Raw genomic sequence first — 55,892 nt, 5'->3', positions numbered from 1 at the left:
TGCAGCTTTTCGGCGCCGGCCGCGAGAAGCGCATTTATGCGATCCCGCCGCACACGAAGGTGGTCAGCCTCGATTTCGAGGACCACCCCTTCGAGATCCAGCATTTCGACGAGCCCTGCGCGCTGTGCGCGGCGGAGGGCGTCTATCTCGACGAGGTGATCCTCGACGACAGGGGCGGGCGGATGTTCGTCTGCTCCGATACAGACCATTGCGAGGAGCGGCGCGCTGCCGGCCATCGCGGCCGCCTGTCGGCGGAAGAGGCCTATACGGGCCGCGAAGATGCAATCCGGGAGACGGTACGATGACCATGAACCTGGACGAGCGGCCGCTGCTGTCGGTCGCCGGCCTGACCAAGGCTTATGGCGCGCGCATCGGTTGCCGCGACGTCTCCTTCGACGTGTGGCCGGGCGAGGTGCTGGCGATTGTCGGCGAGAGCGGTTCGGGCAAGACGACGCTGCTCAACTGCATCTCGACGCGGCTGGCGCCGAGCACCGGCTCCGTCCGCTACCGGATGCGCGACGGCGAGACACGCGACCTCTACGCGCTGTCCGAGGCCGAGCGACGGCTGCTGATGCGCACCGACTGGGGCTTCGTCCACCAGAATCCGGCCGACGGGTTGCGGATGACGGTCTCGGCCGGCGCCAATGTCGGCGAGCGGCTGATGGCGGTCGGCGAGCGCCATTACGGCCGCATCCGCGGGACGGCGACCGGCTGGCTGGAGCGGGTGGAGATCGCCGAGGACCGCATCGACGACCAGCCGCGTTCCTTTTCCGGCGGCATGCGGCAGCGGCTGCAGATCGCCCGCAACCTGGTCACCGGCCCGCGCCTCGTCTTCATGGACGAGCCGACCGGCGGTCTCGATGTCTCGGTGCAGGCGCGGCTCCTCGACCTTCTGCGCGGGCTCGTCTCCGATCTCGGGTTGGCGGCCATCGTCGTCACGCATGACCTTGCCGTGGCGCGGCTTCTGTCGCACCGCATGCTGGTGATGAAGGACGGGCAGGTGGTCGAGGCCGGTCTCACCGACCGGGTGCTCGACGATCCGCAGGCGCCCTACACCCAGCTTCTCGTTTCCTCGATCCTGCAGGTGTGATGATGACCGACCGAAATGAAGACACCGGGGAGCACGCCGGGCGCGTCATGATCCGCGCGGGCGATCTTTCCAAGTCCTTCCGCATGCACCTTCAGGGCGGCATCGAGCTGCCGGTGGTGGAGAACGCCGCCTTCGAGGTCCGGGCCGGCGAATGCGTCGTGCTCGGGGGGCCGTCGGGGGCCGGCAAGAGCTCGATCATGAAGATGCTCTACGGCAATTACGCGGTCAGCGGCGGGCACATTGTCGTGCGTCACGGCGACAGCGAGATCGATCTCGCGACCGCCGACGCACGCCAGGTGATCGCGCTGCGCCGCGACACGATCGGTTATGTCAGCCAGTTCCTGCGCACCGTTCCGCGTGTCGGCGCGCTCGACGTGGTGGCCGAGCCGCTGGTCGCGCGCGGAACCGATGCCGAGGCGGCGCGGGCGAAGGCCGGCGAGATGCTTGCCCGGCTCAACGTGCCCGAGCGGCTCTGGGTGCTGCCGCCGGCGACCTTCTCCGGCGGCGAGCAGCAGCGGGTCAACATCGCCCGGGGGTTCATCACCGACCATCCGGTGCTGCTTCTCGACGAGCCGACGGCTTCGCTGGATGCCGCCAACCGGCGCATTGTCATCGGCATGATCGCCGCGAAGAAGGCGGCGGGTGTGGCCCAGATCGGCATCTTCCACGACGAGGAAGTGCGCGAGGCGGTGGCCGACCGGATCATCGACGTGCGCGCCTTTTCGCCTGCCCGCGCGGCCTGAGGACCCTCCATGACGACGACCAGACTTTCACCGACGCCGCTGATCCACCCGAGCGCCGAGATCGAGAACTGCGAGTTCGGCCGCTACACCGAAGTGGACGAGCGGGTCTCCATGAGCGAGACCCGCTTCGGCGACTATTCCTACATCATGCGCGACGGCATGATCTGGTGCGCCGAGATCGGCAAGTTCGCCAATATCGCCGCCTCGGTGCGCATCAACGCCACCAATCATCCGACCTGGCGGGCGACGCTGCATCATTTCACCTATCGGGCCAATGACTACTGGGACGATGCCGAACGGGAAGCCGCCTTCTTCGACTGGCGGCGCGAGGGCAAGGTGACGGTCGGCCATGACGTGTGGATCGGCCATGGCGCCACCATCCTGCCCGGCGTCACCGTCGGCGACGGCGCGGTGATCGGGTCGGGAGCCGTGGTGTCGCGCGATGTCGCGCCCTACACCATCGTCGGCGGTGTGCCGGCAAAGCTCATTCGCGAGCGATTTCCGAAGGAGATCGCCGAGCGGATGCGGGCGCTTGCCTGGTGGGACTGGAGCCACGAACGGCTGCGATCCGCCCTTGACGATTTCCGCGAGCTCGATGCGGAAGCCTTTCTGGCGCGTCATGAACCCGGCAATTGAAGATATTAGCCGAGCAATGAAAACGAAGTTGCCCGGGAGCGTCAGCAAACTGTCATGAAACCGAAGATTCCCTGTCATCAATAACAGGTACGCAAGCTTCAATCACAAGCATTGAGGCGCGGATGTTCAAGCTCGAAGGCGTGACACGGAAGTTTGGGGCTGTTACGGCCGTGGACGCGGTGACACTGGATATTCCCGATGGACAGATGGTCGGTATCATCGGCCGTTCGGGGGCGGGCAAGTCGACGCTGCTGCGAATGATCAACCGGCTGGTTGATCCCAATGGCGGGCGGATCGCCTTCCGCGACACGGAAGTCTCGACCCTGAACGGCAACGCGCTGAGGGCATGGCGTCGCGATTGCGCGATGATCTTCCAGCAGTTCAACCTGGTGCCGCGCCTCGACGTGGTCTCCAACGTCCTGCACGGCACGCTCAACGGCTGTTCGACACTTGCCGCTGTCTTCAATCTGTTCCCGAAGGCGGACATCCTTCGCGCCATCGACATCCTCGATCGCCTCGGTGTCGCGGAACATGCGCAGAAGCGCGCCGAGGCCCTGTCCGGCGGCCAGCAACAGCGCGTCGCCATCGCCCGGGCCTTGATGCAATCGCCCAAGGTGGTGCTCGCCGATGAGCCGATCGCCTCGCTCGATCCGCTCAACGCCAAGATCGTGATGGATGCGCTCAAGGACATCAACGAGCGCGAGGGCATCACGGTCATCACCAACCTGCACACGCTCGACACGGCGCGCAGCTACTGCGAGCGCATCATCGGCATGGCCGGCGGCCGGGTTGTCTTCGATGGTTCTCCGGACGAACTGACGCGCGACGCGGTCATGGCGATCTACGGCACCGATGCCGAAGGAAACGAGATTTCCGAGGCGATGACCTCGACAAGCATCGAGACGCGGCCGGTTCCGGCTCCGGCGTTCGAACCATCCCCGGCAATGCTGAGGGCGGCCACCGCCACCGCATGAGCCGAAGGATCCCCGGCGCGATGCGCCGGCGGACAATCGAAATCAACCGAAAAGACCTCTCAGGAGACGTCGAATGCTCAAGAAGCTCCTCCTGGCCGCCACCGCGGTCGCCACCCTGTCCTTCGGCGCTTCCGCGCAGGAGATCACCGAATTCCGCATCGGCGTGCTTGGCGGCGAGAACGCCCAGGACCGTCTGGCGTCGAACGAATGCGTTCGTGCCTACGTGCAGGACCTGCTCGGCGTCGAGACCAAGATCTTCACCCCGGCCGACTATGACGGCGTCATCCAGGGCCTGCTCGGCGGTTCGATCGACATGGCCTGGCTCGGCGCGTCCGCCTATGCCAAGACCTACCTGACCGACCCGGAAGCGGTCGACGTCGTGCTGGTCAAGACCAACCTTGACGGTTCGTTCTCCTATCACTCGATCGGTTTTGCCCGCAAGGACAGCGGCATTGCCTCGCTTGAGGGCCTGAAGGGCAAGAAGTTCGGCTTCGGCGATCCGAACTCGACCTCCGGTTACCTGATCCCGTCGATCGAGATCCCGCAGGCCACCGGCGCGACGATGGAGAGCGGCGACTATTTCGGCGAGGTCGTCTTCACCGGCGGCCACGAGCAGACCATCGTCGCGGTGAAGAATGGCGACGTGGACGGCGGTGTCACCTGGGCCGACGGCCAGGGCGAGTGGGTTGACGGCTACAACTCCGGCGCGCTGCGCAAGGCCGTCGATGCCGGCCTCGTCGACATGAACGATCTCGTCGAGATCTGGAAGTCCAAGCCGATCCCGGAAGGTCCGATCGTCCTGCGTCGCTCGCTGCCGGACGACGTCAAGGCCAAGGTCACCAAGCTCATCAACGAACTGCATGGCAACGACCCGGAATGCGCCTACAACATGGCCGCCGGCGAGACGGCCGGCTTCGCTCCGATCTCGCATGACGCCTACGAGACGATCATCGCCGTGCGCAAGGCGAAGTCGAACTGATCCAGAAACCTTCAGTTCGGCCGGGCGGGGCGTCTATGCCCCGCCCGCGCCTATTCGGGACCGGACAATGACCGAAACTGCCTCCGCGTTGCCGGGCGACATCCGCTCCGGCTACCTGCTGCATGCCCGCCGCCGGCAGATGTATAGCGGCATCCTGCTGCTCATCTTCGCGTTGCTGATGATCTCCGGTTTCCAACTGGCCGATTCCCGTAACGCGGGCGGCTTCTGGGACGGTCTGCACCAGTTCTTCGACTTTCCCTCCGAGGTGGTGTCGGAGGCCGTCGCCAAGGCAGCGAACCTGCCGGGCCTGATGGTCAAGTTCTTCCCGTCCCTGATCGAGACCGTCAATATCGCCGCCGTGGCAACCCTGGTCGGGGCGATCGGCGCGACGTTCCTGTCGCTGCTGTCGACGCGCGGACTGGCCCGCTTTCCCCGTGCGATCCCGCTGTTTCGACGTCTTATGGATGCGATGCGGGCGATCCCGGAAATCGTGGTTGCTCTGGTGCTGATCTTCATTCTCGGCGGCGGACCGGTGCCGGCGATGATCGCCATCGCGCTGCATACGACCGGGGCGCTCGGGAAGCTGTTTTCCGAAGTCAGCGAAAACGCGGACCTGAAACCGGTGGAGGGGCTTGCTTCGGCGGGTGCCAGCTGGTCGCAGTCCATGTGGCTTGGCGTTCTGCCGCAGGTGATGCCGAACTGGTTCTCCTACGCGCTTCTGCGCTTCGAGATCAACGTGCGCGCTTCCGCGATCCTCGGCTTCGTCGGCTCCGGCGGCATCGGCTACGACCTGAAGACGGCCATGCAGTGGGGGCAGGGGCGGTACGATCAGGTGGTCGCCATCTTCATCCTGCTCTTTGCGACCATCGTCGCCATCGACCAGGTGTCGAGTTACTACCGCCATCGCCTGGTAAAGGGGCACTGACAATGGCTGCCATGCAGACATCCGCTGCCACTCTCGGGGAGACTGCCGTCGCCTCCTTCGCCCGCCGGCGACGCTTGGCGCTCGCGGTTCCCGCGGTCATCCTGCTCTATCTCGTCTATGTCTTCTTCGCCTTTGACATTCCCGGTATTGCCGCCAAGGCACGCACCGACAATGTCGGTATCCTGTTGTCCGACTTCTGGACCTACAAGACGCATGTGACCCGCGACAATAGGACCGGCACCGTGTCGGTCGCCATCGAGGGCGAGAACAAGGGCACCTATCCGCCCGGCCGGCTGCCGGAGTGGGTGGCGATGCAGGACGGCGTCACGCGCATCGATCTCGGCAAGGGCTACAAGGTGGCCTACGAGGGGGATGGTGCCAGCTTCACCGTGCCGGACTACGGAACGATCCGTGTCGAGCCCGACGGGCGCCGGATCCGGCTCGAGTTGCCGTCGGAAACCGTCCCCGACTGGATCAACGCCTCGCCTGCCCGAGTGACCGTGACGACCCCGGAAGGGCGGTTCTCGATGACCGCCAGCCGCACCGAGACCTTCCGCTACGAAGCCGGCTGGGAGCTGTTCTTCTTCACCCTCGACAGCCCTTTCAGCGGCAAGTCCTTTTCCGAACTCGTCCACCTGGCGGTATCGGGTCAGCGCCTCGACCCCTCGCGCCCGAACATCGTCGGCATGGTGTCGGATTTCTGGAACAACCAGATGTGGCGTCACGGCGACGTCGCGTGGGCGCTGTTCGAGACGGTTCTGATGGCGTTTCTCGGCACCATGGGGGCGGCGATGGTCGCTTTGCCGCTGGCCTTCCTTGCCGCATCGAATTTCACTCCGGCCCGACCCCTGCGCTTCGCGTTGCGGCGGTTCTTCGATTTCGTGCGGGGCGTCGACGGGCTGATCTGGACGATCATTCTCAGCCGAGCGTTCGGGCCGGGGCCGCTCACCGGCTCTCTGGCGATCCTGATGACGGATACTGGCTCCTTCGGCAAGATGTTCTCCGAGGCGCTGGAAAACGTCGACAGCAAGCAGATCGAGGGCGTGCAGTCGACCGGCGCCTCGCCGATCCAGCAGGCGCGCTTCGGCGTGATGCCGCAGATCACGCCGGTGCTGCTCAGCCAGGTGCTCTACTATCTGGAATCGAACACCCGCAGCGCCACGGTGATCGGCGCCATCGTCGGCGGCGGCATCGGCCTGCTGCTCACCCAGGCGATCATCACCCAGAAGGACTGGGAAGAAGTCAGCTATTACATCATCCTGATCGTGCTGATGGTGATGGCGATGGATTCCCTGTCGGGTTGGCTGCGAGGACTGTTGATCGGCCGCACGGCAAGGACTTAGATTGGGGGGCGAGTCTCCCTCGCTCCTCCATGCCGTTCTGACGGAAGGCGATCACCGGTATGGCCGGGTGACGCCCCGTCCCGACCTCACCGGCAAACCTCCGCCGATCGCGCCGGGGGCCGCGACGTTGCTGAAAGCATGACCATGCGCTACGCCATCTACTTCACCCCGCCCGCCGGCCATCCGCTGGTTGCCGCCGCCGAGGCCTGGCTTGGCCGCAGCGTCTTCGGCCGCGATGCGGGACCGCGGGACATCGGCGGCATCAAGGCGGAGGAGCGCGCGTCGCTGGTCGCCTCGCCGGCGCGCTATGGCTTTCACGGCACGCTGAAGGCGCCGTTCCGGCTGCGCGAGGGGGAGGACGAGAGCTCCCTGGTGGCTGCGCTCGATGCCTATTGCGCCAAGCGGTCGCCGCTGCCGGCGCTGCCGCTGGCCGTAGCCAGCCTGGACGGGTTCCTGGCTTTGACGCCGGCGGCCCCCGCCGACGCGCTTGTTGATCTGGCGGGCGAGGTGGTGCGCCATTTCGACCGGTTCCGCGCACCCCTCGGCGAGGCCGACCTCGCCAGGCGGAAACCGGAACGGCTTACCCCACCCTTGCGCGCCAATCTGGAGGCCTGGGGCTATCCCTATATTTTCGACGCATTCCGCTTTCATATGACGCTCACCGAGCGGCTCGGGGCGAAAGATGCCGCGCGGGTCCTTCCGGTGCTTGTGGCGCATTTCGGCGATATGCTGGCCGAGCCTGTGGCGATGGACCGGCTGGCGCTCTATGTCGAGACCGCGCCCGGCGTCCCCTTTACATGCCTTCACGAAGCGACGCTTGCCGGCGCCGCCGAGCCCGGCCGCGAGATGGCCGACCTGCCTGGAAAGACCGAAACATGGACATGACGCTGACAAACGCCCGGATCGTGCTGGACGGGGAGGTGATCGAGGGATCGCTTCATGTCAGGGACGGCCGGATCGCCGGCATCGACAGCGGGCCCTCGACGCTTCCCGGCGCCGAGGACATGGGCGGAGACTTCGTCATCCCCGGGCTGGTCGAGTTGCACACCGACCATCTGGAAAACCACTACGCGCCGCGCCCCAAGGTGCGCTGGAACCCGATTGCCGCCGTCTGCGCCCATGACGCGCAGATCGCGGCAAGCGGCATCACCACCGTCTTCGACGCGCTGCGCGTCGGCCTCGACGAGGACACGGACATCACCTCGGAGGACATGCGGCGACTGGCGGATGCCATCGAGGCGGGCGTTGCCAAGGACCGGCTGCGTGCCGATCACTTCATTCACCTGCGCTGCGAGGTGTCGGCGCCCAATTGCCTCGAGAGTTTCGCGGTCTTCGACAATGATCCGCGCGTGCGTATCGCCTCCCTGATGGACCATTCGCCCGGGCAGCGCCAGTTCGCCAGCCTGGAGGCCTATGCGGTCTACTACAAGGGCAAGATGAAGATGACCGACGCGGAGTTCAACGCATTCTGCGAGCGCCGCATGGCGCAGTCGGCTGAGTGGTCGGACGCCAACCGCAAGGTGGTCGCCGAAAAGGCGCGGGCCCGCGGCATCGTGCTGGCGAGCCACGACGATGCGACCAATGCGCATGTGGACGAGGCGATCGAGCTTGGCATCCGTGTCGCCGAATTCCCGACGACGCTGGAGGCGGCCCGCGCCTCGAAGGACCAGGGGCTGGCGGTGCTGATGGGTGCGCCCAACGTGGTGCGCGGCGGGTCCCATTCCGGCAATGTTTCGGCCCGGGACCTAGCCAGCCACGGCCTGCTCGACATCCTGTCGTCGGACTACATCCCCTTCAGCCTGATCCAGTCCGCCTTCTTCCTGGGGGAGGTGGTGGAAGAGATCGAACTGCCGCAGGCGATCGCCATGGTGTCGAAGACCCCGGCGCTTTCGGCCGGGCTCGAGGATCGCGGCGAGATCGCCATCGGCAAGCGCGCCGACCTGGTGCGCGTGCGGGTCGAGGAACACATCCCCATCGTGCGCACCGTGTGGCGCGAGGGGCAGCGGGTGGTGTGAGGGACGGAGATCTTACCGTGGAAAATCCGCAAGGCCGCCTGATCGCCGTGGTCGGTCCGAGCGGCGTCGGCAAGGACAGCCTGCTGGCGCTGGCCCGCGAGGCGTTCGCCGACCGGCCGGAGCTGCTGTTCGTGCGCAGGGCGATCACCCGGCCCGCCACCGGCGATGCGGAGGCGCATATGCCGATGACCGCAGCGGAGTTCGACCGGGCGGAGGCAGAGGGGGCCTTCTCCTTCTGCTGGCGCGCCCATGGGCTCGGCTACGGGTTGCCCGCATCGCTCGGCGAGCATCTGCGCGCCGGCCATCCGGCGGTGGTCAACGGCTCGCGCAAGGTGCTGGCCGCGATGGTGGAGCGCTTCCCGGGCCTTGCCGTCATCTCGATCACCGCGCGCCCGGAGGTCCTTGCCGAGCGGTTGTCGGCGCGCGGCCGCGAAAGCGCAGAGGAGATCGCGGATCGTATCGCGCGGGCGGGCGAACCGCTGCCGGTCGAGCCGGCCGCGACAATCGACAACAGCGGCACGCTCGCCGATGCCGGTCGCCAGATGGTGGCGGCCATCCTCCGCCTGGCGCTCTGATCTTCCGGCGACCTGAACCGCCTTCCCCCTTGCCTGTTTTCCCGATTCCTTCCGCATCCGGAGCCCTTGCCAGAGCCTTTGAGCTTTGCGACAAGGAGAGGGTTGAATGCGCGCAATGCGGGTATTGTAATAATTACCTATGCTTCGGTTGCATGACTGTTCTTGACGCCGCATCGTTGCAGGCAAGCCAGGAACCGGGCATTCCGGCGATGCGTACGGTGCCGGCCGGAGCGGCGGCAGGAACGAGGGGAGTGATAAGGATGTCGGGACAGCTCGTAACCCATGGCACCAGCGGACTGGTGCTGAGCCTCGACGAGGAGGTCGCCAACGAGCGGATCGTCACCGAGATCCGGCGCGGCCGCTACGAGGCCTCGGAACTCTCGATGGCCTCGCGTTTCGTGCGCCAGGACGACCGGGTGCTGGAGCTTGGCGCCGGCGTCGGCTTCATTTCCGCCGGCGTCATGCGCAATGTCGGGCCGGCCTATTACGCTGCCGTGGAGGCCGATGCCCGGCTCATCCCCCACATTCGCCAGACCCATCTTCGCAACGGGGTTGAGGGCATCGAGGTGATCAATGCCGCCTTCGTCACCGATCCGCAGGTGCTGGAAAAGGGGTTCGTCGAGTTCACCCTGCATCGCGAGTTCTGGCGGTCCGGCATCGGCCAGGACCAGGAAGGGGTGACCGAGACGGTGCAGGTGCCGGCGGTCGATGCCTCCGCCTTCATCGCGGACAAGGGGATCACCGTGCTGATTTCCGACATCGAGGGGGCGGAGCTGGAACTGCTGCGCAACCTGCGAAAGGGCGGGCTGCAGCGGATCATCCTCGAACTGCATCCCCAGCGCATCGGCAAGGCCGGGGTGATCGAGATCTTCTCCGGCCTGTGCGCGGAAGGTTTCGCCTACAACGTCAACCTGTCGGAAGGCTCCGTCGTCTGCTTCGAGGTGGTGGGCGATGCGGAGGCGGACGAGGCGGAGATGTTCACCCGCTTCGCCTGAGCGGCGCGGACGACTTCTGTCTCGTCCTTTAGTTCGCTTGCCGGATGCTGCGGGTTTCGTGAAACTTGCTCCCTTGCGGGTGCCGGGCCGTCCGGTCCCGTCGCGTTTCGTGCCGCGCCGCTTCCAACGGGCGGTCGCCGGTGCGATGGTCGGAGCGAGCGAGATGACAGCAGATGCCGACGCCATGACGAAGTTCCTGATCATCGACGATCACCCGCTGTTTCGCGAGGCGCTGCACAGTGCGGTGACGCTCGCCTATCCGGATGCCGAGACGCTCGATGCCGCCTCCCTGCCGGAGGCATGCGACATCCTGGCGGACGAAAGCGGTTTCGACCTTGCCCTGCTCGATCTCAACATCCCCGGGGTGCGCGGCATGGATGGGCTTTTACACCTGCGCACCCATTTTCCGCGTCTGCCGGTGGTCGTCGTTTCCGGTCACGAGGATCCGCGGGTCGTGTCCCAGGTTATCGCCTACGGCGCGGCCGGCTTCATTCCCAAATCCTCGAAGAAGGCGGCGCTCGCCGATGCGATCCAGAAGGTGATCAACGGGGCGGTGTTCGTGCCGGAGAACCTCGCGGCCGCCGGCGAGGCGCAGCTCGGCGCCCATGCGCGCGCGATGATCGACCGGGTCTCCAGCCTGACGCCGCAGCAGCTGAAGGTGCTGGGCATGATCCGCGACGGGTTGCTCAACAAGCAGATCGCCTACGAGTTGCAGGTGGGGGAGACCACGGTGAAGGCGCATGTCTCCGAGATCCTGCGCAAGCTCGGCGTTCACAGCCGCACCCAGGCCGTGATCGAGATGTCGAGGCTCGACCAGATCTCCGACCTCGATCCGGCTGATCCCTTTGGCAATGCGGTAGGATAGGCAGGGCCTTGGCGGGAACGCTCCATTCGCCCCTTCTCAGGGTGCGCGGGCGAGCATATGGGCCATCAGGGCCCGCAATTGCGCCGGCTTCACCGGCTTTGCCATGAACTCAGCGCCCAGTTGCTCCGCCTGGTGCATGACGGTTTCGGTGATGTCGGCGGTGGCCAGGATGACGGGCAGGCGTCGGCCCAGCCTGTGCAGCAGCACGGCCACGGTCCGGGTGCCGAGGTCGCCGTGATCCAGATGCTGGTCGGCGATCACAAGGTCCGGCACGAAGCCTTGATCAAGTATGTCGAGCGCTTCCCCCTTGCAGGCCGCGGCCCGATGATCGCAGCCCCAGCCCTCGAGCAGCACCGACATGGCACGGATCACGTCCGGATCGTTCTCCACGAGCAGGATCCGGCGGCCCGAGAGCGCCGCGTCGCGGGCCTGGCGCGGTGCCGGCGAAGGTGGCACGCCCGCGCCCTGCAAGGCCTCGCAGCGACTGGCGAGAATGCGGAACCGGCTGCCCTTGCCGACTTCCGAGGTCAGGCTGAGTTCGTGGCCGAGGGCGGTGACCAGCCGCTTGACGATCGACAGGCCGAGGCCGAGGGCGCAATCGCCGTCCCGCCCGGCGCGTTCCTTGGCCGCGGACCCGCGATGGAACTCGTCGAAGATCCTCTCGCGCTGGTCGAGGGGAATGCCGCAACCGGTGTCGACCACTTCGATCGCGACCATGTCGCCGCGTCGCCTGGTGCCGATCAACACGCCGCCGCGGTCGGTGTAGCGGATGGCGTTCGAGATCAGGTTCTGCAACGCCCGGCGCAGCATGGTGCGGTCGGAGCGCACATGGTCGCCGGCAATGGCCGTCTGCAGGCGCAGCCCCTTGGCCTCGGCGATCGGCCGCAGGTCGGACAGGAGCGAATCGATCACCGGCGTCAGCGGCACCGCCGAAAGGTTCGGCACCATGACGCCGGCATCGAGGCGGGAGATGTCGAGCAGCGTGTGCAGCAGCTCGTTCATCGTGTCGAGCGCCCGCTCGACCTGGGCCACCATCGCCCGGCCGCGTTCGTTTTCCTGCAGGTCGTGCAGCGCCGACATGGTCAGCTGCGCGGCGTGCAGCGGCTGCAACACGTCGTGGCTGGCAGCGGCCAGGAAACGCGTCTTCGACTGGTCGGCGCGCTCGGAGATTTCCTTCTGGCGGGCGAGCTCGGCGTTGGTGCGCTCCAGGTTGCGCAGGGTCGAGGTGAGCTCATCCGTGCGGCGGCGCACCTGGCCCTCCAGCGCGATCGCCGTCTGGAACAGGGAGAAGGCGTTGCGCTGCTGGTCCATCGCCCGCTCGACCCGGTTGAGCAGCGCGTCGTTGATCCGCTTCAGCCGGTCGACATCGTCGATATCGAGGATGCTCATGCGCCGGTTTCCTGCGCCGTGCCCGGACCGAAGGCAATGCCGGTGAAGGTCTGGTTCAGATGCATTGACAGATACTGCTCGCCATAGGTGTTGAAGCCGATGACATTGTTGTCGCGGTAGATCTCGGCGATGCGATGGGTCACCTGCCGGTTGCGGGCATCGATGCGACGCAGCACGCAGTCGAAGCCGAGCACGAAGTCGATGCCGCCGATGCGCTCGCGCACCGCCTCGAAGGCGGCCCGGGTGGTGCGCGTCATGCCGGCCGGCTCGGCAACGGTCATGACGATGCCGTCGTCGATGGCGCAGAAGAAGGAGAGCGACCCGTCGTCATTCATCTTCTGCACCGAGCGGCAATAGTATTCGCCTCCGACACGCACGACGAGCGGATGCGAGGCAAAGCTCATCGGCGACAGGCTGTCCGGGTCGATGCCGATGACCCTGGCATATTCGGCCGCCGCCGGCGCTGCGTTGAACTCGTGCACGATGCGCCGGTCGGGGTCGGAGCGGGTGACGACCAGCTTGTTCGGCGTCGGCACGAAATTGTCGGTCTTGAAGATGTGGAAGGGGACCGGCGTCTCGACAAGGATCAGGAGCGCGGCGTCGCTGGCCGGCTCGCCGTCGAGGATCAGCGTGGTGGCGCCGAAACGCATGTCGTCGCCAGCCGAGCCTCCCAGCAGCGGCACGTCGTCGAGGCCCCAGTGCAGGGCGGCGGTCGCCGCTTCCTCGGCGAAGGAAAGCCCGTCGATCAGGCAGAGCGCGAAACGGTTGGCAGTGCTTTCGGCCTCCGGTGCACCGGCCGCGATGAAGGCCCGCTTGGCCTCGCCGACCTGGGCGACGATGCGCTCCATTCCGGCATTGCGCAGGTCGCGGACACACAGCGCCTCGATGCGAAAACTGGCCGCGGGAAACAGGATGACGACGAGATTGCCTTCCGAGACGCCGGCGCGGGTGATTTCGCCGGCGGTCGAGCAGGCGGCATAGCGCAGGTCCGGGCAGGCCTGTGCCAGGGCCGTGCCGAGCGGGCCGGCGGCGAAGCGCAAGGAAGAGAAGAACACGAGGGCAAAGCCCGCATCGACGCGCGCGCGCGCCTCGGCGACACGCGTCCAGAAACCGGCGTCATCCGGATCGTCGCATTCGAGCGCGACGATGCCGCAGGCCTGGTCGATGCCGCCATTCGGCTGCACGTTTTCCTCCCTCGCGCCGCGGCGGTCCCGCCGGCCGGCACGAGGGTGCCCGGGCGCGACTGCGCGACGTCGCTCACTCTAGGGCCGGCGCCTTCATTCTGACAAGCGCGGCGCGCGGGAAGCGCTCGACCGAAAGTACAGTGTACAAGGCCGGCCGCCTGCCCTTTCCTGATGGCGGCCGCAGGGAGGCTCGCCGTCGTCAGGACGCGGGTGCCGGCCGGGACCCGCGGGCTCAGTGCCGGGGTCTGCCGAAACCGGGAGGGTTTCAATGGATTTGGTAGGCGAGTACCGGTTGTTGGCTGGTCGAGGTGTTGTCTGGTCTGCGTTGAACGATGCGGATGTGTTGCGTCGTTGCATACCGGGTTGCCAGTCTCTTGAGAAGCTTTCGGACCGTGAGATGAGCGCGACGGTCGTTGCGAAGATCGGCCCTGTGAAGGCGACGTTCAAGGGTGCGGTGACGCTGGAGAACATGGTTCCGCCGGAGCGCTACACGATTGTCGGCGAGGGCAAGGGCGGCGTTGCCGGCTTTGCCAAGGGGTCGGCGGATGTGTCGCTTGCCGAGGACGGCGATGCGACGGTTCTCAGCTATTCGGTGAAGGCGCAGGTCGGCGGCAAGCTCGCGCAGCTTGGCAGCCGTCTGATCGTGTCGACATCGCGGAAGATGGCGGACGAGTTTTTCGGCAAGTTCAAGGAGATCGTCGAGGGGGACGGGGCCGCGCCCGATGCCGATGCGTCTGGCGGCGATGCGTCTGCGGCGTCTTCGGGCGAGGCTTCGTCGTCGTTTGCGGGTGTGGAGCTTGACGCGGGGCTTGCGGAGGAGGCGAAGACGCAGGCGCTTTCGGATGCGCCGCACCGGGTCGGCGAGGCTGTCTCCGAGGCTGTTCACGAGGTGGAGACGGAGGTCGAGAGCGCGGCGGGGCGTGGTTTTCTGGGCGGTCCGGTCGTGTGGGGCCTTGCGGCGCTGGGCGTGGTGATCGTGGTTCTGGCGTTGATGAGCTGAGGGCGCTGCCCGGCGGTTGGCCGGGCTTGAAGGTTTGCCCGGCTTGCTGCCGGGGGAGACAAGAGCCGGGCGGACGAGCTGGGCGGGAACGAGAGGGAGGTTTTGATGGGCGATGTGAGTGTTGTTGTGAACGGGCGCGAGGTGACGCGGTCGGTCGAGGACCGGACGCTTCTGGTGGAATTCCTGCGCGATGTTCTGGGACTGACGGGAACGCATGTGGGCTGCGACACGTCGCAATGCGGGGCGTGCGTGGTGCATGTGGACGGCAAGGCGGTGAAGTCGTGCACGATGCTTGCGGCGCAGGCGTCCGGGTCGGCGGTGACGACGATCGAGGGCCTTGCGCAAGGTGGCGAGCTGCATCCGGTGCAGGCGGCATTCAAGGAGCATCACGGGTTGCAATGCGGGTTCTGCACGCCGGGGATGATCATGGCGGCGGTGGACATGATCGCGCGCCATGGTGGGGGACCGCTCGACGAGGCGACGATCCGGGCGGAGCTTGAGGGTAATATCTGCCGCTGCACGGGCTACCACAACATCGTCAAGGCGATCGCGGCGGCGAGCGAGACGATGGCGGGAATGCAGACGGCTGCCGAGTAGGCGGCCCGAGTAGGCGGCCCGAGTAGGCGGCCTGAACAGGGCGTCGAAGGGCCGGCTCGGGTACGGGCATGGCCGCAATCCGGCTACGCACTGGGCCCCGCATTGGGCTTCGCACTGGGGACCCCGCATCGGCGGCTCCGCACTGGCGGCTCTCGTACTGGGCCCCGCACTGGGGGACCGCAATCGGGTCCGCAAACCGGACTTGCCGTCCGGGAGGGCTGGCAGGAATGGCTGGCAGGAAGGGTCGGAGGACCTGACCGCAAGGCCGGGGCTGGAAGACGCAGGAACGGCTGATCCGGGACGTTGGGAGCGGGACGTTGGGGCCCGGGACGTTGAGAGAACGAGGGCCTTGTGGCGGGAGGCCGCCAGGCTTGCAGTCAGGCTTTGCAGCCAGGCTTTGCGGCCGGGCCGGCGAGGTCCGGCGGAAGACGGCAAGAGAGCATATTCGGGGAACGGTTTTGCGGACCGGCCCCGGCTCCGGCCTTGCCCCGGTGCGGGGGAAGGAACGGGGTGCGAGGGAGCGCGAAGGTCCGCTGCGAGGGAGGACGAGATGGCAGGTTCGGTTGAGGGTATCGGTGCGCGGGTTCGCCGGCGCGAGGACAAGCGCTTCATCACCGGCAAGGGGCGCTACACGGATGACATGAGCGTTGCGGGGATGGCGCATGCGGCGTTCGTGCGCTCGCCCCATGCCCATGCGAAGGTGAGGGGGATCGACGCGGCGGCGGCGCGCGCCATGCCCGGGGTGATCGCGGTGCTGAGCGGGCAGGAGCTTGTCGCGGACGGGGTCGGCAACCTGATCTGCGGCTGGATGATCCACTCGAAGGACGGCACCCCGATGAAGATGGGGGCGTGGCGGGCGCTGGAGAGCGAGCATGTGCGCCATGTCGGCCAGGCGGTGGCGGTGGTCGTCGCCGGGACGAAGGCGCAGGCACGCGATGCGGCCGATGCGGTCGAGGTCGACTACGAGCCGCTTGCGGCGGTGGTCGATGCGCTCGACGCGCTGAAGGAGGGCGCGCCGCAGCTGCACGAGGAAGCGCCCGGCAACCTGATCTACGACTGGGAGATCGGCGATGCAGCCGCGACCGATGCGGCCTTCGCCTCCGCCGCGCATGTGACGCGGATGGAGATCCGCAACAACCGGCTTGTGCCCAACCCGATGGAGCCGCGTGCCGCCCTTGCCGACTACGACGAGGCCGAGGAACACTACACGCTGTGGACGACCTCGCAGAACCCGCATGTGGCGCGTCTGGTGCTGTCGGCCTTCTACAACATCGCGCCGGAGCACAAGCTCAGGGTGATCGCGCCGGATGTGGGCGGCGGCTTCGGCTCGAAGATCTACATCTATCCGGAAGAGATGGTCTGCCTGTGGGCGTCGAAGAAGACCGGGGTTCCGGTGAAGTGGACCTGCGACCGGACGGAGGCGTTCCTGACCGACGCGCATGGGCGCGACCACTATTCGGAAGCGGAGATGGCGCTCGACGCCGACAACCGGATCACCGGGCTTCGTGTGAAGACGGTGGCCAATCTTGGCGCCTACATGTCGCTGTTCTCGTCGTCGGTGCCGACCTATCTCTACGCGACGCTGCTGTCGGGGCAGTATGACATCCCGGCGATCCACGCCAACGTGAAGACGGTCTACACCAACACGGTGCCGGTCGATGCCTATCGCGGGGCGGGGCGTCCGGAGGCGACCTACCTGCTGGAGCGGATGATGGAGACGGCGGCGCGCGAGGTGGGGATGGAGCCTGCCGCGTTCCGGCGGGCGAACTTCATCCGGTCCTTCCCGCACCAGACGCCGGTGATCATGTGCTACGACGCGGGCGACTATGACGCTTCGCTGGATGCAGCGCTTGGCGCGATCGACCAGGCGGGCTTTGCCGGCCGCAAGGCGGAGGCGGCGCGGCGCGGCAAGCTGCGCGGGCTGGGGCTGTCCTGCTACATCGAGGCCTGCGGCATCGCGCCGAGCCAGGCGGTCGGCTCGCTGGGCGCGGGCGTCGGCTTGTGGGAATCCGCCGAGGTGCGGGTCAATCCGGTCGGCACGATCGAGGTTCTGACCGGCTCGCACAGCCATGGCCAGGGGCACGAGACGACGTTTGCCCAGCTTGTGGCGGAGCGCTTCGGGGTGGGTCTCGACACGGTCTCGATCGTGCATGGCGACACGGACAAGGTGCAGTTCGGGATGGGCACCTACGGGTCGCGCTCGGGGGCTGTCGGCATGTCGGCGATCGTCAAGGCGCTGGACAAGGTGGAGGCGAAGGCGAAGAAGCTTGCGGCCCACCTGATGGAGGCCTCGGAAGGCGACATCACGGTGGAGGGCGGCACGTTCAAGGTGGCCGGCACGGACAAGGAGCTTCCTTTCTTCCAGGTGGCGCTTGCGGCCTACACGGCGCACAACATGCCCGAAGGCATGGAGCCGGGGCTGAAGGAGGGAGCGTTCTACGATCCGACCAACTTCACCTTCCCGGCCGGCACCTATGCGTGCGAGGTGGAAGTGGACCCGGAGACGGGCAAGGTGGAGATCGTCGACTTCGTGGCGGCGGACGACTTCGGCACGATCATCAACCCGATGATCGTCGAGGGGCAGGTGCATGGCGGGCTGACGCAAGGCATCGGCCAGGCCTTGATGGAGAACGCCGCCTATGACGGGGACGGGCAGCTTCTGTCGGGCTCGTACATGGACTACACGATGCCGCGCGCGGACGACGTGCCCTCCTACCGGCTGATGACGACGGTGACGGAATGCCCGGGCAATCCGCTGGGCATGAAGGGCTGCGGGGAGGCGGGGGCGATCGGCTCGCCGCCGGCGGTGATCAACGCGATCACCGATGCGATCGGCACCAATGCGCTGGAGATGCCGGCAACGCCGCAGGCGGTGTGGCGGGCGCTGAAGAGCGTGCAGCCGGCACAAGCCGCCGAATAGGCCGCCGGCCAGCGACCGGAGAGGGACAACAAGCAGCGCGGTGTTCCGCGCTGCGCAAACGGGACAGAACAGGCCGGGCCCGCGGGCCAGGCCGCCGGTTCAGGCGATCAGCTCAGGCGGGCCAGACTGATCTGAGGTGACTGGTCTGACGTGACTGGCCGGCTCGGACTGGCCGGCTCAGACTGGCAAGGCGATATGGGCGCGGGCCGCAAGCCGGCAGCGCAACGAGGGAGAGGGACATGTACGAGACCACCTATCACCGGGCAACGAGCGTGGCGGACGCGGCCTTGAAGCTTGCAGGGGCCGAGGAGGCGAAGATCCTGTCGGGCGGGCAGACCCTGCTGCCGACGATGAAGCAGCGGCTTGCCGCGCCCTCGGATCTGGTCGATGTCGCCCATGTGGCGCAGATGAAGGGCATTGCCGAGACCGGCGGCGCCCTGCGCATCGGCGCGGCGACAACCCATGCGGAGGTCGCGGCTTCCGATCTGGTGCGCCGGCTGGCGCCGGGGCTTGCCGAGCTGGCCGGGCATATCGGCGATCCGCATGTGCGCCATCGCGGCACGATCGGCGGCTCGCTGGCCAACAACGACCCGGCCGCCGACTATCCGGCCGCCGCCCTGGCGCTTGGCGCCACCATCGTCACCGACCGGCGCGAGATCGCGGCCGCCGACTTCTTCACCGGCCTGTTCGAGACGGCGCTGGAGGAGGGCGAGATCGTCACCGCGGTGATCTTCCCCGCATGCGCCTCGTGCGCCTATGCCAAATACCCCAACCCGGCCTCGCGCTATGCCATGGCCGGGGTGTTCCTCGCCAGGACCGGCGAGGGCATCCGTGCCGCCGTCACCGGCGCCGGCGCCAGCGGCGTCTTCCGCCATGAGGGCCTGGAGGCAGCGCTTGCCGAAAGCCTCACGCCGCAGGCCGCAGCCGGCGTCACCACCGATCCGGGCACCCTCATCGCCGACATCCACGGGTCGGCCGAATACCGCGCCAACCTCATCGCCGTCATGGCAAAGCGCGCCGCGGCAAAACTCGCCCCCTGAACCAAAAGCACAAACCGGACGCGCCAAAACACCCAAACACCAGAACCCGGACGCCAAAACCCAAACACCAGAACCCGGGCACCAGAACAAAACGGCCCGTGGAAAATCCACGGGCCGTTTCGCTGTTCGATGGTATTGTTTCCTGTCTTTGAAATTGAATTATGGTTAACAAAAAGTAAATACAAAAGCGTGCTAATAAGTATTTAATCCAAAATTTGCCTTCATCTTGTAGTATGATACTGAAAATCGAAACGGCGAGGCCCGCAACCGGAATGGATTGAGGGTATTCGATTGAAAATATCAGCACTCCGACGGAGGGTGATCATGTCGATCCGGTACGTATTATTGTTAGTTGTGGCAGGTCTTGGACTTGTTCTGGCGGGTCCTGCCCGTTCCGACGGCCCGGTCGTCCTGACCGTGGAAGGGCGAATCGAAAGCGATGCGCCCCGCGATTTTAGCATTTCCGACCTTGAGAAGCTCGGCGTCACCAGCGTGACGACGTCGACGCCCTGGCACGACAAGACCGTGACGTTCGAGGGCGTGCGCCTTGCCGACCTGATGGCGCATGTCGGTGCGACCGGCGAGCGGATCGAGGGAATCGCCCTCAACAATTTCTATGCGGAGATTCCGATATCGGATTTCACCGCCTATGACGCGCTGCTCGCCTTCAAGGCGGATGGCGCCTATCTGGGCGTGCGCGACAAGGGGCCGCTTTTCGTCATCTATCCCTTCGACCGCTTTCCCGAGCTCAAGAACGAGCTCTATTACTCGCGTTCCATCTGGCAGTTGCGCCGCATCAACGTGAAGTGAACCCATGCGCTTTCCGTCCTTCCTGCGACGGAGCGGGTCGATAGGGGACCGGTTCCGACACGTCGGCATCCTCGTTCTGGGGCTGCTGGTGCTCGCCATCCTGGTGCATGCGGAATCGGTGCTGACGACGAGCGGCGCTTTCGAGAAGTCGATGCGCTACGACATTGCCATGTCCGGGTTGAACGGCCGGGTCGACGCGATCACGGCGCGCGAGCGCCTGTCGCGATACGCGGCCAGCGGCAAGGTCGAGGACGCGGAAGAAGCCTGGCTCTTCTACAATATCCTGGCCAGCCGGGTGGACACATGGTCGTCGGGCGCGTTCGGCGCCTTTGTCGCCGCGGCGCCGTCCCGAAAGGACGCGCTCGACCATCTCGACGGCCTTGTCCAGGGCATCGAAAGCGATTACGCGGCGCTGCCGGACAAGGCGGCGCTGACACGCATCGACACGGTGCTGGCCGAGGCGGTGCGCGTGATCGACCGCATCGGCGGCGAGGCCTTGATGAGCAACCTGGTCGAGGCCCAGGAGATCCGCCAGGCCCTGTTCCAGCGCCAGCGGCTGCAGAACGTGCTGGTCGAACTGCTCATCGCCTTCGGCGCCATCCTGCTCGTCTTCATGTCGATGCAGGCCCGCTCGCTGAAGCGGGCGCGCTCGAGCGCGGAGACGGCGGCCCGCGAGTTCGAGTTCGCCGCGCGACACGACCCGCTGACGAAACTTCCCAACCGTCTCGCCTTTCACGATGCGCTGGAAGCCGCGCTTGGCGAGGATCCGGCCGGGCGTCGCGGGCGGTTGACGGTGCTGGCGCTCGATCTCGACGGCTTCAAGGCGGTGAACGACATTCTCGGTCATGCCTCGGGCGACGACCTGTTGCGCTCGGTTGCCGAGCGGCTGCGCCGGATTGTCGCCGCCTGGGGCGGAGGGGCGCTGGTGTCGCGGCTTGGCGGCGACGAGTTCACCGTGCTCGTCGGGGTCACCGACGGCGAGCGCGAGGCGCAGGCACGTGCACGGCAGCTGATCGAGGGGCTGCACGAGGCGCATGCGCTGAGCGGCGGCAATGTGGTCGTCAACGCCACGATCGGCGTGGCGCTGGTCCGCGAGGGGGAGAGCGGAAGCTCGCTGCTGCAGAACGCGGACCTGGCGCTCAGCCATGCCAAGGCGACGGGCAAGGGCCGGGTGCAGCTCTATAACGGTTCGATGCGGGCCGACGCGACCCGCCGCCGGTTGATCGAGGACGGCATCGAGGGGGCACTGGAGAACGGCGATATCGCGGCCCATTACCAGCCGCAGGTGGACATGGAAACCGGCCGCATCGTCGGCCTCGAGGCGCTTGCCCGCTGGCGCCACAGCCAGCTCGGCTGGATCGCGCCAAGCGAGTTCATTCCCATCGCCGAGGCGTCCGGCCACATCATCGACATCGGCGAGCGCATCCTGCAGACCGCTTGCCGCGATGCGGTCGCGTTGCCGCTCGACGTGCCGGTCGCCGTCAATCTCTCCGTTGCACAGCTCGCCCGCGACGATCTGGTCGACACGGTCGCGGCAGTGCTGAAGCGCAGCCGCCTGCCGGCCTCGCGGCTGAAGCTGGAGGTGACCGAAAGCGTCGTGATGAAGGACACGACGCGGGCGATCGCCACCCTGTCGCGGCTGAAGGCGCTTGGCGTTGCCATCTCGCTTGACGATTTCGGCACCGGCTATTCGGCATTGTCCTATCTGCGCAGCTTCGACTGGGACGAGTTGAAGATCGACCGCAGCTTCGTGCAGTCGCTGGAAAGCGATCGGCACAGTCTGTCGATCGTCACCTCCATCCTGGAGCTGGCCGGTCGGCTCGACATCGCCGTAACGGTCGAGGGGGTGGAGACCCGCCAGCAGGTCGATCTGCTGACGGAGGCCGGCTGCCGGATTGCGCAGGGGTTCCTGTTCGGGGCCCCGATGCCGGTCGGCGACCTGCCTGCGCTGATGCTGCGCGGCTTTGCCTCGCGCGAGGCGGCGACCGCGGTGGTGCGGCCGGCCTCGCCTTTGTCGCCGGTGCGCGGGGCGGTCTGATCCGCGCCATGCGCGGCCCCTGCAATTGCCGTCGGCCGGCGAAGCTGCTAACCAGATCCCCGCGCCGGACCTGCCCGATGTCGATGTTCCTGCGGGCGCGGGAGCCTGCCGGCGCCTCTCAGGGAGGATCGCTCGTCCATGTCCGAGCCTTGCATCATCTGCGTCGCCATCACCGGTTCCGTGCCGCAAAAGGCCGACAACCCGGCCGTGCCGATCACCATCTCCGAGCAGGTGGAAAGCACCCATGCCGCGTTCGAGGCCGGCGCGACCATTGCCCATTGCCATGTGCGCGAGGAGGACGGCACGCCGACCTCCGATCCGGAGCGTTTCGCCCGGCTCGTGGAGGGGCTGAAGGCCCATTGCCCGGGCATGATCATCCAGCTTTCGACCGGCGGCCGTTCGGGTGCGGGCAAGGCGCGTGGCGGCATGCTGCCGCTTGCCCCCGACATGGCCTCGCTGTCGGTCGGCTCCAACAATTTTCCGACCCGCGTCTACGAGAATCCGCCGGACCTGGTCGACTGGCTGGCTTCGGAAATGCTGGCCTACAACGTCAAGCCCGAGATCGAGGCCTTCGACCTCTCGCATGTCTTCCAGGCGGCGTCGATGGCGAAGGACGGGCGGCTGAAGGGCCCGCTTCACGTGCAGTTCGTGATGGGCGTCAAGAACGCCATGCCGGCGGACCGGGCGGTGTTCGAGTTCTATGTCGAGACACTGAAGCGGCTGATGCCCGAGGCGACCTGGACGGGCGCCGGCATCGGTCGCAACCAGATCGAGCTCAACCGCTGGAGCCTGGAACTCGGCGGCCATTGCCGCTCCGGGCTGGAGGACAATGTGCGTCTCGACAAGGACCGGCTTGCCCCCTCGAATGCCGCGCTGGTGCAGCGCACCGCCGATCTTTGCGCGGAATACGGCCGTCATCCGGCCAGTGTCGCCGAGGCCCGCAAGATGCTGGGTCTTGCCGCCGCCTGAACCTGCCCGCCTGAACCTGCCCGCCTGAACCAGTCGGCGGGCCGGATCGGCTGCAGTCCCGCTGTTCGGCGCAGGTTTCGATAAAGTCCCAAAATCCCAAAATCCCAAAGTCCGAAAGGGCGAGGCGTCAGGCGCCTCGCCCTTTTTGTTTGTCGGCATGCAAGGTGGGTGGAAATGAACCAATTTCGTATTGGTTCTGAAGCCGGATCCGCCGGGATGGCTCGCGCTTGCCGAAACTGTCGGCATTCGTGCGGGCAGGAGGGTGAAAATTTCGGCGGGAGCGGCCCTTTTGCAAGAACAGGGACAGAGACGGTGGCGACAGGCTTGCCAGCTGTGCCGGTCTGCGCCAATAATGGAACCAATATAAAAAAAGGTGCAACCGGGGTCGGCGTCCTTGGCAGACGAGAACCAGACAGAACGCAATTCCAGCCTGGCGCTGCAGCGGCTCAGGGTCATCGTCGATCAGCTGGAGCGCGAGGCGCGCGAGCAGCTGCCGACCGAGCGGGAGCTGGCGGAAGAAATCGGCGTCGGCCGTCGCGCGGTGCGCCGCGCGCTCGATGTGATGGAGGCGGAGGGGCGCATCTGGCGCCGGCAGGGAGCGGGAACCTTCATCGCCGCCGCCCGCAGCCGCACCGAGAGCCGCATCCGGCAGCTTCCGGAAATGAGCAACATGTTCGAGGTGATGGAGGTGCGGCTTCGCATCGAGCCGGCGCTGGCCCGGTTGGCGGCGCTGCGCGCCACGGCCCCCGAAATCGCCCGCATGCGCGAGATCGCCGTCAAGGTCATCGAGGCCGGCGACATGGACAGCCGCGAGTTGTGGGACAGTTCCCTGCACCGGGCGGTCGCGATGGCGGCGGGCAACACGCTGTTCCTGGCGTTGTTCGACGTGGTCGACCGGGTCCGCCAGGACGACAACTGGCGGCATGTGCGCGAGGCGCTGCGCACGCCGAGTTCCACCCGGCTCTATCATTCGCAGCACGGCGAACTGGTCGACGCAATCGAGCGACGCGATCCGGTGGCGGCCGAACAGGTGATGCGCAGGCACCTCCTGTCGCTGCAGGAACGGTTGATGCTGCAAAGCGTCGAGGGGCATGCCGATGCCGGCTGACCGTTCCTGCGAGCCGGCCGCGCCGCTTCTTGCGGTGGAAGACCTTGCGCTGCGCTTTGCCGGCGCGCGCGCCAATGTCGTCGACGGCGTTTCCTTTTCCGTGGCGCCCGGCGAGACATTGTGCATCGTCGGCGAGAGCGGGTGCGGAAAGTCCGTGACCGCCCTGTCGCTGATGGGCCTGTTGCCGATGCCGCCGGCGCAGATCGTCTCGGGCCGGGCGATGTTCGAGGGGCGCGACCTGTTCGCGCTGTCGCGCCGCGAAATGGCGTCCTTGCGCGGCGACCGCGTGGCGATGATCTTCCAGGAGCCGATGACCTCGCTTAATCCGGTCTACACGGTCGGCGACCAGATCGCGGAGATCGTGCGCCGTCATCGCGGTGGAACACGGGCCGCGGCACGCGCCCGGGCGCTGGAGATGTTGCGGCGGGTCAAGGTGCCGGCGGCCGAGCGGCGGCTTGACGACTACCCGCACCAGATGTCGGGCGGCATGCGCCAGCGCGTGATGATCGCCATGGCGCTGGCCAACGACCCGCAGCTTCTCATCGCGGACGAGCCGACCACCGCGCTCGACGTCACCATCCAGGCGCAGATCCTCGACCTTGTGCGCGAGTTGCAGGAGGAGACGGGCACTGCGCTGGTGCTGATCACTCACGATCTCGGGGTCGTCGCCGAGATCGCCGACAAGGTGGCGGTCATGTATGCCGGGCGTATCGTCGAGGCTGGACCGGTGTCGGCGATCTTCGACGATCCCCAGCACCCCTACACGCTCGGCCTGATCAGTTCCGTGCCTTCGCTTGGCCATCGCGGCGACCGGCTGGCGACGATCCCCGGCATGGTGCCGACGGTCGACCGGATGCCCGACGGCTGCCGGTTCGCGCCGCGCTGCCCCTTTGCCGACGATGTCTGCCGGGCCGAGGTGCCGCCCTTGCGCGCGGTGTCGGCTGGCCATGCGGCCGCCTGTCGGCACGCGCCGCTGGAACTGAGCTTTGGAGATGCCGCATGAGTGCCGCATCCTCCATCGTGTCTCCTTCTGCCCCCGCCGGGACGGATATCGTCCTGGAGGCCCGCGGGCTCGAGAAGCGCTTTCCGGTCGGTTGGAAGCTGTTCGGCGAGCGACCGTCGGTGCGGGCCGTCGACGGGGTGTCTCTTCGTGTGCGTCGCGGCGAGACGCTCGCCATTGTCGGCGAGAGCGGCTGCGGCAAGTCGACCCTTGCACGGCTGCTGCTCAGGCTGATCGATCCGAGCGCCGGCGAGGTCTTCTATGGCGGGCAGGACATCGCCGCGCTGCCGAAGGCGGATATGCGGCGGCTGCGCAAGGACCTGCAATTCGTCTTCCAGGATCCGTTCTCCTCGCTCAATCCGCGCATGAGCGTTGGCGCCATTGTCGAGGAGCCGATGCGGGTGCATGGCCTTGGCGATGCGAAGTGGCGGCGCGGCGAGGTGGCCAGGCTGCTCACCCGGGTCGGCCTCAGGGCCGAATATGCGGGCCGCTACCCGCACGAGTTTTCCGGCGGCCAGCGCCAGCGCATCGGCATCGCCCGGGCGCTGGCGTCCGGCCCGAAGGTGCTGATCGGCGACGAGCCGGTCTCCGCGCTCGACGTCTCGATCCAGGCGCAGGTGATCAACCTGCTGGAGGACCTGAAACGCGAATACGACCTGACGCTGGTGCTGATCGCGCATGACCTTGCCGTCATCCGCCACATGAGCGACCGGGTCGCGGTGATGTATCTCGGCGAGGTGGTGGAACTGGCCGCGACGGACGTGCTCTACGATGCGCCGTTCCACCCCTATACCCGCGCATTGATGCGGGCGATCCCGATCCCCAGCCCGCGCGCCCGCAAGGCGGACGCCAATCTTTCCGGCGACGTTCCCTCGCCGCTTTCACCGCCGGAGGGATGCCGTTTCCACACGCGCTGTCCGCTTGCGGACGCGCGCTGTGCGGCGGAGCGTCCGGCACTCGTCGAGGTATCCGAGGGCCGCCAGGTCGCCTGCCATCACTGGCAGCGTGTTGCCGGCGAGGGCACGGCCGCGCTTGCCGAACCGGAGCCAAGTGCGGCCGCCGCCAGACGTCTTTCGCTTTACCGGGACAGGAGCGAACGCCTGAACGAACAACGTCCCGGATCCAGACCGACAGAGTCACCAAAATGACCAGAGGAGCCATGAGAATGCGCAACAGTCTTCTTGCAGCCCTGCTTCTGAGCGCCAGCGCGCTTGTCGCGCTGCCCGCCGCCGCCGCCGATCTGAGGATCGGCCTCCAGGAGGATCCGGACGTTCTCGATCCGGACCAGTCCCGCACGTTTGTCGGGCGTATCGTCTATGCCTCGCTTTGCGACAAGCTGGTCGACATCACGCCGGACCTCGAGATCGTGCCGCAGCTGGCGACGGCCTGGTCCTGGTCGGACGATGGCAAGGTCCTGACCATGGACCTTCGCGAGGGCGTCACCTTCCATGACGGCACCCCCTTCGACGCCGAGGCGGTGAAGGCCAATATCGAGCGTTCCAAGGGTCTGCCGGAAAGCCGCCGCAAGTCCGAGGTCAAGTCGATCGAGAGCGTCGAGGTCAGCGGCCCCCATCAGGTGAAGATGACGCTGGCACAGCCCGACGCGACGCTGCTGGCGCAGCTTGCCGACCGTGCCGGCATGATGGTGTCGCCGACGGCGGCCGGTGCTGCCGGCGCCGATTTCGGCTCCAATCCGGTCTGCTCGGGTCCGTTCTCCTTCACCCAGCGCGTGCAGCAGGACCGCATCGTGCTGACGCGTTTCGCCGAATACTGGAACGCCGAGGCGATCCATTTCGACACGGTCACCTTCCTGCCGATCCCCGACACGACCGTTCGGCTCGCCAACCTGCGCTCCGGCGATCTCGACATGCTCGAGCGGCTGGCGGCGACCGATGCGGCCTCGGTCAAGTCCGATGCCGGTCTTGTCTATGCCGACGCGGTCAGCCTCGGCTACCAGGGCATCACCATCAACATCGACAATGGCGCGCGCGGCGACAATCCGTTCGGCAATGACGCGAAGCTGCGCCAGGCCTTCGAGCTGACGCTCGATCGCGACGCGATCAACCAGGTCGTGTTCGAGGGTGCCTTCGCCCCCGGCAACCAGCCGTTCCCGCCGACCAGCCCCTGGTACGACAAGGAGACGCCGATCCCCGCCCGCGACATCGCCAGGGCGAAGGAGCTGATGAAGGAAGCCGGCCACGAGACCTTCGAGGTCGAGGTCCAGGTCGCCAACAATCCGGTTCAGACCCAGCTCATGCAGGTGGTGCAGTCGATGGCCGCGGAAGCCGGCTTTTCGGTCAAGCTGAAGTCGATGGAATTCGCCAGCCTGCTCGCCGACCAGTCGGGCGGCACCTACCAGGCGAGCCAGGTCGGCTGGTCGGGCCGTGTCGACCCGGATGGCAATATCCACCAGTTCATGACCTGCAAGGGCGGCATCAACGACAGCAAGTACTGCAACCCGGAGGTCGATGCCCTGCTCGACAAGGCACGCACGAGCAACGACACGGCGACCCGCAAGGCCAGCTATGACGCGGCCCGCAAGATCCTCGCGCAGGACCTGCCGATCATCTACCTCTACCACCAGACCTGGATCTGGGCGCTGGACGACAAGATCGAGGGCTTCACCGCCTATCCGGACGGCATGATCCGGCTCGAGAACGTCAAGTTCAAGCAGTAACAGGATGCGCGGGACCCGGTTCGTCCGGGTCCCGCCTTCCCCTGTCCCGCCTGTTCCTGTCCATCTCCGACCCGAGGGTGCACCCCTTCCATGACGCCGGTTCCGATCCTGCTCATCAATCTAGACCGCGCGGGCGACCGTCTTGCACGCATGCAGGCGCGGCTTGGCGAGTGCGGCGCCGCGTTCGAGCGCGTGCCGGCGGTCGATGCGCGGGCGTTGGGGGAGGCGGAGTTCGCGCGTCACGTTTCGGGCCCCGGGTATTGGGGCCTGCTGACGCCGGGCGAGGTGGCCTGCTTCCTGAGCCATCGCAAGTGCTGGCAGCTGATCATCGAGCGGAACCTGCCCTGCGCGCTGGTTCTGGAGGACGACGTGGTGATCGGGCAGGCGGGCGCCAGCCTGCTGGCATCCGATGGCTGGGTTCCGGCGGACGCCGACATCGTCAAGCTGGAGACCGACTTCAAGCCGGTGCGGCTCGCCACGCGCGCGGCAAGTCGGGAGGCCGGTCACGACGTGGTCAGATTGTATTCGTCGCACTACTGCGCGGCCGCCTACCTCGTCACCCTGGCCGCGGCGCGGCGCCTGCTTGCGGCGACGGAATGCTTTCGCGATGCCGTCGACGAGATGCTCTTCGCAGTGCGCTCGCCGCTGAGCCGCAGCCTCACGATCTACCAGATGGATCCGGCACCCTTCGTGCAGGAGCACAAGCATGCCGATCCACGCTCCTTGTTCGATCCTTCGGGCTTCATCGACGGGCGCGAGAGCAAGGAACGGCCCCGCCGTCCGGTTCTCGTCGAGTTCGCGGGCGACCTGGCCCAGGCTTGCCGCGATCTTTCACACAAGGTGAGGACCGTTGCGGGCCAGCGCCGCACCGCTGTGGTGGAGCACGCATGATCCGCTTTGCCGCCTTCCTCCTCTCCAGCGCCGGAGCCTCGTGATGCTTGCCTTCATCGGTCGCCGCCTGCTGATTGCGATCCCGACGCTCATCCTGGTTTCGGTCTTCGTCTTCACGCTGCAGAAGCTGTTGCCGGGCGATCCCGCCCTGGTGCTCGCCGGCGAGGAGCGCGATCCGGAAGTGCTCGCCTTCATCCGCGAGAAGTACCGGCTCAATGACCCGATCATCCATCAGTATCTCTATTGGCTCGGCGGACTCGTGCAGGGCGATCTCGGCGTGTCGCTGAGGACCAACCAGCCGGTGCTGCAGTTGATCGCCGACAAGCTCCCCGTGACCGTCCAGCTCGCCCTGATGGCCATGGCCATCGCCATGGCGATCGGCATCCCGACCGGCATCCTGTCGGCGGTGAAGAAGGGCGGCCCCATCGACTACATCGCCAACTTCATCGCGCTTTCCGGCCTGTCGGTTCCCAATTTCTGGCTGGGGATCATGCTTATCCTGCTCGTTTCCGTGCAGCTCGGCTGGCTGCCGGCATCGGGCTATGTCTCGCCTCTGGAAGATCCGGTACGCTCCTTCCAGACGATGATCATGCCGGCCTTCGTGCTCGGCACGGCGCTGGCCGCGACATTGATGCGCCACACCCGCTCGGCCATGCTCGGCGTGCTCAAGGCGGACTATGTGCGCACGGCCAGGGCCAAGGGCTTGAGCGAGCGCGTCGTGGTCATCAAGCATGCGTTCCGCAACGCGCTGCTGCCGATCGTCACGCTCGGCGCGCTTCTCTTCGGCGAGTTGCTCGCCGGCGCCGTCCTGACGGAGCAGATCTTCACCATTCCCGGCTTCGGCAAGCTGATCGTCGATGCCGTCTTCACCCGCGACTATGCGGTGGTGCAGGGCGTGGTGCTGTGCACGGCGGCCGGCTTCATCCTGATGAACCTCATCGCCGACATTCTCTATTTCCTGCTCAACCCGCGCATGAGGGCCTCCCTGTGAGCGAGCAAGCAACGGGCCCGCTTCCCGCCCCCATGGAAGACGAGGACGACACGCTCGGCATCCGGATGGAAAGCCGCGCCTGGAAGAAGCTGAAGCGCAACAGGAGCGCCTTGTTCGGTTTCGTGCTGGTCGCCTTCTTCGTGGCTATCGCCGTGCTGGCGCCGATCCTGCCGATTGCCGACCCGTTGGCGACGAGCTGGTCGGCGGTGCGCAAGGCGCCTTCGGAGCTCTACTGGCTCGGCACTGACGAGATCGGCCGCGACATCCTCTCGCGGATGATCTGGGGGGCGCAGGCCTCCCTGCTCGCCGGTGTCGTCTCGGTGCTGATCGCGGTCGTCATCGGCGTGCCCTTCGGCCTTGTCTCGGGCTATTTCGGCGGCTGGACCGACCAGATCATCTCGCGCGTCACCGACGCACTGCTGGCGACGCCGTTCCTCATTCTCGCCATCGCGCTTGCGGCCTTTCTCGGGCCGAGCCTTACCAATGCGATGATCGCCATCGGCCTGTCGGCGACGCCGATCTTCATCCGGCTGACGCGCGGCCAGGTGCTGTCGGTGAAGACCGAGGACTATGTCGAGGGCGCACGCGCCATCGGCCTGCGGGACACCGCGATCATGGCACGCTACATCCTGCCGAACGTGTTTGCACCGGTGCTCGTCCAGGCGACGCTGACGGTCGCCACCGCGATCATTGCCGAGGCGAGCCTCTCGTTCCTCGGTCTTGGCCAGCAGCCGCCAAACCCGAGCTGGGGCTCGATGCTGAACGTGGCCAAGAATTTCATGACCCAGGCGCCGTGGATGGCGTGGTGGCCGGGTGCCGCCATCTTCCTCGTCGTGCTCGGGTTCAACCTGCTCGGCGACGGCCTGCGCGACGCGCTCGATCCGCGCGAGGGCTGAGCCTTTCCACCGGAAAACAACAAGACCATCATCCCAAGGGAGATCGGATGTCCAGCTTCACAACCAGACCGGAAATCCGGGGCACGTTCGGGGTCGTCACCTCGACCCACTGGATCGCCACCGCCGTCGGCATGAGCATCCTGGAAAAGGGCGGCAATGCCTTCGACGCGGCCGCCGCCACGGGCTTTGTCCTGCAGGTGGTCGAGCCGCATCTGAACGGGCCGGGCGGCGACTTGCCGATCCTCCAGTATGACGCGGCCTCCGACCGGGTCGAGGTGATCTGCGCGCAAGGGCCGACGCCGGCCGGCGCGACGCTTGAGCACTATCGCGGCGAGGGGCTCACGCTGATCCCCGGCGACGGGCTGCTTGCCACCGTCATCCCCGGCGCCTTCGACGGCTGGATGCTGATGCTGCGCGACCACGGCCGGCTGCCGCTGCGCGACGTGCTGGAACCGGCGATCCACTATGCCCGCAACGGACACCCGATGCTGGCCCGCGTCTCGGCGACCATCGCCGGGCTTGCCGGCTTCTTCGAAAAGGAATGGCCGACCTCGCACGCCACCTGGTGTCCCGGCGGACGGGCCCCGTCGACCGACGAGCTGTTCCGCAATCCGGTGCTTGCCGATACCTGGGAGCGGTTGCTGCGGGAAGCGGAGGCGAGAAGCGGGCGCGAGGCACAGATCGAGGCGGCGCGCGATGCCTTCTATCGCGGTTTCGTCGCCGAGGAGATCGAGGCGTTCGTGTCGAAGACCGAAGCGATGGATGGCAGCGGAACCCGCCACAAGGGTGTGCTGAACGCTGCCGATCTTGCCGGCTACAGCGCCACCCGCGAAGCGCCGGCCACCTATGATTATCACGGCTGGACGGTCGCCAAGACCGGGCCGTGGGGCCAGGGGCCGGTGCTGCTGCAGTCGCTTGCCCTGCTGAAGGGGACCGGCATTGCCGACGTCGATCCGGTCGGTGCCGATTTCGTTCATCTGGTCGCCGAGGCGATGAAGCTCGCCTATGCCGACCGCGAGGTCTATTACGGCGATCCGGCCTTCTCGGACGTGCCGGTCTCCCATCTTCTGTCGGACACATACAATGCCGAGCGGCGGAAGCTGATCGGCGAGACCGCGTCGTTCGATCTGCGCCCCGGCACGGTTCCAGGCTACGAGGCTCAGGTCGCCCGCGTCATGGAAGTGGTCGAAGGGCTCGGAGTGTCGTCAACCGGCGTCTACGAGCCGACCATGGCGCATCTTTCGGAAAAGCGCGGCGACACGGTCCATATCGATGTCATCGACCGCTGGGGCAACATGGTCTCGGCGACGCCGTCGGGTGGCTGGTTGCAGTCCTCGCCGGTCATTCCGGCGCTCGGCTTCTGCCTCAATTCCCGCGCCCAGATGTTCTTGCTGGAAGAGGGCCTGCCGACGACGCTGGCGCCGGGCAAGCGTCCGCGCACGACGCTGACGCCGAGCATCGCGCTGAAGGACGGCCGGCCGACGCTCGCCTTCGGCACGCCGGGCGGCGACCAGCAGGACCAGTGGCAGCTGTCGCTGTTCCTCCGGCTTGTCCATCACGACCTCAACCTGCAGGAGGCGATCGACCAGCCGCTGTTCCACACCACCCATTTCCCGGCCTCCTTCTATCCGCGCCAGCGCCAGCCGGGCCACATCATGCTGGAGGAGAGTTTTGGCGCTCCGGTGATCGAGGCGCTGAAGGCGCGGGGTCATTCGCTCGAGGTGGCTCCGAACTGGTCCATCGGCCGGTTGACGGCGGCGCGGCGCGACGAGAACGGCCTCATGCGCGCGGCGGCGACGCCGCGCCTGATGCAGGCCTATGCGGCCGGCCGCTGAACGGGAGGGAAGCGGCATGACCTACTCGATTGTTGCGCGCGACCCGGCGACGGGTCATTTCGGTATCGCGGTCGCAAGCCGGTTTTTCGCCGTCGGTGCCGTGGTGCCCTACATGGCCGGCGGCGTCGGGGCGATTGCCAGCCAGGCCTTCATCTCGCCGCTCTACGGCATCGACGGGATGAAGATGCTGCAGGCCGGCGCCTCGGCCGAAGAGGTCGTCGCGGCGATGACGGCACGCGATGCGGGCTCCCACTCGCGACAGCTCCACGTGATGGATGCGGCCGGGCGAAGCGCGGTCTTCACCGGCGAAAAATGCATCGACTGGGCGGGGCACCTCGTTGGCGAGGGCGTCTCGGTTGCCGGCAACATGCTGGTCGGCCCACAGGTGCTGGCGGCAACGCTCGAGACCTATCTGGCGCATCCGGAGAAGGATTTCGCGGACCGGCTGCTCGGCGCAATGGAGGCCGGCGAGGCCGCCGGCGGCGACAGGCGCGGCAGGCAGTCGGCGGCGCTCAGGATCGTACGCGGCGAGGCCTATCCGTGGATCGACATTCGCGCCGACGACCACCCGGACCCGCTGGCGGAGTTGCGCCGGTTGCTGGCGGTGGCGGGCGAACGCTATCTGCATGTGGCGGAAACACTGCCGACCTCTGACAATGTCTCCGGCATGCTCGACCGCTCGGTCATCGACCTGAAGATCGCCGAGCTGGAGGCCGAGCGCCTGCGCGAGGGGCGCCCCTCCGCCTCTTTCGCCACACCGCCCGTCTGACGACTGCCGTTTGCCGGAACCCGGCTTGCCTCACCGGCGCATGCGTGGCTGACTGTCATGCGCACCGATACTGTGTCGATGCGCGGGAGGTGCACGGGGTGAGGAAATGAACGGGGCAGGTGGGGAGGCCAAGGCGGTCGATGCGCTTCCGCGTTTCGTTACGCTTGCCTCGCACGAGGGGCCTGGCCTTAAGCGCTACCGGGCCTCGCTCGCCCGCTTCGGCGTCGTGCCGGAGGTTGTGTGGACCGGAACGCCCTATCCCGGTCATCTCGCCGCGATGCGGCTGCTGGGCGCGCATCTGGCGGGGCTGCCCGCCGACGAGATCGTCGTCTTCACCGATGGTTACGACGTGGTGCTGATCCGGGATCCGGCGGAGCTGCACGAACGCTTCCGCAGCTTCGCAGCCCGGATCGTGCTCTCCACCGAGCCCGGCTTCACCTGGAAACTTCCCGGACGGCTTGCCGCCTCGCGCCGCTATCCGGAAGGGGCGGGTCGGAGCGGCATGTACCGCTACCTCAACTCAGGCGGCTATGTCGGGGAGGCCGGCGCCATTGCAGCGATGCTCAGCGAGCTCGACTATGCCTCCGGCATCGATTGCGACCAGACGCTTTTCAACAAGTGGTTTTTGGAAAACCCCGGCCGCGCCGCCCTCGACCGTGACCAGGAGATCTTCGCCAGTTCCGCCTGCCAGTCCGGGCTGGAACGCAAGCTCTACCGGTTCGACGGCGCCCATCTGGTCAACACGCGCACGGGCGGGAAGCCGTTTTTCTTCCATTTTCCGGCGGAAAACCGGCTCTGCACGGCACATGTGCTCGACATGTTACCGTTCGACCTGCCCCGCCTGCCGGTGCGTCGCCGCGACCGGCGCAACTACATCCTCAATGTCATCGAGAGCCGGCCGACCCTGTGGCTCGACCGGCCGGCCTATCCGCTGGAGGATATTGTCGGCCTGGTCGCCTTTCGCGTGTTGCCGGCAGCGGTGCTCGCCGGCCTCGGCTTCCTCGCCTGGCACGTCCTCGCCTGACACGTCCTCGGCTGACCCCTTGGGCGGGGACTACTGCGGGTCGACGATCGCCTCGACCTCGATCTCCACCTCGTAGCCACCGATCAGGCTGCCGACCGCGAGTGTCGTGTTGGCGGGACGAATGTCGCCGAAGACGCGGCCATGGGCGCGCGAGGGACCTTCCCAGGCCCCGACGTCCTGCAGATAGACGCGGGTGCGGACCACATCCTGCATGGAGGCGCCGAAGGCGGCGAGCGCGGCGGCGATCTTGTCCAGCACATAGGTGGTCTGGGCCTCGGCATCGCCCGGGGCGACGCAATGGTCGGCGCCGTGGGTTGCCGTGGTGCCGGAGACGAGGATGCGGTCGCCGACCCGCATCGCCCGGCTGAAACCGGCCAGCGGTTCCCAGATGCTTCCCGACGACAGAAGCCAGCGATTGGCGCGGCCGGGAACCGGTTCCGGTTGGTAGATGCTGGGGATCTTTTCCAGATGATGGCTGAGGTCGCCGGAGGCGGTGAGGAAGGGCGGGCGGCGGTATTCGTCGCCGCAATCGCCGGGGATCGGGGCCATGCCGGCGAAGGCCTCCTCGAGGGTGGCGCGATCCTCATCGTCGAGGGCGAAGCCGAAGAGCTTCAGGTTGTCGGCCCGGTGCTCGCTCTCGCCGATGCGCGCGCCGATGATGACGCCGGCGACCGACGGGGTTTCCAGCACCCAGCGGGTGGCGACGTTGGAGATCGAGACGCCGTGCTTGCGGGCGACCGCGTCGAGCGCGGCAAGCAGCGCCTGGAACGCCTCCCAGCCGCCGGCGGCGTCGATGAAACGCCGGTACTTCATCCGGCTCCAGTCGGCGATCTCCGCCGGTTCCCGCTTGCCGAGCCAGCGCTCGGACAGGAAGCCGCCGCACAGCGTGCCATAGGCGAGAAGACGCACGCCGGTGCGCGCGCAAAGGTCGCTCAGCGCACCCGCAGCCCGCCGGTCGACCACCGAGAACGACACCTGGTTGGAGACGATCGGCAGGTTCTCGGCGAGCGCCACATGCAGGTGGGCGGTATCGAAATTGGTTACCCCGATCTCGCCGATCAGCCCTTCCTCGCGCAGCTGCGCCAGGTGCTTCAGCGCGTCGAGCCAGCCGGGATGCTCGAAGGTCCACCAGTGGAACTGCAGCAGGTCGACACGGGAAACGCCGAGACGGTCGAGGCGTTCCTGCACGCCGGCGCGCACCACCTCCTCGGTCATCGGTCCGGGTTCCGGGCACCATTTGGTGAAGGCGAGCGGGCGGTCGGCGCCCTCGCCGTAACGGGCCAGCAGGCGGCCGGCGACGAGTTCGGCATTGCCGTAATGGTCGGCCATGTCGAACGTGGTGAAGCCGGCGGCGGCATAGTCGGCGAGATGGTCGGCGGCGGCATCGAGGTCGACGGGCTTGCCGTCCTTCTCGATGTCGGCGATCTGCCACAGCCCGGTGAGGATGCGGCTGATCTCCAGGTCGAAGCCGAGCTTCGTCGTTTCGGGGCGGGTGGTCATGTGCGGTCGGGTTCCGTGGTGGTGGCGACGGCGGCGGCGGTTCCGCGCCATCTGGAAAGGAAGGGCAGGCGGCGGCGGGCGCCGCCCGGTTCGGGGAGGAGCCCTTGCGGGCGGAAGAGCAGGATCGCACACAGCGCGACACCAATGATGACGGTCTGCAGCGAGGCCGCGCGCGCCTGTTCGCCGGCCGGTGCCAGCGCCTCGACCAGCACCGAGGAGGCAGCCCAAAGCGCCCAGACGAGCACCGCGCCCAGAATGGCGCCGCGATTGTTGCCCGAGCCGCCGACGATCAGCATCGCCCAGACCTGGAAGGTCAGCATCGGCAGGTAGTTCTCCGGGGCGATGAAACCGATGAAATGGGCCTGTGCCGCACCGCCAAGGCCCATGATCGCGCCGCCGAGCGCGAAGGCCTCGATGCGGAACCGGCGCGGGCTCTTGCCGAGCGCCTCGGCCGCCACCTCGTCCTCGCGAATCGCTCTCAGCGCCCGGCCCCAGGGGCTTTTCGCCAGATGCTCGAGCATCAGGTAGAGCCCCGCGACGACGCCGACGAGCAGCGCCATGTTGGCAAGCGAGAAGACAAGCGCCTCGCTTGCGTATCCGGCAAAGGGGCGCGGGATCAGGCTGATGCCGAAGGGCCCGCCGGTCAGGCTTTCCAGGTTGAGCGCGGCCAGTTGCACGGTGACGGCGATGCCGAATGTCGAGATCGCCAGATAATCTGCGCGCAGCCGCATGGTCAGCCAGCCGATTGCCGCCGACAGCAGTCCCGCGACAAGGAAAGCTCCGGCCCAGCCGACCGGGATCGGCAGGTCGAAGCCGCCGAAGCGGCCTTCGACGGCGGGCGAGGTCAGGATCGCCGAGGCATAGGCGCCGACCGCGACAAAGCCCGCAACTCCGACATTGAAGAGGCCCGTCTGGCCCCATTGCACGTTGAGGCCGAGCACGATCACCGCATAGGTCAGCGCGATGGTGAGGAAAAAGGCGCAATAGGCGAGGAGTTCCAGGCTCATGCGGGCCTCCCGAACAATCCGGTCGGGCGGATCACCAGAACCAGCGTGATGACGAAGAAGGCGACGGCCGCCCGCCACTCGGCGCCGATGGTCTGCACGGCGAGCGCCTCGCACAGGCCGACCAGCAATCCGCCGAGCATGGCGCCCGGCACCGAGCCGATGCCGCCCAGGATGACGGCGGCGAAGAGCGGCAGCAGCAGGTCGAGACCCATATAGGGGCGGATCTGCACCAGAAGGCCCGACATGGTGCCGGCGGTGCAGGCAAGCGCCCCGCCGATGATCCACACGGCGCGCACCACCTTCGCCGTGTCGATGCCGACGACGCCGGCAAGCGCCGGGTTCTCGCTGACCGCGCGCATGGCGCGGCCGAGGTCGGTGCGGGTGAGCAGCAGGTGAACGGCGATGACGGCGAGGAAGGCGGCGCCGATCAGCAGCAGCTGGTCGGGCGTGGCGCGGATGCCGCCGGGCAGCGGCATGGCGATCTGCAACTCGCGCGAATAATAGGCGGGCTTCGAGGTGTAGAGGAATTCCAGCAGGCTGCGCAGCGCCATCGAGGCGCCGAAGCTTGCCATCACCACGATGATCGCGGTCGCGCCGCGCCGGCGCAGGCGGCGAAACAGCAGTGCGTCGACGGCAAGCGCCAGCAGGGCCGTCAGCGCCATCGCCGCAAGGCCGGCGAGGATCAGCCCGGTCGAGACGCTGAAGGGGCCGAGCGGGGCAAGGCTGGCGCCCGATATGGCGCCGATGGCCAGTGACAGGGTGAGCGAGAGATACGCCCCCCAGGCGAGCAGCTCGCCATGGGCGAAATTGGCGAAGCGCAGGATCGAGTAGGTCAGCGTCAGGCCGACGGCGCCAAGGCCGATCATGGCGCCGGCCAGGAGGCCCTCGAGCAGGATCTGGGCACTCATGGAGCAGGGTCTCCGTTGCGGGGGGCGGCGGTGCCATGAGCACCGAGGAACAGCCGGCCGATATCGGGATCGGCGGCAAGCTCCGCCGCCGGCGCGTCGTGGCGCAAGCGACCGTCGACCAGGATCACGGCGCGATGGGCGATGCGCAGCGCGGCGCGCACGTTCTGCTCGACCAGAAGCACCGGAACGCCACTGCGGTTGATCGCCACCAGTCGCTCGAAGACCTCCGCGACGGCTTTCGGCGAAAGGCCGGCGGACGGTTCGTCGAGGATCAGGACGCGTGGCTCGACGAGCAGCGCGCGGGCGGTTGCCAGCATCTGCCGCTGGCCGCCCGAAAGTCCGCCGGCGACGGCGCCGGGGCGCTTCGCCAGATCCGGATAGGTGTCGAGCATCGCCTCGATGCGGACCTTGCGGACCGGTTTCGGCAGGACGGTCGCGGCGATCTGCAGGTTCTCGCGGATCGTCATGGTGGCGAAGATGTTTTCCGTCTGCGGCACAAAGGCGAGGCCCTTGCGAACGAGCGCGTGTCGCGGACAGCCGGTGATGTCGGCATCGGCGAGCGACAGGGTGCCGCCATGGAGGGGCACGAGCCCGGCGATCGCCTTGACGAAGGTCGACTTGCCGGCGCCGTTGGGGCCGAGAACGGTGACGAATTCGCCCTGCCTGAGCGTGAAGTCGATGCCCTTGACGATCGGCAGGTCCGGTTCGTAGCCGGCAATGAGACCGCGCGTCGACAGTGGCGGGGCCGGGGTGGCGAAGGACGAGGGCATGCTTGCGGAGGCGGTCATGGAGCCACCTCGCCGAGATAGGCTTCCACCACCTCGCGATTGGCCATGATCTCGCCCGGCGTTCCCTCGGCAAGCTGGCGGCCGGCGGCCATCACCACGATGCGCCCGCAGAGCCGGGCGATCATGTCCATGTTGTGCTCGATCAGGAGCACGCTGACGCCCATCCGGTTGATCTCCACGATGCGCTCGACGATGACGTCGAGCAGCGCCGGATTGACGCCGGCGGCCGGCTCGTCGAGCAGGATCACCGCCGGCTCGGCCATCATCACGCGGGCGAGTTCCAGCAGCTTGCGCTGGCCACCTGACAGGATCCGGGCCGGCGCGTCGGCGAGATGCGACAGCGTGACAAAGTCGATCAGCGCGCGGGCCCGTTCGCGCGCCGCCCGCTCCTCGCGTCGCACGGTGCCCGGCTGCAGGAAGTTGCGGAAGATGGCCTCGCCGCTCTGGTTCTGGCCGGCGGCCATGACATTGTCGAGCACGCTCATGCCGGCGAAGGGACGCGGGATCTGGAAGGTGCGGCCGAGCCCCATCGCAAGCCGGCGGGAAGCGGGCTGTCCCTCGACGGGCGTGCCCTTGAGGCGGATCTCGCCGCTGTCGGGGACAAGGCTGCCGGCGACAAGGTTGAAGAAGGTGGTCTTGCCGGCGCCGTTGGGGCCGATCAGGCCGAGGATCTCGCCGGTATGAAGGTCCAGCGACATGCCGTCGACGGCGCGGTTGCCGCCGAAGCGGCGTGCGAGGTCGCGAACTTGCAGGACCGGAGGGGCGCCGCCGGCACTTGTCGTCGCCGGCCCCGCCTCACCCGGGTCGTGGCCCGGATCACCGCCCGGATCACGTTCCGTGTCGCCCTGCATGCCACCTTGCACGGTGCCGCTCCTTCCGATCGTCCGCATCTCCGCGTCGCATGGCGTCGGGATGCATTTGATGTTTGATCAAACATATCTTGATCACAGATCGTGAATGGTTGTAAAGATAGCTTGTCAGCTTCCTGGGAGTTCCCGGCCGGCCATCGTGGTCGACGGGGATTGTCCGTTCCGGCGCGGGCCGTTCGCCCGGACAAGCGCCCGTGCCGGGCGGCGGACCCTGCCTGCCGGCGCCGAAACGGCGCCCGCCGGGCGGGGGATCGGGGCGGGCGGGACTCGAGAGACGCCGCCGGCGGATGCGGCAGGAGAGGGTGCCATGACCGGCAGGGCCGTGACCGGAATGTTTCGCATACAGCGGCTGGAACCTGCCGCCGCTCCCGGCGAGGGCGCGCTTGCCCCGCTCAACCCCGTCGGCCGGCAGACCGTGCAGGACAGCGTCTATGGCGAGTTGCGCCGCTCCCTGATCCAGGGGCTGTTCGACCCCGGCGAGGTGCTGCGCATCGTCGATGTCTCCAACCGGCTCGGCACCAGCACCATGCCCGTGCGCGAGGCGCTGGCCCGGCTGATCTCCGAGCAGGCGCTGGAGGCGATGCCGAACCGCTCCATCCGCGTACCGCTGATTTCCCGCGACCGGCTGGAGGATCTGGCCGGTGCCCGGGCGATCATCGAGAGCGCAGCGATCGGGCTCGCCATCCCCAATGTCGACGAAGCGCTTGTCGGCGAACTGGTGCGTCTCACCGATGCCTGCGACGCGGTGCTGGCGACCAGGGGACGCGAGATGTCCGGCGAGGCCGCCGATCTCAACCATGCCTTCCATTTCACCCTCTACCGCGCCGCCGGGTCGCAGGTGCTGATCCCGATCATCGAGAGCCTGTGGCTGCAGTCCGGGCCTTACCTGCGTGCCTCGGCCCGCCTTTTCGACGAGGTGGCGGACGGCTCGGCCACCCATTTCCACCGCGAGATCGTCGAGGCGGTGACGCGCCGCGATACGGTCGCTGCGCAAGCGGCGCTGAAGGCCGATATCGGCCGCGCCTTCGACATCCTGCGCAGGCATCTGGAAGAGGGCGGGGAGGCCCGGCCATGAGCACGACAGGCGCGCCCATCGACGATACGTTCGAGCTCCACGATCTGCGGGTCGAGGTGGTCGCGCCGGAAGGCGCGACGATCTATTGCGGGGCAAAGCCCGGCGACCATTTCGAGCTGCGCGGCGAGATGCTGCACCTGCCGCCGGGCCAGGGCTTCTCGATCTACTCGCTGGCCGCGGTGCTGCCGCTGCTGGCCGCCAAGCAGCGCCCGACCCACGCCCATGACTGGATGACGAGCGACGCCGAGGTCGCCTGTCCCGATCCCAATTGCCCGACCCGGATGCGCATCACCCGGCTCGGCCTCAGGCGGTTTTCCCATGCCTGCACGACGGCGGTGCCGCTGGAGTGCGCCGCACCCGCCTCTCAATCCCCCCTGGCCGAAGAGTGATCCCGTGACCAAAGCGCCTGAAACCGAAACCTGGACACTCGGCGACGGCGCTCCGGTGTCCCGCGTCATCCGCGGTGGCTGGCAGCTTGCCGGCGGTCACGGCACTGTCGACCGGACCGGCGCCATCGAGGACATGATCGCCTTCGCCGATGCCGGCATCACCACCTTCGACTGCGCCGACATCTACACAGGTGTCGAGGAACTGATCGGCGCGTTTCGCGATGCCTATCGCAATGCGCGCGGCGTCGAGGCGTTGTCGCGCATTCGCGTGCATACCAAGATGGTGCCGGATCTGGACAAGCTGATCGGCATCGACAAGGCGCATGTGGAGGCATTGATCGACCGGTCGCGGGCACGGCTGCGCTGCGAGACGCTCGATCTCGTCCAGTTCCACTGGTGGGACTACAACGCGCCGGGCTGGCTGGAGGTGGCGTTGTGGCTGAAGGAGCTGCGCCAGGCCGGCAAGATCCGCAATATCGGCGTCACCAATTTCGACAGCGACCATTTGGGCGCGATGCTGGCGGCCGGCGTGCCGGTCGTCTCCGCGCAGGTTCAGTACTCGGTGCTCGACGCGCGCGCCGAAAAGCGCATGGCGGGACTTGCCGCGCGGCACGGGCTCTCCTTCCTGTGCTACGGCACCGTTGCCGGCGGCTTCCTGAGCGAGAAATGGCTCGGCCGGCCGGATCCGGGCGAAGCGCTCGAGAATCGCTCGCTCGTCAAATACAAGCTGATCATCGACGATTTCGGCGGATGGGATCTGTTCCAGGCGCTGCTGGCGACGTTGAAACTCGTTGCCGATCGTCACGGCACGGACATCGCCAGCGTCGCCAGCCGTTATGTGCTCGACCGCCCGCAGGTTGGCGCCGTGATCGTCGGTGCGCGCAATCGCAGCCATCTCGCCTCCAATCTCGGCATTCTGGCGCTGCGCCTGACGCGCGACGACATTGCCGGTATCTCCTCGGTGCTGGCCTCGCGGCGGGATCTCGACGGCGATGTCTACACGCTTGAGCGCGATCGCCACGGCCGTCACGGGCGGATCATGAAATACAATCTCAACGACAAGAGCGCGGCATGAGCGGGCTGGCCGAAATGGCGGAACGCGAGATCGTTGCCCGCCACGACTTCTTTGTCGACTGGTTCGCCGGTCGTCCCGACGAGGCCGGTTACAACGCGGCGCTTGCCGCCTTCGACGCGGGGTTCGTGCGCGTTGACCCCGAGGGCGCGATGCAGGACCGGGCGGGGCTCGACGCGATGCTGCGTGCCGCGCACGGGCGGATCACCGGGGATTTCACGATCGCGATCGAGGCGTCCGCCCCGCTCTGGGAGCGCGATGACGCGGTGCTGATGACCTATCTGGAACGCCAGGAGCATGCCGGTGCGGCGACGGTCCGCCGCGCGGCGGCGCTGTTCGTGAAGGATGAGGACGCTCCCCACGGGGTGGCGTGGCGCTTTGTCCAGGAGACCTGGATCAACGACCGACCGGGCATGTGATCCGGCGGCGCAATGACGAGAAGGGGAACTGCAATGCAAAAGATGAAATGGACTTCGGCGCTTGCCGCGGGCGCGTTCGCCGCGCTTGCCGGCAGCGCTTCCGCCTCCGCCTGCGAGATCACCGTCGGCCTCGTGCTGGAGCTGACGGGCCCGGCCGGCCAGTACGGCCAGGCCGGCGCCAAGTCGGTCGAGATGGCCTTCCGCGACATCAACGATGCGGGCGGCGTGCAGGATGGCTGCAAGCTCGTCACCGACACGCGCGACAGCCAGAGCCAGGGCAATGTCGCCGTCGACCAGGCGACGCAGCTCGTCAACATCAAGAAGGTGCCGGTGATCATCGGCGGCATCATCTCGTCGGTGTCGATCCCGGTGCTGACCTCGGTGACGGCGCCGGCCGGCGTCGTGCAGGTGTCGCCCGCCTCGTCCTCGCCGACGCTGACCGCGCTGTCGCGCGACGGCAAGACCGGCGGCAACTTCTTCCGCACCATCACGTCCGACGCGTTGCAGGGCACGGCGGCGGCGAAATACGCCATCGACCAGGGGCTGACGAAGCTGGCCCTGATCCACGTCAACAACGACTTCGGCGTCAACATGGCGAAGGAGTTCTCGGCGGCCTACGAAAAGCTCGGTGGTACGATCACCTCGACGACACCCTACAACGAGAAGCAGTCGAGCTATGCGGCCGAGGCCTCGGCGGCGATGTCCGGCGAGCCGCAGGGGCTCTATCTCGTCAGCTATCCGGTCGACGGGGCGACGATTGCCCGGGCGTGGATCTCGCAGGGCGGGCCGCAGACCTTCCTGCTCAATGACGGCATGAACTCGACCGACTTCATCGAGAGCGTCGGCGCCAAGTTCCTGGAGAACGCCTACGGCACCTCCTCGGGCACGACGCCGACCCGCTCGACCGAGTATTTCTACGAGAACTACAAGGAGTTCTCCGGCGGCATCGAGCCGAGCGCCCCGGCCGCCGACCGGTCCTATGATGCCGGCGCCATTGTCGGTCTCGCCATCGCCAAGGCCGGATCCAGCGAGTCCGCCGCGATCCGCGCCGCGATTCCTGAGGTCGTCGCCGCCGGCGGCGAGCCGATCTTTGCCGGCAAGGAGGAGTTCGCCAGGGCACTCGCCCTCATCAAGGACGGCAAGGCGATCAAGTACGAGGGTGTCATCGGGCCGGTCGGCTTCGACCAGTATGGCGACATCACCGGTCCCTTCCGTCTCTGGAAGATCCAGAAAGGCGAGGTGACGACCGTCGGCGAGATGTCGGCGGCCGACGTCATGGCGGTCAAGGAAGAACTCGCCTCGAAGTAACGGGACAGACCCGGTTCACGGTGCGGCCGGTCGGTCGCCGTGCACGAAAAGACTGCCTCCCGTTGAGCCTTGATGCCCGCGCCGGACCCCGGCGCGGGCGTTTTTCGTTCCCTGTCTCTACTTCACCTTGCCGGGCAGGCTGAGATCGCCGGAGGCGACGTCGAAGACATCGGTGACGCAGAGCAGCGGCGCATGCAGGTCGGCATGGACCCGGAGCGCGGCCGTCACCCCGTCATAGCCGGCGCCCGTCACGACCTCCGCGTCGCGGAAGGGCACGGTCAGGCGGATTTCCGGCCCCTCGAAACGCGGCGTGTAGCCGGGGCTGTCGATATAGAGCGGCAGGCCGGGCCAGGTGACGGGGAGCGCCGGCATCGCCCCGTCGGGTATGTCGCGCACGGCAAGCGCGCCCGCGCCGCAGGCCTCGTTCGGGGCGAGCACCACCCAGTGGCTGTGCCAGCGTGCGCCGTCATTGGCGAGATCGCCGTCGCCGTCCTCGTCGTAGAGCGGCGTGTCGTCGAAATCCGGATGGCTGGTCGCCGCCAGCGCCAGGATACCGGAACCGCCCTCGAAACCGACCGTGGCGGGATCGAGCGAGGTCGGCCAGACATAGGAGAGCACCGGTGCGCCGGCGAGTGCGCCGGCCGGGTCGGGCAGTTTCGTTCCCGCATCTCCGGCGAGCGTCATGTGGAAGGTGACGAGCCGTCCGTCGCGATGGACATGGGCGGCGAGAATGTCGAACTCGGCGCTGACGGCTTCCGCACGCGGCGACGTCACTGCATCGCCCATCGAGGCCGCCGTCTTACCATGACCGGCATCGGCGAGCGCGCCGGTTGCCGCACTTGCCAGCGCCAGCCCGAGGGCGGCGCCACACATCGTCATTGTCTGTTTCAGGGACATCGTGCCCTCCCGTTTCAAGGCCGGATGCGGGATGCACCGGCCGCGCCTTGCGGCGTCGGGATCGCAAAGTAGTAGCGAGTCGATACTATTGCAAGGGGGATGTCGACTCGCTATGATTGCGGCCATGAATCGCTCCTCTCCCCATTCCGCCGACGCAGACCCGCGGCAACGCGCCGAAGCCCTGCTTGAACGCCTCGCCCGGCTGCAGGCAGCCGGCGACTGGGCCGACGATCTCAATCCGACGCAGTGGACGGCGCTGTCCTATCTGGCCCGCGCCAACCGGTTCTCGCGCGCGCCCTCGCAGGTGGCCGATTACCTCGCCGCGACGCGCGGCACGGTCTCCCAGACGCTGAAGGCGCTGGCCCGCAAGGGGCTGGTCGAGGAAGCGGCCTCGGATGGCGACAGGCGCAGCATTTCCTACGAGATCACCGCTGAGGGGCAGGCGGCGCTGTCGCGCCAGCGGGTGCTCGGCGAGGCCCTTGCGGTCCTGCCAGAGGCGCGCGTCGCGGCTTTGGCCGACGGGTTGTCGGATCTGGTGGCGACGCTGATCGAGGCCCGGGGCGGCCGCGGTTTCGGGCTTTGCCGCACCTGCCGCCACCATCGCCCGGCGGGGGTGGAGGGTGCCGGCCATTGCCGTCTGCTCGACCTGCCGCTGGCGCCGCACGAGGCCGACCGGATCTGCCACGAACACGCTGCCTGACGATCCATCCCGCCGCTGATATTCCCCTCCCATCAAGGACTGCCATCGATGACCATGCTGACGCGGATCACCTCGCTCCATACCGGCCGCGCCCGGGACCGCTGGGAGGGCAGGCCGCCCTCGGCGATCGGCAAGGAGGCGGTTGCCGGCCCGTTGATGCTGGGCCTTGAGGGACTTGCCGGCGACGAGCAGGCCGATCGCACCGTCCATGGCGGTCCGGAAAAGGCGCTGCACCACTACCCGGCCGACCATTATGCCGCCTGGGCGGACGCCTGGCCGGAACATGCGGTGACCTTCTGCGCCGGCGGCTTCGGCGAGAATGTCTCGACCACGGGCCTCACCGAGGCGGATATTTGCCTCGGCGACCGGTTGCGGCTGGGCGCGGCGCTTGTCGAGATCTGCCAGGGGCGCCAGCCCTGCTGGAAGCTCTCCGCCCATACCGGCATTGGCGAGATGGCCGCACGCCTGCAAAAAAGCGGGCGTACGGGCTGGTACTACCGGGTGATCGAGCCGGGCGAGGTGGCCGTCGGCGATGCCGTTGCCCTGACCGAGCGGCGACACCCGGACTGGCCGCTGTCGCGTGTCATCGCGGCTCGTTTCGATTCGCGCCTCGATCCGGCCGTGGCCGCCGCCATCGCCGCCTTGCCGGAGTTGTCCGAAAGCTGGCGGAAGAGCTTCCTGAAGAAGACCGATCCGGCCTTCGTCGAGGACACGGGCGCGCGTCTTTCCGGCGCCTGATCGCCTGCTTCGGCTGCTGCACCCGCGAGATGCGCGCCGCCCCCGTGTGACGGGCGTCACACCCGGGCGGCGAATGGCCGCTAAAGTGTCAGCTGCCCGGCATGGCGCGTCGGCGCCTGCCGCCTTTCATTCTTCATGCCTTTCGACTTGTGGAGGTTTCAGCTTGCAGAAATCACGACGTTTTCCCTCGCCGCCGGGGCGCGGCTTGCCGCACCTTGCGCTGGCGGCCCTTCTCGCCGCAACTCCCCCCTTCTCGGCAAGCCGGGCCCAGGACAGTCAGCCGGATACGCTCATCGTCATCGACATGTCGAACTCCATGTGGGGCCAGATCGAGGGACGGGCCAAGGTCGAGATCGCCCGCGAGGCGCTGGAAACGCTTGCCGAAAGCCTGCCGGCCGGTGCGCCGACCGGTCTGATGGCCTATGGCCACCGGCGTACCGGCGACTGCGGCGACGTGCAGCTGGTGCAGCCGGTCACGCCGCTCGATCGCGGCGCGCTTGCGCGTGCCGTCGCCGCCATGAAGCCGCGCGGCAAGACACCGATCACCGAGGCGCTGCGCCAGGCGGCCGCAACGCTCAATGCCAATGACCGGCCGGCGCGTCTGGTGCTGGTGTCGGACGGCATCGAGACCTGCGGCGGCGACCCTTGCGCGCTGGCCCGGGAACTGGCGGCGGGCGGCATCGATTTCACCGCCCATGTCATCGGCTTCGACATCGCCTCGCGTGCCGACCAGGCGAAGATCGCCTGCATCGCCTCGGCGACCGGTGGGCAATACCACAATGCGCGCGATGCCGGGGAACTGGCCGCGGCGCTGAAGGCCTCGACCGTCGAGACCGCCGATGTGCCGCCGGGCTTCCCGGTCACCTTCACAGCGGTGGAGGCGGAGACCGGCAACGCGGTCACCGGCAGTGTCGACTGGAACATTGTCGATGCTTCCGACGAGCGGCTCGTGGCCACCCTTGGCGGCAACGGCGCGAAGATGGACCTGGAGCCGGGCGATTATGTCGTCACCGCCACGTCCGGCGCGCGCGCCGGCGGCGTCGAGGTGAGCATCGGCGGCGAGGGGGCTTCGGTGGTGGTCAAGCTGGCCAGCGACGTTCCCGAGGCGAGCGTCACGCCGGCCGCGAGCGGCGGGTCCGCTTCCTCGACCCTTTCGGTTGCCTTCACCGGCCCAATGGAGGAGGGCGACTTCCTGCGCATCGTGACGCCGGACGGCGAACGGCTGGAAACGGACCTTTGGGACTACACGCGCGAGGGCAGCCCGCTGGCCATGCGCCTGCCTTCCGAGCCGGGCAGCTACGCCGTTGCCTATGTCTGGGCGAAGGGGGGAGACCGGACCATCGCGAGGGCGGACATCGAGGTGGGTCCGGCGGACCTTGCCATCGACATGGCGGCGGAGCTTCCCGCCGGCTCGATGACCGGTGTCAGCTGGCGCGGGCCGGACGGCGACGGCGACTTCCTTGCCTTCGTTGTGCCCGGCGGCACAGCCGACGAGCACGGCAACCGCTATGCCTATACCCGCGACGGGGCGAAGCTTTCCATGCAGGCGCCGGGGGAACCGGGCACCTACGAGGCGGTCTATGTGGCGGGCAACGACAACACCGTCATGATCCGCAAGCCGTTCAAGGTGGTGGAGGCCCCGGCCACCCTTGCCATGACCGGCGAGCCGGTCGCCGGCGGGCATGTCGACGTTGCCTGGACCGGCCCGGGCGGTGCGTCCGACTGGATCGGCTTCGCGCCGGTTGGCGCGCCGCCGTCGGAATATCTCGGCTGGGCGACACCGGATGCTCCCAGCGTGCGGCTGGCGGTGCCGGCGAGCGCGGGCGCTTATGAGCTGCGCTATGTGCTCTCCGCCGCGGACGGGACGAAGGTGCTGGCCTCCGTGCCGGTGACCGTCACCGAGCCGGAGATCCGGCTCGAAGCACCGCCCGAGGTCGCGGCGGGAGCCGAGCTCTCGGTCGTTGCGCAAGGGCCCGCCAGCACATCCAACTGGGTCGGCTTTGCCCGGCCGGGCGAGGGGCCCGCCGCCTATGTCGGCGGTGCCTGGAACACGACGGACAACATCGCCGATGGGCGGATCTCCGTCATGGCGCCTGCCGAGCCGGGGGCGTACGAACTGCGCTTCGTCATCGCCGCGGGAGAGGCGCGCGTCGTTGCCCGGGTGCCGGTGACGGTGAAGTAGCCGGTCCGCGCATCAATCACGCAAAACAGGAAACGGGGCGCTCCGACGCCCCGTTTTTCGTTTCCGGGCGGGTGAGCCTACTTGATGCCGGCGCGCATGAAGCTTTGCACGAACTGGCGCTGGAACAGCAGGAAGGCGATCAGCAGCGGCGCCGTCGTCATCAGCGTCGCGGCGTTGATCACCGACCATTCGATGCCGGAATCGATTGCCGAGAAGACACTGAGGCCGACGGTGACGGGACGCGTCTCCTCGGAATTGGTGACGATCAGCGGCCACAGGAAGTTGTTCCAGTGGTGGCTGACCGAGACGAGGCCGTAGGCGAGATAGGTCGGCTTGGCGAGCGGGATATAGACCCGCCAGAGAATGCCGAGCACGCTGGCGCCCTCGATGCGGGCGGCCTCGTCGAGCTCGCGCGGCACGGTCAGGAACGTCTGGCGCAGCAGGAAGATGCCGAAGCCTGAGGCGATATAGGGCAGCGCGATCGCCGGGATCGTGTCGACCAGGTCGAGCAGGCGCATCGTCTTGTAGTTCTCGACGATGAGGATGTCCGGCATCACCAGCAATTGCAGCAGGACCAGGGTGAACAGCACCGAGCGGCCGGGAAAGGTGAAGCGGGCGAAGGCGAAGGCGGCCAGCGTGCACAGCAGGAACTGGCCGGCGAGGATCAGCGTCACCAGCATGAACGTGTTGAGGAAGTAGCGGGCAAAGGGCGCGGCCGCCCAGGCCTTCTCGAAATTCTCGAAGGTGAGCGGGGCGAAGAGCTCGAAATTCGCCTCGTAGGCGGAAGGGTGGATCGCCGTCCAGATGGCGAAGGCGAGCGGCAGGATCCACAGGAGCGCCAGCACCCAGGCGGCGAACGTGTTGAGCGCCGTGTCGAGGTCGAAGACCTTGCGTCGCGGCGCCTTGGCGATGGCGGGGGCCGCCTGCGGGGGCGTGTTGGCGTGGCTGGCGGTCATTTGTAGTGCACCTTGCGGTCGAAGAGGAAGAACTGGCCGATGGCCAGTGCGCACAGCATGACGAGCAGCGCCACCGTCAGCGTCGCGCCGTAGCCTGTCTCCCAGTATTCGAAGGCGGTCTCGTAGATGTAGAACAGGAGCAGCGAGGAGGCGTTGTCCGGGCCGCCGTCGGTCAGGATGAAGATGTGGTCGACCAGCCGGAACGAGTTGATCACCGCGTTGATGGAGACGAACAGCGTCGTCGGCATCATCAGCGGGAAGGTGATGCGGCGGAAGATCGTCCACTTGCCGGCGCCCTCGATCTTCGCCGCCTCGACCAGCGAGGGCGGGATCGCCTGCAGGGCGGCGAGGTAGAAGATCATGAAGAAGCCGGCCTCCTTCCATACGGTGACGACGATCACCGCGTTGAGGGCAGTGGCCGGATCGCCGAGCCAGTTGGTTTGCGGCCAGCCGAACAGCGATCCCGTCACCTGGTCGATCAGGCCGAAGCCGGGCGTATAGAAGAACAGCCAGATATTGGCGACCGCGATCAGCGGCAGCACGGTCGGGGTGAAATAGGCCATGCGCACGAAGCCGCGCCCCGCCAGCCGGTCGTTGACCCAAAGCGCCATGACGATCGCCAGCGCGATGGAGACCGGGATGGTGCCGAGCGCGAACCAGAGATTGTTGCCCATCACCTTCCAGAAGACCGGATCGGCGATCATGCGCTCGTAATTGTCGAGGCCGAGGAAACGCGCCGGGCGGCGGCCGCGCGGGGTCGAGAAGAAGCTGTGCCAGAGCGTGGCGATCGCCGGGATGTGGGTGAAGGCGAACAGGAAGACGAGCGCCGGCAGCAGCAGCAGCCAGGCATGGATCCATTCGCGGCTGCGGATGGAGAGCGGCGCGCGGGCCGTTGTGTCGGTCGCTGTCATCTTTTCATCACCCATCATCGTCGGGTCGGGAAGCCCGGGTCGGGAAATCCGGGAGGCCGGAAAGCCTGAAACGGGTGGAAAGCGGCGTGACCGCCGCTTTCCCTCTCGTCCTGTCGCCGCCGGCATGGCCGGCGGCGGCTGTCATGCGGTGTCAGCGATACTCGGCGAGGATCGCGTCGGCCTGCGCCTGTGCTTCCTTCAGCGCGGTCGCGGCGTCCTTCTGGCCGGTGATCGCGGCGGCGAGCGCATCGTTGAAGATGCCGGTGACGCGCTGGTTCTGGTAGGTGGAGAGCTCTGCAACGGCATGCTCCAGCTGGTCGCGGGCGACGGTCGCCGGCGGGAAGTCGGCCGCGTAGGCCTTCATCGTGTCCGTCTCCCAGGCGTCCGGGCGCGGCGCGACATAGCCGGTGGCGATCGTCCACTTGGCTGCCTGTTCGGGGGCGGAGATCCACTTGACGAACTCGGCCGCGGCGGCGAGCTGCTCGTCGGAAGCGCCCTTGAACAGGTAGAAGTTGCCACCGCCCGTCGGGGCGCCGCGGCGCTTGTTGGCCGGCAGCATGGCGACGCCGAACTCGAACGGCGCGTTGCTGCGCACGTTGGTCAGGTTGCCGGTGGTCGTCCACATGATCGCGGCCTGGCGTTCGAAGAAGGCCTTCGGCGTGGCGCCCCACTCGACGATGCCGGGCTCCATGACGCCGTGCCTGGTCGAGAGGTCGACGAGATACTGCACCGCCTCGACCACTTTCGGATCGTCGAAGTTGGTCTTGTTGCCGTCGCTGTTGGCCAGGATCACGTCGTTCTGCGTGCTCAGGCCCTGGAACAGCCAGTAGGGGAAGCCGGAAGAGGGAATGCGCACGCCCCACTGGGTGACGTTGCCGTTGGCGTCCTTCTTCGTCAGCTTCTTGCCGAACTCGACCAGCTCTTCCCAGGTTGCCGGCGGGGTCTCGGGATCAAGGCCCGCTTCCTTGAAGGCTTCCTTGTTCCAGTACATGACCGGGGTCGAGCGCTGGAACGGGATGCCGTAGGTCTTGCCGCCGGTCTGGCTGTTTTCCATGAAGGCCGGGTAGAAGCCGGCGAGCCAGGCCTTGTCCTCGTCGGTCTTGATGAAATCGTCGAAGGGGACGATCAGGTCCTCGTCGATCAGCGTGAACATGTCGGCCGACAGCGCAACGGAGAGCTGCGGCGGGGTGCCGCCGCGCGAGGCGGTGATCACCTTGGTGATGGTGTCCTGGTAGGAGCCGGAATAGACGGCGTCGATCTTCACGTCCGGATTGGCGGCGGCATACTCGTCGGTCAGGGACTGGATCGTCTCCGCCGCCGTGCCGCCGACCGCGACCGGGAAATAGAACTGCAGGTCGACCGCCTGGGCCGAGGCCCATGTGCCAAGCGTCAGTCCCGTTGACAGGGCCGCCGTGGCGACCGCCTTCATCAGTGCTGTCTTCAACATGTCTGACTTCCCTCATGTTGCACCGGGCCGCACAGTCGGCGGCCGGCTTCGCATCCCGTCTGGCGGGTGCTTTGCGGTTCGGGCCCTTGCGGCCCGAGATTCCGTTGGTTCAACCGGCCATGCGCCGGCCGGCGGCATCGGCGAGGTCGTCGCGGCGCCGGCCGCTCTCCCCGTCGAAGACATGCAGGTCCTGCGGTGCGAAGCCGAGCCGGATTTCGGATCCCGGCGCCACCTCGCGGTCGCCCGGCAGGCGCATGGTGAAGCCGGCGCCGGCGGTTTCGCAGTCGATCAGCATGTCGGCGCCCAGATATTCAAGGCTCGTCACCCGCGCCTTCAGCGGGCCGGCATCGGCGAGCGCCAGCGCCTCGGGGCGCAGGCCGACATTGTGCGGCGACAGGCCGGGGTCGATGTCGGCAAGGGCTGTACCCGGCAGCACGTTCATCGGCGGGACGCCGATGAAGCGGGCGGCGAAGGGGCTCGCGGGCCGGCGGTAGAGTTCGCGCGGGTCGGCAGCCTGCTCCAGGTGTCCCGAATTGAGCAGCACCACCTGGTCGGCCATGGTGATCGCCTCGACCTGGTCGTGGGTGACATAGACCATGGTGAAGCCGAGCTTCTTCTGCAGCGCGCGGATTTCCACCCGCATCTCGTGGCGCAGCTTGGCGTCGAGATTGGAGAGCGGCTCGTCCATCAGGCAGACGGGCCGTTCGGCGATGATCGCCCGCCCCAGCGCGACGCGCTGCTGCTGGCCGCCGGAGAGCTGGCCGGGCTTGCGCTCGAGCAGTTCGGAAAGGCCCAGGAGACCGGCGACGCGGGCGAGCTTTTCGTCGCGCTCAGTGCGGTTCACCCGGCGCACCTTGAGGCCGAAGACGATGTTCTCGGCGACGGTAAGATGCGGAAACAGCGCATAGGACTGGAACACCATCGACAGGCCGCGCTCGGCCGCCGGCAGGTGGGTGATGTCGCGTCCGCCGATCAGGATGCGGCCCTGGTCGACGCTTTCCAGCCCGGCGATCATGCGCAGGGTTGTCGACTTGCCGCAGCCGGACGGCCCGAGCAGCACGGTGAACGTGCCGGCGGGAATGTCGATCGACAGGCTGTCGACGGCCCGGTGTCCGCCCCAGATCTTCGAAACCGCCTCGAGGCGGATGTCCTGGCCGCTGCCGGTCCAGGTGTCGCTTGCGCTCGAGCTCATGCCCGCTCCTCCATTCCCGCGCATGTGGCGGTCTCGCGTCCTGCTTCTGCGAGCAGGCTGGCGATCGTCGGCGGCAGCGGCGTGTCGCAGAACACGCCGGCCACCTCGGTGATATGGCCGCCGCGCACATGCGCCGGGCGGCCGAACTTGCTTGCATCCAGCACCAGGAAGGCGCGGCGGCAATTGGCGAGGATCGCCTGGCGCGCGGCGACCTCGTCCTCGTGGAAGTCGAGCAGCGTGCCGTCGGCGTCGACGCCGGCGACGCCGAAGATGCCGATATCGACCTTGTAGGAGGAGAAGAACCGCTCGGTGTCGGCGCCCAGGATGTCACGGTCGCCGTGGCGCAGGCGCCCGCCGGCGATGGTGACCTCGAAGCCCGGGTTCTGCGAGGCGGAGAACGCCACATGCAGGTTGTTGGTGAAGATCCGCAGGCCCTGGTGCCGGGTCAGAGCCTGCATGACGATCTCCGGCGTCGTCCCGACCGAGAACGCCAGCGAGGCACCATCGGGAACGCGGCCGGCGACCGTCTCGGCAATGGCGCGCTTTTGTGGCAGGTTGAGGATCTGCCGCCTGGCGTAGTGGAGGTTCCCGACAGGGGCGGGCGGCTCGACGCCGCCATGGGTGCGGCGCAGGATGCCGTGCTCGCACAGCCGGGTCAGGTCGCGGCGGATCGTCTGGGTCGTCACCTCGAACCGCTCGGCCAGGGCCTCGACGGAGGCGAAACCGTTCGACTGCACGAGATCGGCGATCTCGCGCTGGCGCGCGGTGATGTCGATGTCGCCTGTCATGACCGGCGTTGCTCCTCCCGAATGCGGACGTTTCGTCTCTACTTCGTTCATATGAACATAGCACAACGTTCATATGAACATACAATGACAGAATTCACCTCACCCAACCCGATGCCCGCCCGGCGCACCTGTCGCTTTTGCGAGGGCGTCCGATGGTCGCCTCGGCGCACGCCGTTTCCGGAGCCCGCGTGATCGCCTGTCGCGACAGGGATGGGCGGTCTTCGATGTTTTTGCAAATCGTTCGCAATTGCATTGACAACTGCAAGTCGTTCTCATAATCATTCCAAACAAGGGGATTGCCCGGGCAGAACGGAAGGGATCGATGATGGGTGACGGTGTGTGGCGAACGATGCGCGGTTCCGCGGGCGGCCTGACCCGGCGCGCGCTGTTGCTGTTCGGGCTTGCGGCCTTTGCCGCATCCGGCCTGCCGGCCTTTGCCGCATCCGGCCTGCCGGCCCGGGCGGAGGCGCCGCTTTCGGTCGTGACGACGACGGGCATGATCGCCGACGCGGCCCGGCGTATCGGCGGCGACGCGGTCGATGTGCGGGCGCTGATGGGGCCGGGCGTCGATCCGCATGCCTATCGCCAGACCCGCACCGACATCGCCGCCATGGTGCGCGCCGACCTGGTGCTCTGGCACGGCCTCTACCTGGAAGCCCAGATGGAGGAGTTCCTGCGCAAGCTCGGCGAGCGCAAGCCGGTCGTCGCGGTTGCCGAGAGCCTGCCGCGCGAGGCGCTGATCTCCCATGTCGACTATTCCGACAAGTTCGACCCGCATGTGTGGATGGATCCGCGCCTGTGGTCGAAGGTGGTGGTGAGCGTCCGCGAGACGCTGTCCGCGCAGCGCCCGTCGCAGGCGGAAGTGTTTGCCGCCAACGCGGCCGTCTACCTCGCCGAACTGGAGGAGCTTGCGGCCTATTCGGACAAGGTGTTCGGCTCGGTGCCGGAAAAGGCCCGGGTACTCGTCACCGCGCATGACGCCTTCAGCTATTTCGGCCGGGCGCACGGCTTCGAGGTGCTCGGCATCCAGGGTATCTCCACCCAGAGCGAGGCGGGGCTGCAACGGGTCGCCGAACTGGTCGACACACTGGTGGACCGCAAGATCGGGGCTGTCTTCGTCGAAAGCTCGGTCTCCGACCGCTCGGTGCGCGCGCTGATGGAAGGCGCGGCCGCGAAGGGACACAAGGTGATCATTGGCGGTGAACTGTTCTCCGACGCGATGGGCAAGGACGGCACCTACGAGGGCACGTATCCGGGCATGATCGACCACAACGCGACGACCATCTCGCGGGCCCTTGGCGGCGACGCGCCGGAGCGCGGCATGGCCGGCCGGCTGGCGGCGGGGAGCTGAGCGCGATGAGCCGGACCGTCACGCCACCGGCGCTGGGGCTGGTCGCCACCCGGGAAGCGGAGGCAGAGGCGCGGGCCGAGGCGGGCCGCGCCGCCCTGGCCCTGCGCGAGATCACCGTCTCCTATGGCGAAAGCCCGGCGGTGTTTTCCGTCGATGCCACCTTCCCGCGCGACAGCCTCGTTGCCATCGTCGGTCCGAACGGGGCCGGCAAGTCGACCCTGCTGAAGGCGGCGCTCGGCATCGTGCCGCGCCTGTCGGGTACGGTCACGGTCTTCGGCATGCCGCTGGAGCGGGCCCGCGACCGCATTGCATATGTGCCGCAGCGCGCCTCCGTCGACTGGGACTTTCCCACCCGCGTCATCGACGTGGTGATGATGGGGCTCTACCGCGAACTCGGCCTGTTGCGGCTGGTGCGCGCAAGTCACAGGGAAAGGGCGCGCGCCTGCCTTGCCCGGGTCGGCATGGCCGATTTCGCCGAGCGGCAGATCGGCCAGTTGTCGGGCGGCCAGCAGCAGCGCGTCTTCCTTGCCCGGGCTTTGGCGCAAGGTGCCGACCTTTATCTGCTCGACGAGCCCTTTGCCGGCGTCGATGCCGCCACCGAAAAGGCGATCATCGACGTGCTCAAGGAGTTGAAGGCCGAGGCGCGAACCGTCGTTTGCGTCCATCACGACCTTGCGACAGTCACCGACTATTTCGACCGGGTGCTCCTGATCAACACCCGCAAGGTCGCCGAAGGCCCGGTCGCCACCACCTTTACCGGGGCCAACCTGCAGGCGACCTATGGCGGGCGGCTTGCCTCGGCCCATATCGACCAGCTCAAGCTGGCGGACTGAAGGCGGCCATGTCGACACCGCTCTTCGTTCTCGCCGACGCGCTGCTGCTCCAGGGCGGTTACAATGCCGCGCTGGTCGCCATCGGCGCCGGCCTTCTGGGCATTGCCGCGGGGGCCGGCGGCACGTTCCTCTTCCTGCGCAAGCGGGCGCTGGTGAGCGATGCGATCGCCCACGCGACCCTGCCCGGCGTCGGCCTTGCCTTCCTTGCCATGGTCGCCTTCGGCCTTGACGGCCGCAGCCTGATCGGGCTGATCGCCGGTTCGGCGCTGTCGGCCGCGGCCGGG

General features: G+C 67.4%; 54 protein-coding genes (2 of these 54 cut by a window edge). 41 read left to right on the top strand and 13 right to left on the bottom strand.

The features are described from left to right. The 13 genes from ACQY46_RS21915 to ACQY46_RS21855 all read left to right on the top strand — a co-directional run. Window positions 1–305, top strand: the final stretch of a protein-coding gene (locus ACQY46_RS21915; RefSeq protein ID WP_428698082.1) for an alpha-D-ribose 1-methylphosphonate 5-phosphate C-P-lyase PhnJ. 625 nt of this gene lie to the left of the window's left edge; the window shows 305 of its 930 coding nt (coding positions 626–930); its start codon lies beyond the left edge, outside the window; it ends in the stop codon at window positions 303–305. A gap of 8 nt (window positions 306–313) precedes the next feature. Next, window positions 314–1,090, top strand: a complete 777-nt coding sequence (gene phnK / locus ACQY46_RS21910) for a phosphonate C-P lyase system protein PhnK (protein ID WP_428700545.1) — start codon at window positions 314–316, stop codon at window positions 1,088–1,090. Between the two features lie 47 nt (window positions 1,091–1,137). Continuing rightward, on the top strand, window positions 1,138–1,833 hold the full coding sequence (gene phnL, locus ACQY46_RS21905; protein WP_428700544.1) for a phosphonate C-P lyase system protein PhnL: 696 nt from the start codon (window positions 1,138–1,140) through the stop codon (window positions 1,831–1,833). Between the two features lie 9 nt (window positions 1,834–1,842). Continuing rightward, on the top strand, window positions 1,843–2,469 hold the full coding sequence (locus tag ACQY46_RS21900) for a DapH/DapD/GlmU-related protein (RefSeq protein WP_428698081.1): 627 nt from the start codon (window positions 1,843–1,845) through the stop codon (window positions 2,467–2,469). 122 nt (window positions 2,470–2,591) lie between these two features. Further along, window positions 2,592–3,443, top strand: a complete 852-nt coding sequence (gene phnC, locus ACQY46_RS21895) for a phosphonate ABC transporter ATP-binding protein (RefSeq protein ID WP_428698080.1) — start codon at window positions 2,592–2,594, stop codon at window positions 3,441–3,443. A 73-nt stretch (window positions 3,444–3,516) separates the two neighbouring features. Further along, complete coding sequence (phnD, locus tag ACQY46_RS21890; protein ID WP_428698079.1) at window positions 3,517–4,422, top strand: phosphonate ABC transporter substrate-binding protein; 906 nt, start codon at window positions 3,517–3,519, stop codon at window positions 4,420–4,422. A gap of 67 nt (window positions 4,423–4,489) precedes the next feature. Beyond that, complete coding sequence (gene phnE, locus ACQY46_RS21885; RefSeq protein WP_428698078.1) at window positions 4,490–5,347, top strand: phosphonate ABC transporter, permease protein PhnE; 858 nt, start codon at window positions 4,490–4,492, stop codon at window positions 5,345–5,347. Between the two features lie 2 nt (window positions 5,348–5,349). Then, window positions 5,350–6,690 (top strand): phosphonate ABC transporter, permease protein PhnE, encoded by a 1,341-nt coding sequence (gene phnE / locus ACQY46_RS21880; protein WP_428698077.1) that lies wholly within the window; start codon window positions 5,350–5,352, stop codon window positions 6,688–6,690. Between the two features lie 138 nt (window positions 6,691–6,828). Next, window positions 6,829–7,575 carry a DUF1045 domain-containing protein gene (locus ACQY46_RS21875; protein ID WP_428698076.1) on the top strand — a complete coding sequence of 249 codons (747 nt, stop codon included), beginning with the start codon at window positions 6,829–6,831 and terminating at the stop codon, window positions 7,573–7,575. Next, entirely contained in the window at window positions 7,566–8,705 is a 1,140-nt protein-coding gene (locus tag ACQY46_RS21870) for an alpha-D-ribose 1-methylphosphonate 5-triphosphate diphosphatase (RefSeq protein WP_428698075.1), read from the top strand. The genes ACQY46_RS21875 and ACQY46_RS21870 overlap by 10 nt, the downstream gene beginning before the upstream one ends. A gap of 17 nt (window positions 8,706–8,722) precedes the next feature. Then, entirely contained in the window at window positions 8,723–9,280 is a 558-nt protein-coding gene (phnN, locus tag ACQY46_RS21865; RefSeq protein ID WP_428698074.1) for a phosphonate metabolism protein/1,5-bisphosphokinase (PRPP-forming) PhnN, read from the top strand. 260 nt (window positions 9,281–9,540) lie between these two features. Beyond that, window positions 9,541–10,275 (top strand): FkbM family methyltransferase, encoded by a 735-nt coding sequence (locus ACQY46_RS21860; RefSeq protein WP_428698073.1) that lies wholly within the window; start codon window positions 9,541–9,543, stop codon window positions 10,273–10,275. Between the two features lie 163 nt (window positions 10,276–10,438). Further along, the gene (locus tag ACQY46_RS21855; protein WP_428698072.1) at window positions 10,439–11,140 is read left to right on the top strand and encodes a response regulator; all 702 of its coding nucleotides are present in this window, start codon (window positions 10,439–10,441) and stop codon (window positions 11,138–11,140) included. 36 nt (window positions 11,141–11,176) lie between these two features. Here ACQY46_RS21855 and ACQY46_RS21850 read toward each other — a convergent pair whose 3' ends face one another. Together ACQY46_RS21850 and ACQY46_RS21845 are read right to left on the bottom strand one after the other, a co-directional pair. Next, entirely contained in the window at window positions 11,177–12,529 is a 1,353-nt protein-coding gene (locus tag ACQY46_RS21850) for an ATP-binding response regulator (protein WP_428698071.1), read from the bottom strand. Next, window positions 12,526–13,713 carry an FIST N-terminal domain-containing protein gene (locus ACQY46_RS21845; protein ID WP_428698070.1) on the bottom strand — a complete coding sequence of 396 codons (1,188 nt, stop codon included), beginning with the start codon at window positions 13,711–13,713 and terminating at the stop codon, window positions 12,526–12,528. Before ACQY46_RS21845 ends, ACQY46_RS21850 begins: the two co-directional genes overlap by 4 nt. Before the next feature lie 268 nt (window positions 13,714–13,981). Between ACQY46_RS21845 and ACQY46_RS21840 the strand changes: the two genes are divergently transcribed. The 17 genes from ACQY46_RS21840 to ACQY46_RS21760 all read left to right on the top strand — a co-directional run bounded on the left by ACQY46_RS21840 (window position 13,982) and on the right by ACQY46_RS21760 (window position 34,278). Next, on the top strand, window positions 13,982–14,713 hold the full coding sequence (locus tag ACQY46_RS21840; RefSeq protein ID WP_428698069.1) for an SRPBCC family protein: 732 nt from the start codon (window positions 13,982–13,984) through the stop codon (window positions 14,711–14,713). 105 nt (window positions 14,714–14,818) lie between these two features. After that, complete coding sequence (locus tag ACQY46_RS21835; protein ID WP_428698068.1) at window positions 14,819–15,310, top strand: (2Fe-2S)-binding protein; 492 nt, start codon at window positions 14,819–14,821, stop codon at window positions 15,308–15,310. 550 nt (window positions 15,311–15,860) lie between these two features. After that, a complete protein-coding gene (locus ACQY46_RS21830; protein ID WP_428698067.1) occupies window positions 15,861–18,230 on the top strand; it encodes a xanthine dehydrogenase family protein molybdopterin-binding subunit in 2,370 nt (789 codons plus the stop codon). 239 nt (window positions 18,231–18,469) lie between these two features. Then, the gene (locus ACQY46_RS21825) at window positions 18,470–19,270 is read left to right on the top strand and encodes an FAD binding domain-containing protein (RefSeq protein ID WP_428698066.1); all 801 of its coding nucleotides are present in this window, start codon (window positions 18,470–18,472) and stop codon (window positions 19,268–19,270) included. 324 nt (window positions 19,271–19,594) lie between these two features. After that, window positions 19,595–20,080 (top strand): molybdopterin-dependent oxidoreductase, encoded by a 486-nt coding sequence (locus ACQY46_RS21820; protein WP_428698065.1) that lies wholly within the window; start codon window positions 19,595–19,597, stop codon window positions 20,078–20,080. 4 nt (window positions 20,081–20,084) lie between these two features. After that, on the top strand, window positions 20,085–22,118 hold the full coding sequence (locus ACQY46_RS21815; RefSeq protein WP_428698064.1) for a putative bifunctional diguanylate cyclase/phosphodiesterase: 2,034 nt from the start codon (window positions 20,085–20,087) through the stop codon (window positions 22,116–22,118). 138 nt (window positions 22,119–22,256) lie between these two features. After that, entirely contained in the window at window positions 22,257–23,087 is an 831-nt protein-coding gene (locus tag ACQY46_RS21810) for a 3-keto-5-aminohexanoate cleavage protein (protein ID WP_428698063.1), read from the top strand. Window positions 23,088–23,481: 394 nt separating this feature from the next. Beyond that, complete coding sequence (locus tag ACQY46_RS21805) at window positions 23,482–24,195, top strand: FadR/GntR family transcriptional regulator (RefSeq protein ID WP_428698062.1); 714 nt, start codon at window positions 23,482–23,484, stop codon at window positions 24,193–24,195. Continuing rightward, window positions 24,179–25,198 carry an ABC transporter ATP-binding protein gene (locus ACQY46_RS21800; RefSeq protein ID WP_428698061.1) on the top strand — a complete coding sequence of 340 codons (1,020 nt, stop codon included), beginning with the start codon at window positions 24,179–24,181 and terminating at the stop codon, window positions 25,196–25,198. The genes ACQY46_RS21805 and ACQY46_RS21800 overlap by 17 nt, the downstream gene beginning before the upstream one ends. Next, entirely contained in the window at window positions 25,195–26,343 is a 1,149-nt protein-coding gene (locus tag ACQY46_RS21795) for an ABC transporter ATP-binding protein (RefSeq protein WP_428698060.1), read from the top strand. Before ACQY46_RS21800 ends, ACQY46_RS21795 begins: the two co-directional genes overlap by 4 nt. 17 nt (window positions 26,344–26,360) lie before the next feature. Then, window positions 26,361–27,872, top strand: a complete 1,512-nt coding sequence (locus tag ACQY46_RS21790; protein WP_428698059.1) for an ABC transporter substrate-binding protein — start codon at window positions 26,361–26,363, stop codon at window positions 27,870–27,872. Window positions 27,873–27,962: 90 nt separating this feature from the next. After that, complete coding sequence (locus ACQY46_RS21785; RefSeq protein WP_428698058.1) at window positions 27,963–28,763, top strand: glycosyltransferase family 25 protein; 801 nt, start codon at window positions 27,963–27,965, stop codon at window positions 28,761–28,763. Window positions 28,764–28,806: 43 nt separating this feature from the next. Then, the gene (locus ACQY46_RS21780; RefSeq protein WP_428698057.1) at window positions 28,807–29,754 is read left to right on the top strand and encodes an ABC transporter permease; all 948 of its coding nucleotides are present in this window, start codon (window positions 28,807–28,809) and stop codon (window positions 29,752–29,754) included. A 32-nt stretch (window positions 29,755–29,786) separates the two neighbouring features. Further along, window positions 29,787–30,650: an ABC transporter permease gene (locus ACQY46_RS21775; RefSeq protein WP_428700543.1), complete on the top strand. Its 864-nt coding sequence runs from the start codon at window positions 29,787–29,789 to the stop codon at window positions 30,648–30,650. A gap of 47 nt (window positions 30,651–30,697) precedes the next feature. After that, a complete protein-coding gene (locus tag ACQY46_RS21770; RefSeq protein ID WP_428698056.1) occupies window positions 30,698–32,485 on the top strand; it encodes a gamma-glutamyltransferase family protein in 1,788 nt (595 codons plus the stop codon). Window positions 32,486–32,501: 16 nt separating this feature from the next. Beyond that, window positions 32,502–33,254 carry a DUF1028 domain-containing protein gene (locus ACQY46_RS21765; RefSeq protein WP_428698055.1) on the top strand — a complete coding sequence of 251 codons (753 nt, stop codon included), beginning with the start codon at window positions 32,502–32,504 and terminating at the stop codon, window positions 33,252–33,254. A 106-nt stretch (window positions 33,255–33,360) separates the two neighbouring features. Next, window positions 33,361–34,278, top strand: a complete 918-nt coding sequence (locus ACQY46_RS21760; protein ID WP_428698054.1) for a glycosyltransferase domain-containing protein — start codon at window positions 33,361–33,363, stop codon at window positions 34,276–34,278. Between the two features lie 30 nt (window positions 34,279–34,308). Here the strand turns inward: ACQY46_RS21760 and ACQY46_RS21755 are convergent, their stop codons facing one another. From ACQY46_RS21755 to ACQY46_RS21735, 5 genes are read right to left on the bottom strand one after another with little or no spacing between them, the layout of a single operon-like run. Next, a complete protein-coding gene (locus ACQY46_RS21755) occupies window positions 34,309–35,778 on the bottom strand; it encodes an aldo/keto reductase (RefSeq protein ID WP_428698053.1) in 1,470 nt (489 codons plus the stop codon). After that, window positions 35,775–36,785, bottom strand: coding sequence for a branched-chain amino acid ABC transporter permease (locus ACQY46_RS21750; protein ID WP_428698052.1), 1,011 nt, complete (start codon window positions 36,783–36,785; stop codon window positions 35,775–35,777). The genes ACQY46_RS21755 and ACQY46_RS21750 overlap by 4 nt, the downstream gene beginning before the upstream one ends. Beyond that, window positions 36,782–37,693: a branched-chain amino acid ABC transporter permease gene (locus ACQY46_RS21745; protein ID WP_428698051.1), complete on the bottom strand. Its 912-nt coding sequence runs from the start codon at window positions 37,691–37,693 to the stop codon at window positions 36,782–36,784. The genes ACQY46_RS21750 and ACQY46_RS21745 overlap by 4 nt, the downstream gene beginning before the upstream one ends. Further along, a complete protein-coding gene (locus ACQY46_RS21740; RefSeq protein WP_428698050.1) occupies window positions 37,690–38,481 on the bottom strand; it encodes an ABC transporter ATP-binding protein in 792 nt (263 codons plus the stop codon). Before ACQY46_RS21740 ends, ACQY46_RS21745 begins: the two co-directional genes overlap by 4 nt. After that, window positions 38,478–39,344: an ABC transporter ATP-binding protein gene (locus tag ACQY46_RS21735; protein WP_428698049.1), complete on the bottom strand. Its 867-nt coding sequence runs from the start codon at window positions 39,342–39,344 to the stop codon at window positions 38,478–38,480. Before ACQY46_RS21735 ends, ACQY46_RS21740 begins: the two co-directional genes overlap by 4 nt. A gap of 313 nt (window positions 39,345–39,657) precedes the next feature. Between ACQY46_RS21735 and ACQY46_RS21730 the strand changes: the two genes are divergently transcribed. Genes ACQY46_RS21730 through ACQY46_RS21710 form a run of 5 tightly spaced genes read left to right on the top strand, consistent with a single transcriptional unit; the run spans window position 39,658 to window position 43,613 of the window. Then, complete coding sequence (locus tag ACQY46_RS21730) at window positions 39,658–40,425, top strand: GntR family transcriptional regulator (protein WP_428698048.1); 768 nt, start codon at window positions 39,658–39,660, stop codon at window positions 40,423–40,425. Beyond that, window positions 40,422–40,814 carry a TIGR04076 family protein gene (locus ACQY46_RS21725; RefSeq protein WP_428698047.1) on the top strand — a complete coding sequence of 131 codons (393 nt, stop codon included), beginning with the start codon at window positions 40,422–40,424 and terminating at the stop codon, window positions 40,812–40,814. Before ACQY46_RS21730 ends, ACQY46_RS21725 begins: the two co-directional genes overlap by 4 nt. A 4-nt stretch (window positions 40,815–40,818) precedes the next feature. Next, entirely contained in the window at window positions 40,819–41,889 is a 1,071-nt protein-coding gene (locus tag ACQY46_RS21720) for an aldo/keto reductase (protein ID WP_428698046.1), read from the top strand. After that, a complete protein-coding gene (locus tag ACQY46_RS21715) occupies window positions 41,886–42,305 on the top strand; it encodes a hypothetical protein (protein ID WP_428698045.1) in 420 nt (139 codons plus the stop codon). The genes ACQY46_RS21720 and ACQY46_RS21715 overlap by 4 nt, the downstream gene beginning before the upstream one ends. A 33-nt stretch (window positions 42,306–42,338) precedes the next feature. Then, window positions 42,339–43,613, top strand: a complete 1,275-nt coding sequence (locus ACQY46_RS21710; RefSeq protein ID WP_428698044.1) for an ABC transporter substrate-binding protein — start codon at window positions 42,339–42,341, stop codon at window positions 43,611–43,613. A 117-nt stretch (window positions 43,614–43,730) separates the two neighbouring features. On the opposite strand, the gene ACQY46_RS21705 is transcribed toward ACQY46_RS21710, so the two are convergent. Then, window positions 43,731–44,510 (bottom strand): hypothetical protein, encoded by a 780-nt coding sequence (locus ACQY46_RS21705; RefSeq protein ID WP_428698043.1) that lies wholly within the window; start codon window positions 44,508–44,510, stop codon window positions 43,731–43,733. Window positions 44,511–44,634: 124 nt separating this feature from the next. Here ACQY46_RS21705 and ACQY46_RS21700 point away from each other — a divergent pair, with 124 nt between their 5' ends. From ACQY46_RS21700 to ACQY46_RS21690, 3 genes are all read left to right on the top strand, one after another. Then, window positions 44,635–45,210 (top strand): MarR family winged helix-turn-helix transcriptional regulator, encoded by a 576-nt coding sequence (locus tag ACQY46_RS21700; protein WP_428698042.1) that lies wholly within the window; start codon window positions 44,635–44,637, stop codon window positions 45,208–45,210. Window positions 45,211–45,258: 48 nt separating this feature from the next. Next, window positions 45,259–45,948 carry an MOSC domain-containing protein gene (locus ACQY46_RS21695; protein ID WP_428698041.1) on the top strand — a complete coding sequence of 230 codons (690 nt, stop codon included), beginning with the start codon at window positions 45,259–45,261 and terminating at the stop codon, window positions 45,946–45,948. Between the two features lie 163 nt (window positions 45,949–46,111). Next, window positions 46,112–48,130 (top strand): vWA domain-containing protein, encoded by a 2,019-nt coding sequence (locus tag ACQY46_RS21690; RefSeq protein ID WP_428698040.1) that lies wholly within the window; start codon window positions 46,112–46,114, stop codon window positions 48,128–48,130. 77 nt (window positions 48,131–48,207) lie between these two features. On the opposite strand, the gene ACQY46_RS21685 is transcribed toward ACQY46_RS21690, so the two are convergent. From ACQY46_RS21685 to ACQY46_RS21665, 5 genes are all read right to left on the bottom strand, one after another. Next, window positions 48,208–49,086, bottom strand: coding sequence for a carbohydrate ABC transporter permease (locus ACQY46_RS21685; RefSeq protein ID WP_428698039.1), 879 nt, complete (start codon window positions 49,084–49,086; stop codon window positions 48,208–48,210). After that, window positions 49,083–49,997, bottom strand: a complete 915-nt coding sequence (locus ACQY46_RS21680; RefSeq protein ID WP_428698038.1) for a carbohydrate ABC transporter permease — start codon at window positions 49,995–49,997, stop codon at window positions 49,083–49,085. Before ACQY46_RS21680 ends, ACQY46_RS21685 begins: the two co-directional genes overlap by 4 nt. Before the next feature lie 151 nt (window positions 49,998–50,148). Beyond that, the gene (locus ACQY46_RS21675; protein ID WP_428698037.1) at window positions 50,149–51,444 is read right to left on the bottom strand and encodes an ABC transporter substrate-binding protein; all 1,296 of its coding nucleotides are present in this window, start codon (window positions 51,442–51,444) and stop codon (window positions 50,149–50,151) included. Between the two features lie 109 nt (window positions 51,445–51,553). After that, window positions 51,554–52,636 (bottom strand): ABC transporter ATP-binding protein, encoded by a 1,083-nt coding sequence (locus ACQY46_RS21670; RefSeq protein ID WP_428698036.1) that lies wholly within the window; start codon window positions 52,634–52,636, stop codon window positions 51,554–51,556. Further along, on the bottom strand, window positions 52,633–53,424 hold the full coding sequence (locus ACQY46_RS21665) for a DeoR/GlpR family DNA-binding transcription regulator (RefSeq protein WP_428698035.1): 792 nt from the start codon (window positions 53,422–53,424) through the stop codon (window positions 52,633–52,635). The genes ACQY46_RS21670 and ACQY46_RS21665 overlap by 4 nt, the downstream gene beginning before the upstream one ends. Before the next feature lie 322 nt (window positions 53,425–53,746). Here ACQY46_RS21665 and ACQY46_RS21660 point away from each other — a divergent pair, with 322 nt between their 5' ends. The 3 genes in view from ACQY46_RS21660 to ACQY46_RS21650 are tightly spaced (at most 8 nt apart) and all read left to right on the top strand, a layout consistent with a single transcriptional unit that may run on beyond the window. Next, window positions 53,747–54,775, top strand: coding sequence for a metal ABC transporter solute-binding protein, Zn/Mn family (locus tag ACQY46_RS21660; protein ID WP_428698034.1), 1,029 nt, complete (start codon window positions 53,747–53,749; stop codon window positions 54,773–54,775). A gap of 5 nt (window positions 54,776–54,780) precedes the next feature. Then, complete coding sequence (locus tag ACQY46_RS21655; protein ID WP_428698033.1) at window positions 54,781–55,608, top strand: metal ABC transporter ATP-binding protein; 828 nt, start codon at window positions 54,781–54,783, stop codon at window positions 55,606–55,608. Between the two features lie 8 nt (window positions 55,609–55,616). Next, window positions 55,617–55,892: the start of a metal ABC transporter permease gene (locus ACQY46_RS21650; protein ID WP_428698032.1), read on the top strand. 954 nt of this gene lie beyond the right edge of the window; only the first 276 of its 1,230 coding nucleotides appear in the window; it begins with the start codon at window positions 55,617–55,619; the stop codon falls past the right edge of the window.

This window comes from Stappia sp. (assembly GCF_965276915.1).
Classification (GTDB): Bacteria; Pseudomonadota; Alphaproteobacteria; order Rhizobiales; family Stappiaceae; genus Stappia.
This window is presented reverse-complemented; position numbering and strand designations above follow the sequence as displayed.

Bases quoted from the DNA above. Each gene is read 5' to 3' on its own strand.
- ACQY46_RS21710 (WP_428698044.1), top strand. From the start codon at position 42,339: ATGCAAAAGATGAAATGGACTTCGGCGCTTGCCGCGGGCGCGTTCGCC.
- ACQY46_RS21700 (WP_428698042.1), top strand. From the start codon at position 44,635: ATGAATCGCTCCTCTCCCCATTCCGCCGACGCAGACCCGCGGCAACGC.
- ACQY46_RS21760 (WP_428698054.1), top strand. From the start codon at position 33,361: ATGAACGGGGCAGGTGGGGAGGCCAAGGCGGTCGATGCGCTTCCGCGT.
- ACQY46_RS21685 (WP_428698039.1), bottom strand. From the start codon at position 49,086: ATGACCGCCAGCCACGCCAACACGCCCCCGCAGGCGGCCCCCGCCATC.
- ACQY46_RS21660 (WP_428698034.1), top strand. From the start codon at position 53,747: ATGATGGGTGACGGTGTGTGGCGAACGATGCGCGGTTCCGCGGGCGGC.
- ACQY46_RS21755 (WP_428698053.1), bottom strand. From the start codon at position 35,778: ATGACCACCCGCCCCGAAACGACGAAGCTCGGCTTCGACCTGGAGATC.
- ACQY46_RS21870 (WP_428698075.1), top strand. From the start codon at position 7,566: ATGGACATGACGCTGACAAACGCCCGGATCGTGCTGGACGGGGAGGTG.
- ACQY46_RS21765 (WP_428698055.1), top strand. From the start codon at position 32,502: ATGACCTACTCGATTGTTGCGCGCGACCCGGCGACGGGTCATTTCGGT.
- phnD (WP_428698079.1), top strand. From the start codon at position 3,517: ATGCTCAAGAAGCTCCTCCTGGCCGCCACCGCGGTCGCCACCCTGTCC.
- ACQY46_RS21705 (WP_428698043.1), bottom strand. From the start codon at position 44,510: ATGTCCCTGAAACAGACAATGACGATGTGTGGCGCCGCCCTCGGGCTG.
- ACQY46_RS21745 (WP_428698051.1), bottom strand. From the start codon at position 37,693: ATGAGTGCCCAGATCCTGCTCGAGGGCCTCCTGGCCGGCGCCATGATC.
- ACQY46_RS21675 (WP_428698037.1), bottom strand. From the start codon at position 51,444: ATGTTGAAGACAGCACTGATGAAGGCGGTCGCCACGGCGGCCCTGTCA.
- phnE (WP_428698078.1), top strand. From the start codon at position 4,490: ATGACCGAAACTGCCTCCGCGTTGCCGGGCGACATCCGCTCCGGCTAC.
- ACQY46_RS21795 (WP_428698060.1), top strand. From the start codon at position 25,195: ATGAGTGCCGCATCCTCCATCGTGTCTCCTTCTGCCCCCGCCGGGACG.
- ACQY46_RS21790 (WP_428698059.1), top strand. From the start codon at position 26,361: ATGCGCAACAGTCTTCTTGCAGCCCTGCTTCTGAGCGCCAGCGCGCTT.
- ACQY46_RS21860 (WP_428698073.1), top strand. From the start codon at position 9,541: ATGTCGGGACAGCTCGTAACCCATGGCACCAGCGGACTGGTGCTGAGC.
- ACQY46_RS21815 (WP_428698064.1), top strand. From the start codon at position 20,085: ATGCGCTTTCCGTCCTTCCTGCGACGGAGCGGGTCGATAGGGGACCGG.
- ACQY46_RS21770 (WP_428698056.1), top strand. From the start codon at position 30,698: ATGTCCAGCTTCACAACCAGACCGGAAATCCGGGGCACGTTCGGGGTC.
- ACQY46_RS21695 (WP_428698041.1), top strand. From the start codon at position 45,259: ATGACCATGCTGACGCGGATCACCTCGCTCCATACCGGCCGCGCCCGG.
- ACQY46_RS21825 (WP_428698066.1), top strand. From the start codon at position 18,470: ATGTACGAGACCACCTATCACCGGGCAACGAGCGTGGCGGACGCGGCC.
- ACQY46_RS21740 (WP_428698050.1), bottom strand. From the start codon at position 38,481: ATGACCGCCTCCGCAAGCATGCCCTCGTCCTTCGCCACCCCGGCCCCG.
- ACQY46_RS21835 (WP_428698068.1), top strand. From the start codon at position 14,819: ATGGGCGATGTGAGTGTTGTTGTGAACGGGCGCGAGGTGACGCGGTCG.
- ACQY46_RS21830 (WP_428698067.1), top strand. From the start codon at position 15,861: ATGGCAGGTTCGGTTGAGGGTATCGGTGCGCGGGTTCGCCGGCGCGAG.
- ACQY46_RS21810 (WP_428698063.1), top strand. From the start codon at position 22,257: ATGTCCGAGCCTTGCATCATCTGCGTCGCCATCACCGGTTCCGTGCCG.
- phnC (WP_428698080.1), top strand. From the start codon at position 2,592: ATGTTCAAGCTCGAAGGCGTGACACGGAAGTTTGGGGCTGTTACGGCC.
- ACQY46_RS21750 (WP_428698052.1), bottom strand. From the start codon at position 36,785: ATGAGCCTGGAACTCCTCGCCTATTGCGCCTTTTTCCTCACCATCGCG.
- ACQY46_RS21785 (WP_428698058.1), top strand. From the start codon at position 27,963: ATGACGCCGGTTCCGATCCTGCTCATCAATCTAGACCGCGCGGGCGAC.
- phnE (WP_428698077.1), top strand. From the start codon at position 5,350: ATGGCTGCCATGCAGACATCCGCTGCCACTCTCGGGGAGACTGCCGTC.
- ACQY46_RS21670 (WP_428698036.1), bottom strand. From the start codon at position 52,636: ATGAGCTCGAGCGCAAGCGACACCTGGACCGGCAGCGGCCAGGACATC.
- ACQY46_RS21655 (WP_428698033.1), top strand. From the start codon at position 54,781: ATGAGCCGGACCGTCACGCCACCGGCGCTGGGGCTGGTCGCCACCCGG.
- ACQY46_RS21715 (WP_428698045.1), top strand. From the start codon at position 41,886: ATGAGCGGGCTGGCCGAAATGGCGGAACGCGAGATCGTTGCCCGCCAC.
- ACQY46_RS21665 (WP_428698035.1), bottom strand. From the start codon at position 53,424: ATGACAGGCGACATCGACATCACCGCGCGCCAGCGCGAGATCGCCGAT.
- ACQY46_RS21875 (WP_428698076.1), top strand. From the start codon at position 6,829: ATGACCATGCGCTACGCCATCTACTTCACCCCGCCCGCCGGCCATCCG.
- ACQY46_RS21775 (WP_428700543.1), top strand. From the start codon at position 29,787: ATGGAAGACGAGGACGACACGCTCGGCATCCGGATGGAAAGCCGCGCC.
- ACQY46_RS21840 (WP_428698069.1), top strand. From the start codon at position 13,982: ATGGATTTGGTAGGCGAGTACCGGTTGTTGGCTGGTCGAGGTGTTGTC.
- ACQY46_RS21850 (WP_428698071.1), bottom strand. From the start codon at position 12,529: ATGAGCATCCTCGATATCGACGATGTCGACCGGCTGAAGCGGATCAAC.
- ACQY46_RS21730 (WP_428698048.1), top strand. From the start codon at position 39,658: ATGACCGGCAGGGCCGTGACCGGAATGTTTCGCATACAGCGGCTGGAA.
- ACQY46_RS21680 (WP_428698038.1), bottom strand. From the start codon at position 49,997: ATGACAGCGACCGACACAACGGCCCGCGCGCCGCTCTCCATCCGCAGC.
- ACQY46_RS21780 (WP_428698057.1), top strand. From the start codon at position 28,807: ATGCTTGCCTTCATCGGTCGCCGCCTGCTGATTGCGATCCCGACGCTC.
- ACQY46_RS21800 (WP_428698061.1), top strand. From the start codon at position 24,179: ATGCCGATGCCGGCTGACCGTTCCTGCGAGCCGGCCGCGCCGCTTCTT.
- ACQY46_RS21725 (WP_428698047.1), top strand. From the start codon at position 40,422: ATGAGCACGACAGGCGCGCCCATCGACGATACGTTCGAGCTCCACGAT.
- phnL (WP_428700544.1), top strand. From the start codon at position 1,138: ATGATCCGCGCGGGCGATCTTTCCAAGTCCTTCCGCATGCACCTTCAG.
- ACQY46_RS21820 (WP_428698065.1), top strand. From the start codon at position 19,595: ATGTCGATCCGGTACGTATTATTGTTAGTTGTGGCAGGTCTTGGACTT.
- ACQY46_RS21900 (WP_428698081.1), top strand. From the start codon at position 1,843: ATGACGACGACCAGACTTTCACCGACGCCGCTGATCCACCCGAGCGCC.
- ACQY46_RS21855 (WP_428698072.1), top strand. From the start codon at position 10,439: ATGACAGCAGATGCCGACGCCATGACGAAGTTCCTGATCATCGACGAT.